Annotated in this window: 51 protein-coding genes and 3 pseudogenes (2 of these 54 cut by a window edge); 27 read left to right on the top strand and 27 right to left on the bottom strand. The window is 62.9% G+C overall.

The window, feature by feature from the left end:
* Nucleotides 1–442, top strand: partial view of a hypothetical protein gene (locus A3M3_RS0110835; RefSeq protein ID WP_028266338.1) — the 3' portion only. The gene continues 272 nt to the left of window position 1, outside the view; only the last 442 of its 714 coding nucleotides appear in the window; its start codon lies beyond the left edge, outside the window; it ends in the stop codon at nt 440–442.
* Between the two features lie 125 nt (nt 443–567).
* Nucleotides 568–1440, top strand: a complete 873-nt coding sequence (locus A3M3_RS0110830) for a hypothetical protein (RefSeq protein ID WP_155854362.1) — start codon at nt 568–570, stop codon at nt 1438–1440.
* Between the two features lie 100 nt (nt 1441–1540).
* Here A3M3_RS0110830 and A3M3_RS0110825 read toward each other — a convergent pair whose 3' ends face one another.
* Both A3M3_RS0110825 and A3M3_RS0110820 read right to left on the bottom strand, forming a co-directional pair.
* Nucleotides 1541–1999 (bottom strand): DoxX family protein, encoded by a 459-nt coding sequence (locus A3M3_RS0110825; RefSeq protein ID WP_028266336.1) that lies wholly within the window; start codon nt 1997–1999, stop codon nt 1541–1543.
* Nucleotides 2000–2153: 154 nt separating this feature from the next.
* Entirely contained in the window at nt 2154–4373 is a 2220-nt protein-coding gene (locus A3M3_RS0110820) for an NADP-dependent isocitrate dehydrogenase (RefSeq protein WP_028266335.1), read from the bottom strand.
* A 210-nt stretch (nt 4374–4583) separates the two neighbouring features.
* On the opposite strand from A3M3_RS0110820, the gene A3M3_RS0110815 reads away from it, so the two are divergent.
* Nucleotides 4584–5579, top strand: a complete 996-nt coding sequence (locus A3M3_RS0110815) for a trypsin-like serine peptidase (RefSeq protein WP_028266334.1) — start codon at nt 4584–4586, stop codon at nt 5577–5579.
* A 174-nt stretch (nt 5580–5753) separates the two neighbouring features.
* Complete coding sequence (locus A3M3_RS0110810; RefSeq protein ID WP_028266333.1) at nt 5754–6770, top strand: trypsin-like serine peptidase; 1017 nt, start codon at nt 5754–5756, stop codon at nt 6768–6770.
* A 102-nt stretch (nt 6771–6872) separates the two neighbouring features.
* Here A3M3_RS0110810 and purH read toward each other — a convergent pair whose 3' ends face one another.
* A complete protein-coding gene (gene purH / locus A3M3_RS0110805) occupies nt 6873–8555 on the bottom strand; it encodes a bifunctional phosphoribosylaminoimidazolecarboxamide formyltransferase/IMP cyclohydrolase (RefSeq protein WP_028266332.1) in 1683 nt (560 codons plus the stop codon).
* A gap of 120 nt (nt 8556–8675) precedes the next feature.
* Between purH and A3M3_RS0110800 the strand changes: the two genes are divergently transcribed.
* Nucleotides 8676–9602 carry an N-acetylglucosamine kinase gene (locus A3M3_RS0110800; RefSeq protein WP_028266331.1) on the top strand — a complete coding sequence of 309 codons (927 nt, stop codon included), beginning with the start codon at nt 8676–8678 and terminating at the stop codon, nt 9600–9602.
* On the top strand, nt 9586–10539 hold the full coding sequence (gene murQ, locus A3M3_RS0110795) for an N-acetylmuramic acid 6-phosphate etherase (RefSeq protein WP_028266330.1): 954 nt from the start codon (nt 9586–9588) through the stop codon (nt 10537–10539). Before A3M3_RS0110800 ends, murQ begins: the two co-directional genes overlap by 17 nt.
* A gap of 94 nt (nt 10540–10633) precedes the next feature.
* On the opposite strand, the gene purN is transcribed toward murQ, so the two are convergent.
* Entirely contained in the window at nt 10634–11206 is a 573-nt protein-coding gene (purN, locus tag A3M3_RS0110790; RefSeq protein WP_028266329.1) for a phosphoribosylglycinamide formyltransferase, read from the bottom strand.
* A 38-nt stretch (nt 11207–11244) separates the two neighbouring features.
* Between purN and A3M3_RS0110785 the strand changes: the two genes are divergently transcribed.
* Nucleotides 11245–11667 (top strand): hypothetical protein, encoded by a 423-nt coding sequence (locus A3M3_RS0110785; protein WP_028266328.1) that lies wholly within the window; start codon nt 11245–11247, stop codon nt 11665–11667.
* Nucleotides 11668–11698: 31 nt separating this feature from the next.
* Here the strand turns inward: A3M3_RS0110785 and A3M3_RS0110780 are convergent, their stop codons facing one another.
* Nucleotides 11699–13030, bottom strand: coding sequence for a cell division protein PerM (locus A3M3_RS0110780; RefSeq protein ID WP_028266327.1), 1332 nt, complete (start codon nt 13028–13030; stop codon nt 11699–11701).
* A 260-nt stretch (nt 13031–13290) separates the two neighbouring features.
* Nucleotides 13291–14554 (bottom strand): annotated as a pseudogene (locus tag A3M3_RS0110775) (IS110 family transposase).
* 271 nt (nt 14555–14825) lie between these two features.
* Here A3M3_RS0110775 and A3M3_RS0110770 point away from each other — a divergent pair.
* Nucleotides 14826–15290, top strand: a complete 465-nt coding sequence (locus A3M3_RS0110770) for a DUF4383 domain-containing protein (RefSeq protein WP_028266326.1) — start codon at nt 14826–14828, stop codon at nt 15288–15290.
* A gap of 156 nt (nt 15291–15446) precedes the next feature.
* On the opposite strand, the gene A3M3_RS0110765 is transcribed toward A3M3_RS0110770, so the two are convergent.
* The 4 genes from A3M3_RS0110765 to A3M3_RS0110750 all read right to left on the bottom strand — a co-directional run bounded on the left by A3M3_RS0110765 (nt 15447) and on the right by A3M3_RS0110750 (nt 19124).
* Entirely contained in the window at nt 15447–16184 is a 738-nt protein-coding gene (locus tag A3M3_RS0110765) for a maleylpyruvate isomerase family mycothiol-dependent enzyme (RefSeq protein ID WP_028266325.1), read from the bottom strand.
* Nucleotides 16184–17008 (bottom strand): fumarylacetoacetate hydrolase family protein, encoded by an 825-nt coding sequence (locus A3M3_RS0110760; protein ID WP_028266324.1) that lies wholly within the window; start codon nt 17006–17008, stop codon nt 16184–16186. The genes A3M3_RS0110765 and A3M3_RS0110760 overlap by 1 nt, the downstream gene beginning before the upstream one ends.
* Entirely contained in the window at nt 17005–18135 is a 1131-nt protein-coding gene (locus A3M3_RS0110755; RefSeq protein WP_028266323.1) for a cupin domain-containing protein, read from the bottom strand. The genes A3M3_RS0110760 and A3M3_RS0110755 overlap by 4 nt, the downstream gene beginning before the upstream one ends.
* A gap of 188 nt (nt 18136–18323) precedes the next feature.
* A complete protein-coding gene (locus A3M3_RS0110750) occupies nt 18324–19124 on the bottom strand; it encodes an IclR family transcriptional regulator (protein ID WP_028266322.1) in 801 nt (266 codons plus the stop codon).
* Nucleotides 19125–19171: 47 nt separating this feature from the next.
* Between A3M3_RS0110750 and A3M3_RS0110745 the strand changes: the two genes are divergently transcribed.
* From A3M3_RS0110745 to A3M3_RS0110730, 4 genes are all read left to right on the top strand, one after another.
* Nucleotides 19172–20479 carry an MFS transporter gene (locus A3M3_RS0110745; protein WP_028266321.1) on the top strand — a complete coding sequence of 436 codons (1308 nt, stop codon included), beginning with the start codon at nt 19172–19174 and terminating at the stop codon, nt 20477–20479.
* Complete coding sequence (locus tag A3M3_RS0110740) at nt 20472–21728, top strand: FAD-dependent oxidoreductase (protein WP_028266320.1); 1257 nt, start codon at nt 20472–20474, stop codon at nt 21726–21728. Before A3M3_RS0110745 ends, A3M3_RS0110740 begins: the two co-directional genes overlap by 8 nt.
* Nucleotides 21729–21837: 109 nt before the next feature.
* Nucleotides 21838–23274 carry a flotillin family protein gene (locus A3M3_RS0110735; protein WP_028266319.1) on the top strand — a complete coding sequence of 479 codons (1437 nt, stop codon included), beginning with the start codon at nt 21838–21840 and terminating at the stop codon, nt 23272–23274.
* An 8-nt stretch (nt 23275–23282) separates the two neighbouring features.
* Entirely contained in the window at nt 23283–23525 is a 243-nt protein-coding gene (locus A3M3_RS0110730; RefSeq protein ID WP_028266318.1) for a hypothetical protein, read from the top strand.
* A 58-nt stretch (nt 23526–23583) separates the two neighbouring features.
* On the opposite strand, the gene A3M3_RS24720 is transcribed toward A3M3_RS0110730, so the two are convergent.
* A complete protein-coding gene (locus tag A3M3_RS24720; RefSeq protein WP_081736776.1) occupies nt 23584–25476 on the bottom strand; it encodes a polysaccharide deacetylase family protein in 1893 nt (630 codons plus the stop codon).
* Nucleotides 25477–25848: 372 nt separating this feature from the next.
* Between A3M3_RS24720 and A3M3_RS24715 the strand changes: the two genes are divergently transcribed.
* Together A3M3_RS24715 and A3M3_RS24710 are read left to right on the top strand one after the other, a co-directional pair.
* Nucleotides 25849–27063 (top strand): glycosyltransferase family 4 protein, encoded by a 1215-nt coding sequence (locus A3M3_RS24715; RefSeq protein ID WP_051423118.1) that lies wholly within the window; start codon nt 25849–25851, stop codon nt 27061–27063.
* Complete coding sequence (locus tag A3M3_RS24710; protein WP_081736775.1) at nt 27060–28517, top strand: UDP-glucose dehydrogenase family protein; 1458 nt, start codon at nt 27060–27062, stop codon at nt 28515–28517. The genes A3M3_RS24715 and A3M3_RS24710 overlap by 4 nt, the downstream gene beginning before the upstream one ends.
* A 23-nt stretch (nt 28518–28540) precedes the next feature.
* Here A3M3_RS24710 and trxA read toward each other — a convergent pair whose 3' ends face one another.
* The gene (trxA, locus tag A3M3_RS0110710) at nt 28541–28975 is read right to left on the bottom strand and encodes a thioredoxin (protein WP_028266317.1); all 435 of its coding nucleotides are present in this window, start codon (nt 28973–28975) and stop codon (nt 28541–28543) included.
* A gap of 368 nt (nt 28976–29343) precedes the next feature.
* Between trxA and A3M3_RS24705 the strand changes: the two genes are divergently transcribed.
* Nucleotides 29344–29727: a hypothetical protein gene (locus tag A3M3_RS24705; RefSeq protein ID WP_155854360.1), complete on the top strand. Its 384-nt coding sequence runs from the start codon at nt 29344–29346 to the stop codon at nt 29725–29727.
* Nucleotide 29728: 1 nt separating this feature from the next.
* Here A3M3_RS24705 and A3M3_RS0110700 read toward each other — a convergent pair whose 3' ends face one another.
* Entirely contained in the window at nt 29729–32266 is a 2538-nt protein-coding gene (locus tag A3M3_RS0110700) for a LuxR C-terminal-related transcriptional regulator (RefSeq protein WP_081736774.1), read from the bottom strand.
* 935 nt (nt 32267–33201) lie between these two features.
* On the opposite strand from A3M3_RS0110700, the gene A3M3_RS29370 reads away from it, so the two are divergent.
* On the top strand, nt 33202–33567 hold the full coding sequence (locus A3M3_RS29370) for an excalibur calcium-binding domain-containing protein (protein ID WP_051423116.1): 366 nt from the start codon (nt 33202–33204) through the stop codon (nt 33565–33567).
* 1065 nt (nt 33568–34632) lie between these two features.
* Here A3M3_RS29370 and cspE read toward each other — a convergent pair.
* Entirely contained in the window at nt 34633–34836 is a 204-nt protein-coding gene (cspE, locus tag A3M3_RS0110690; RefSeq protein ID WP_028266315.1) for a transcription antiterminator/RNA stability regulator CspE, read from the bottom strand.
* Between the two features lie 354 nt (nt 34837–35190).
* Between cspE and A3M3_RS29530 the strand changes: the two are divergent.
* The 3 genes and pseudogenes from A3M3_RS29530 to A3M3_RS0110680 all read left to right on the top strand — a co-directional run.
* Nucleotides 35191–35421: pseudogene (locus A3M3_RS29530) on the top strand (DUF3375 family protein); the annotation flags it as partial.
* Nucleotides 35422–35495: 74 nt separating this feature from the next.
* Nucleotides 35496–36023, top strand: a pseudogene (locus A3M3_RS29525) (DUF3375 family protein); the annotation flags it as partial.
* A gap of 146 nt (nt 36024–36169) precedes the next feature.
* Entirely contained in the window at nt 36170–36934 is a 765-nt protein-coding gene (locus A3M3_RS0110680; RefSeq protein WP_028266314.1) for an alpha/beta fold hydrolase, read from the top strand.
* Nucleotides 36935–37034: 100 nt separating this feature from the next.
* On the opposite strand, the gene A3M3_RS0110675 is transcribed toward A3M3_RS0110680, so the two are convergent.
* Complete coding sequence (locus A3M3_RS0110675; RefSeq protein WP_028266313.1) at nt 37035–37883, bottom strand: DUF427 domain-containing protein; 849 nt, start codon at nt 37881–37883, stop codon at nt 37035–37037.
* Between the two features lie 198 nt (nt 37884–38081).
* On the opposite strand from A3M3_RS0110675, the gene A3M3_RS0110670 reads away from it, so the two are divergent.
* Nucleotides 38082–38870, top strand: a complete 789-nt coding sequence (locus A3M3_RS0110670; protein ID WP_051423115.1) for an ABC transporter ATP-binding protein — start codon at nt 38082–38084, stop codon at nt 38868–38870.
* The gene (locus tag A3M3_RS0110665) at nt 38863–39636 is read left to right on the top strand and encodes an ABC transporter permease (RefSeq protein ID WP_028266311.1); all 774 of its coding nucleotides are present in this window, start codon (nt 38863–38865) and stop codon (nt 39634–39636) included. The genes A3M3_RS0110670 and A3M3_RS0110665 overlap by 8 nt, the downstream gene beginning before the upstream one ends.
* A gap of 33 nt (nt 39637–39669) precedes the next feature.
* On the opposite strand, the gene A3M3_RS0110660 is transcribed toward A3M3_RS0110665, so the two are convergent.
* The 3 genes from A3M3_RS0110660 to A3M3_RS0110645 form a co-directional block, all read right to left on the bottom strand.
* Nucleotides 39670–40617: a 3-hydroxyacyl-CoA dehydrogenase NAD-binding domain-containing protein gene (locus tag A3M3_RS0110660; protein WP_028266310.1), complete on the bottom strand. Its 948-nt coding sequence runs from the start codon at nt 40615–40617 to the stop codon at nt 39670–39672.
* 114 nt (nt 40618–40731) lie between these two features.
* Nucleotides 40732–41115: a hypothetical protein gene (locus tag A3M3_RS0110650; RefSeq protein ID WP_028266309.1), complete on the bottom strand. Its 384-nt coding sequence runs from the start codon at nt 41113–41115 to the stop codon at nt 40732–40734.
* Nucleotides 41116–41353: 238 nt separating this feature from the next.
* Complete coding sequence (locus A3M3_RS0110645; RefSeq protein ID WP_028266308.1) at nt 41354–41860, bottom strand: MarR family winged helix-turn-helix transcriptional regulator; 507 nt, start codon at nt 41858–41860, stop codon at nt 41354–41356.
* A gap of 85 nt (nt 41861–41945) precedes the next feature.
* On the opposite strand from A3M3_RS0110645, the gene A3M3_RS0110640 reads away from it, so the two are divergent.
* The gene (locus tag A3M3_RS0110640; protein ID WP_051423114.1) at nt 41946–43196 is read left to right on the top strand and encodes an MFS transporter; all 1251 of its coding nucleotides are present in this window, start codon (nt 41946–41948) and stop codon (nt 43194–43196) included.
* Nucleotides 43197–43252: 56 nt separating this feature from the next.
* On the opposite strand, the gene A3M3_RS0110635 is transcribed toward A3M3_RS0110640, so the two are convergent.
* The 3 genes from A3M3_RS0110635 to A3M3_RS29275 form a co-directional block, all read right to left on the bottom strand.
* Complete coding sequence (locus A3M3_RS0110635) at nt 43253–43432, bottom strand: YegP family protein (protein ID WP_028266306.1); 180 nt, start codon at nt 43430–43432, stop codon at nt 43253–43255.
* Nucleotides 43432–43833, bottom strand: a complete 402-nt coding sequence (locus A3M3_RS24695; protein ID WP_035741619.1) for a hypothetical protein — start codon at nt 43831–43833, stop codon at nt 43432–43434. The genes A3M3_RS0110635 and A3M3_RS24695 overlap by 1 nt, the downstream gene beginning before the upstream one ends.
* A gap of 452 nt (nt 43834–44285) precedes the next feature.
* Entirely contained in the window at nt 44286–44408 is a 123-nt protein-coding gene (locus tag A3M3_RS29275; RefSeq protein WP_269317278.1) for a hypothetical protein, read from the bottom strand.
* On the opposite strand from A3M3_RS29275, the gene A3M3_RS0110620 reads away from it, so the two are divergent.
* From A3M3_RS0110620 to A3M3_RS0110610, 3 genes are all read left to right on the top strand, one after another.
* A complete protein-coding gene (locus tag A3M3_RS0110620; protein WP_231497237.1) occupies nt 44409–45056 on the top strand; it encodes a GAF and ANTAR domain-containing protein in 648 nt (215 codons plus the stop codon).
* Between the two features lie 89 nt (nt 45057–45145).
* Nucleotides 45146–45277 carry a hypothetical protein gene (locus A3M3_RS29270; RefSeq protein WP_269317277.1) on the top strand — a complete coding sequence of 44 codons (132 nt, stop codon included), beginning with the start codon at nt 45146–45148 and terminating at the stop codon, nt 45275–45277.
* Between the two features lie 10 nt (nt 45278–45287).
* Nucleotides 45288–45647 (top strand): hypothetical protein, encoded by a 360-nt coding sequence (locus A3M3_RS0110610; protein ID WP_028266303.1) that lies wholly within the window; start codon nt 45288–45290, stop codon nt 45645–45647.
* Here A3M3_RS0110610 and mgtA read toward each other — a convergent pair.
* On the bottom strand, nt 45644–48331 hold the full coding sequence (mgtA, locus tag A3M3_RS0110605; protein ID WP_028266302.1) for a magnesium-translocating P-type ATPase: 2688 nt from the start codon (nt 48329–48331) through the stop codon (nt 45644–45646). The two genes, A3M3_RS0110610 and mgtA, sit on opposite strands and share 4 nt — an antisense overlap.
* A gap of 270 nt (nt 48332–48601) precedes the next feature.
* Between mgtA and A3M3_RS0110600 the strand changes: the two genes are divergently transcribed.
* Nucleotides 48602–48751: a hypothetical protein gene (locus A3M3_RS0110600; protein ID WP_155854359.1), complete on the top strand. Its 150-nt coding sequence runs from the start codon at nt 48602–48604 to the stop codon at nt 48749–48751.
* A gap of 1096 nt (nt 48752–49847) precedes the next feature.
* Nucleotides 49848–50435, top strand: coding sequence for an HNH endonuclease (locus A3M3_RS0110595; protein ID WP_028266300.1), 588 nt, complete (start codon nt 49848–49850; stop codon nt 50433–50435).
* 134 nt (nt 50436–50569) lie between these two features.
* Here A3M3_RS0110595 and A3M3_RS0110590 read toward each other — a convergent pair whose 3' ends face one another.
* From A3M3_RS0110590 to A3M3_RS0110575, 5 genes are all read right to left on the bottom strand, one after another.
* Nucleotides 50570–53689 carry a DUF3427 domain-containing protein gene (locus A3M3_RS0110590; protein WP_269317320.1) on the bottom strand — a complete coding sequence of 1040 codons (3120 nt, stop codon included), beginning with the start codon at nt 53687–53689 and terminating at the stop codon, nt 50570–50572.
* A 91-nt stretch (nt 53690–53780) separates the two neighbouring features.
* Nucleotides 53781–54419: a DUF7255 family protein gene (locus A3M3_RS29520; protein WP_442853116.1), complete on the bottom strand. Its 639-nt coding sequence runs from the start codon at nt 54417–54419 to the stop codon at nt 53781–53783.
* A 197-nt stretch (nt 54420–54616) separates the two neighbouring features.
* Nucleotides 54617–55162 (bottom strand): NAD(P)H-dependent oxidoreductase, encoded by a 546-nt coding sequence (locus A3M3_RS0110585; RefSeq protein WP_028266298.1) that lies wholly within the window; start codon nt 55160–55162, stop codon nt 54617–54619.
* A 16-nt stretch (nt 55163–55178) separates the two neighbouring features.
* A complete protein-coding gene (locus A3M3_RS0110580) occupies nt 55179–56180 on the bottom strand; it encodes an alcohol dehydrogenase catalytic domain-containing protein (protein WP_028266297.1) in 1002 nt (333 codons plus the stop codon).
* Nucleotides 56181–56255: 75 nt separating this feature from the next.
* Nucleotides 56256–56583 carry the final stretch of an NADPH-dependent F420 reductase gene (locus tag A3M3_RS0110575; protein ID WP_028266296.1) on the bottom strand. Its footprint extends 356 nt past the window's final position, so only the last 328 of its 684 coding nucleotides appear in the window; its start codon lies beyond the right edge, outside the window; its stop codon occupies nt 56256–56258.

The raw sequence follows: 56583 nt of genomic DNA, 5'->3' as shown, positions 1-56583 counted from the left end.
AGTCAGCATCCCGAGCCTACCCGAGGCACTTCCCCCGGCCCAGCTCGATGCGACACTCCCCGGGGCGCCCGCCGTCCTTGCGCCCACGACCCACGCGAGCTCACCCTTGGCGGAGGATGTCGCGGCCCCCGCGGTCAGCCCCGCTGACCCCTTTGACCCGCCGGGCGTGGGCATATCTCCTCGGAACACGATGGTCTGGGCCACCGCTTCCGAGGATCCTTCGGTGCCTCCGTCCGGCGGGACGCCCCCTGCCGACGCGCCGAGCGGGGCCGTTGCCGGAGGCGCCGCAGCAGCCCTTACAGGCAATCCTTCGGGAGCGACTGCTGGGTGGCTTCAAGGCATCACCTTGCTTCCCCCTTTCGCCGGCATCCTTATCTCCGTAACTTCAGCCGGCCGAACTCCGGCTCCAGTGTCGTTCGACCCAGGTTCTTCCCCTGATTAGTTCCAAGCCCCGCCGCCTCCCCAGAAGTCGATTCTGGCCGGTGGCAGATGGCCGGTCCGGGCGCTCCCGCGGTTTCCTGCGGGCAGCCGCGCCTGGTGGAACTACTCATTCAGGAGAAAGACAACATGCACAGCATTATTCGCAAGGGGTTGCTTGGCACCCTCTTTGCCGGTGGATTGATAGCCCTCGGCGCAACGGCCGCGAATGCGGCAGACACCTCTACAAGTGCGCAAGGCACTGCCTCGGGCACTCAAGTTGTTGCACCGGTATCGGCTCCGGTCAACATCGGGCCGACGACGCTCACAGTATTGGGAACTTCGAGCGTCGCGACCAACACCCCCGCACCCGCCCCGGCTCCGGCCCCGGCGAGCAATTCCGGCGGAACAGCTGTCCCGTCCGGAACCCAGGCGGTGGCTCCGATATCGGTCCCTGTTAATGTCGGAGCCACCTCCCTGGCAGTTCTGAACAATTCGGGCCCAGGCAGAGCGTCTGGCAGCCCCGTCACTCCACCGGTCGCGACGCCGGTCACTGCACCGGTGACTGCACCGGTCACCGTTGGCGACACGACCGTCAACCTGCTCAGCACCACGCCAACAAGCGGCTCAACAGGCACCAGTCCTACGACGCCGCCAGACAGCGCCACAGGCACCGGCGTCTTGGGTACGGGACTCACTGCCCCGTTGAACCTGCCCTTGACGGTCGGCATCGCTTCGGTTGATCCGGGTCTGTCTTCCGGAGTCGTCAACACTCCCGCCGGGAGCACCCCCGCAATCAACGCAGCAGTCGCCGACCCGTCGGTTGTTGCTCCTCCAGCAGATGCTGCAGCGACAGCCGGCGCCGCCACCACCGTTACGGCGGTGGTTGCCGGCGCAGGAACAACTGCTCTGGCTAGCACTGGCTTCAATGGGCACGGGGTGCTGTTCGCAGCGTTCCTGCTACTGGGTGGATTCATCGTGATGGCGGGCGGTCGGAAGATCCGGGCAATCAAGCCCGCATAGTCACCGGCTCGGGCTGTTGTACCGTAATGGGCCGCAGCCCGGTTCTCCGGCTCCTCCGCAGGGCAAATAGCCCCGCGGAGGAGTCCGTGCGGGGGTTTGCCTAGCGGCCTGACTTCCGGGCTGGCTTCCCGGCTGGCTTCCCGGCGAACAGTTTCCGGTCCAGCGAGGCCGCTCCGGAACCGACAAAGGCAAACGCCAATGCCAACGCGATATACAGAATGAGAAGCTCGGCGTTGACTCCGGGACGATCACTCAACAATGGCTTACCCGCTTCTGTAACAAACCAGATCCCGGCATACATAAGAGCTGCCAGGAAACCGGCCACCCTGGTCAGGGCGCCGAGTACCAAGAGTGCGCCCAATCCGTTCTCACCGCAAATAACCAGCCAGGACATCAGCTCCGCTCTTTGAACCCCCATTGCGGTGATGGTGGCCTCAAACACCGGCTGTCCAGCCACGAGCTTCTGGACGCCATGTAGCAGCAAAAGCCCGCCGAACACGACCCGCAGAAACGCGATGCCGCGAGATGACGAGGTCTGAGAGGGAAAGAGGAATTTCACTCGATCCAATCTTCCATGCAGATCGCTCAGCTCAAAACGGCAATCAGACCGTGTCCGGGCGACCCGTCAGTTAAACGCAACTAGCTCGCAGTTGTTGTCGTTATGACCTCTCAAAACGACAACAACTGCGAGCTAGTTGGGCGGGGCGGGGCGCTTAGTTCAGCGTGGCCACAACTTCGTTGAGCTTTGCGGAGGGACGCATCACGGCTTCTGCCTTCGCGGCGTCGGGGCGGTAGTAGCCGCCGAGGTCGACGGGCGAGCCCTGGACACCGAGCATCTCGGCAACGATGGTTTCCTCGTTGGACGTCAGGGCCTCGGCGACGGCGGAGAAAGCCGCGGCGAGCTCGGCGTCGTCGTTCTGCTTGGCTAGTTCCTGAGCCCAGTACTTGGCGAGGTAGTAGTGGCTGCCTCGGTTATCGAGTTCACCGACCTTACGCTTCGGGGACTTGTTGTCCAGCAGGAACGTGCCTGTGGCGCGGTCAAGCGTATCGGCGAGGACCTGTGCCCGGGCGTTGCCGGTGGTGGTGGCAAGGTGCTCGAAGCTCACGGCCAAGGCAAGGAATTCGCCCAAGCTGTCCCAGCGCAAGTGGTTTTCCTGCAGGAGCTGCTGGACGTGCTTCGGGGCGGAACCGCCTGCACCGGTCTCGAACAGCCCGCCACCGTTGATCAACGGAACCACCGAAAGCATCTTGGCGCTGGTGCCGAGTTCGAGGATCGGGAACAGGTCTGTCAGGTAGTCACGCAGCACGTTGCCGGTGACTGAGATGGTGTCTTCGCCCTTGCGAATCCGCTCCAGCGTGAAGGCCGTGGCCTTCTCCGGGGACATGATTTCGATCTGCAGGCCGTCAGTGTCGTGGTCCTTCAGGTATTCCTTGACCTTAGCGATCAGCTGGGCGTCGTGGGCACGGGTCTCATCGAGCCAGAACACGGCCGGCATCTTGGAGGCGCGGGCACGTGTGACAGCAAGCTTGACCCAGTCCCGGATCGGCACGTCCTTGGTCTGGCAAGCGCGCCAGATGTCACCGGGAGCGACCTGGTGTTCGATCAGCACGGTGCCGGAGGAGTCCACCACCTGGATGGTGCCGGCGTTCTCGACCTCGAACGTCTTGTTGTGGCTGCCGTATTCCTCGGCGGCCTGGGCCATGAGGCCAACGTTGGGGACCGTACCCATGGTGGTGGGATCGAAGGCGCCGTGGGCACGGCAGTCATCGATGACCACTTGGTAGACGTCCGCATAGCAGCTGTCCGGGATGACCGCGAGAGTATCGGCTTCCTTGCCATCCGGGCCCCACATGTGGCCGGAGCTGCGGATCATTGCCGGCATCGAAGCGTCAACGATGATGTCGCTGGGAACATGCAGGTTGGTGATGCCCTTGTCGGAGTCGACCATGGCGAGCGCCGGGCCGTCTGCCAGGCCCTTCTTGATCGCCGCCCGGATGCCTTCGCGGACGTCTTCGGGGAGTTCGCCGAGGCCGTTGAGGATGGAGGCCAAGCCGTTGTTGGCGCTCAAGCCCGCGGCAGCGATCTGCTTGCCGTAGGTGTCGAAAAGCTCGGAGAAGTACGCCTTGACGACGTGGCCGAAGATGATGGGGTCCGAGACCTTCATCATGGTGGCTTTCAGGTGCGCGGAGAAGAGCACCCCTTCTTCCTTGGCACGGATTACCTGGGCAGCCAGAAACTCGTCCAGGGCCGCTGCGCGAAGCACGGTTCCGTCGACTACTTCGCCGGCGAGGACAGGGAAGGCCGGTTTGAGGACCTTGACCGTTCCGTCTTCTCGAACGATCTGGATCTTGATGGTGTCATCGGCCGGGATGACAACGGACTTCTCATTGGAGCGGAAGTCGTCCTCCGTCATGTGCGAGACGTTGGTCTTGGAATCGGCGCTCCAGGCACCCATGGAATGCGGGTTCTGCCGAGCATAGTTCTTCACCGAGAGGGGCGCACGGCGGTCCGAGTTGCCTTCGCGCAGGACCGGGTTGACGGCCGAACCCTTGATCTTGTCGTAGCGCGAGCGGATGTCCGTCTCTTCATCGGAGGAGGGGTTGTCCGGGTAGTCCGGGAGCGCATAGCCCTTGCCCTGGAGCTCCGCAATAGCGGCCTTCAGCTGTGGGACGGATGCGCTGATGTTGGGGAGCTTAATGATGTTTGCTTCGGGCTTCTTGGCCAGTTCACCAAGTTCGGCCAATGCGTCGCTGATCCGCTGCTCTTCAGTCAGGTAGTCACCGAAGACGGCGATGATTCGGCCAGCCAGCGAAATGTCGCGAGTCTCGACCTCCACGCCAGCCGTCGAGGCGAAAGCTTCCACAATCGGCAGGAACGAGTAAGTCGCCAGCATCGGCGCTTCGTCAGTGTGGGTATAGATAATCTTTGCCATTGGCGGGGCATCTCCCTGAAAGTCTGCAGATTTCAACATCTCTAACTTACCTGAGGGGGCCGCGTTGACGCCTACCGGGACGGCCATGCGCCAGGTATGCAACGTCATACCCAGACCAACCTTATGTACCAACGCGCCAAATGGGAGTAGTTTCAATGGGTCAAGCTGTGGCCGATAACACATAGCCACCCGTCGATTGGCAGGACAATCATGACAAAGAAATCACTCCCCATCACCGGTCTCCTGAGCCTCCTTACCTTCGCCTTTCTGACCCTCGGTGCCGCTGGAGGGGCGGCAGCCGCAACACCTCTTCATGCGGTTTCGAGCTTCGCGGCGCCTGGGACGTCTCAGCTCGTCAGTCTGGCAACTGCAAACACCGATCCTGCGGCCTACTGGACCCCGGAACGAATGCGAACGGCAATTCCCGGCGACGTCCTCGCCGGGAAAGCCATCGCGAGGAGTGCCGCTTCCGGCACTGCCAATGGCGCTGTCGAAGCCGGCCCGCCCGTGAAAATCGCGAGCCCCGCCAAAGGCGGCAGCTCGAGCCTGCATCAAGACGAAGACCCCATTGACCACGTCGGCAAAGTCTTCTTCACCATGGGAGCCTTCGCCTACGTCTGCTCCGGCAACGCCGTCGTGTCTGATAACGACAGTACGGTGGCCACAGCAGGACACTGCGTCAACGAAGGACCTGGGGCATTCGTCCAGAACTTCGTTTTCGTCCCCGCTTACCTCAACGGAACCGCCCCCTACGGCATCTGGCCCGCCAAAGCGCTCTACACCACTCCCCAGTGGCGCACTGCAGGCGATATCCGCTATGACACCGGATTCGCAGTCACTGCTACCGTGCACGGGCGGCACCTGGCCGACGTCGTTGGCGCCTCAGGGGTGGAGTTCAACGCAGACCGCGGACTTAGCTACCAAGCTTTCGGTTACCCTGCCGCTCCGCCTTTCGACGGTCAGTCGCTGAAGAGCTGTTCGGGCGACGCCACGAAGGATCCCATCAATCCACAGTTCAAGGCACAGGGCATTCCCTGCGACATGACCGGAGGCTCCTCGGGCGGTCCTTGGATGGTCGACTCCGAGCGGGACTCCTTCCAAAACTCCATTACGAGCTACGGCTACCCCGGCGGCCCGGCCTTGATCTACGGGCCATACTGGGGATCTGTTATCCGGGATGCCTACGAACTAGCGTCCCGATCCTAGTTCGACTGAGCATCGGGAAATCCGCAACATTCACTATTTGTCACAAGCGAAAGATCAATCTCAGAAAATTTGACTATTCTATTTACAAATTTGTCACAGGGCGCGTAGTTTCAGTTCCGTCAGTGGGTGGCCACCACAACTCGGCCGCCTTCACCCTCGATAACTAGGACAACTGTGACGAGAACCAAAACACTGGCCACAAGCCTGCTCAGTCTGACTACCGCCGGAGTGCTCGCGCTGGGATCCGGCGGCGGAGCCACCGCCGCTCCGTCCGTCGACCGCGGCACTGACGCGTCGACCGTCAGCAGCCTTTCGACGTCGGACAGTAACACCGCCGACTACTGGACTCCTGAGCGCATGAAGAACGCCGTCGCCGGCGACGTTCTCGCAGACAAAGCGCTCTCGCGCGGACAAGCCAAAGTGGACCGCGGCGCTCTCCATGTTTCATCCGGGCCGGACCGCACCCTGACAATCCAAGGCCAGAAGGCGAGCAGCGCGGCACCCCAGTCCCCCACCGTCGATCGCAAAGCCAACGCCAGCGAGTCCCCTGTTCCGCACATCGGAAAAGTGTTCTTCACCCTAGGCGGGGTGAACTATGTCTGCTCCGGCAACTCCGTCACCTCGACCAACCAAAGCACGGTGTCCACTGCGGGTCACTGCGTCAACGAGGGCCCCGGGGCGTTCTCAACCAAGTTCACGTTCGTTCCTGCGTACTCGAACGGCGCCGCCCCCTATGGCAAATGGACGGCCAAGGCGCTGTACACCACCAACCAGTGGTCCTCGAGCGGAGACATGCAGTACGACACAGGTTTTGCCGTCATGAACACCCTCAATGGCCAGAAGCTCTCAGCCGTAGTGGGCGCCTCGGGAGTCCAGTTCAATGGGGCCCGAGGGCTGGTCTACAAGTCGTTCGGCTATCCTGCAGCACCTCCCTTCGATGGCGAGTCGCTCAAGAGCTGCTCCGGCACGGCTACCGATGATCCAAAGGACCCGCAGGACAACACCCAGGGGATCCCGTGCAACATGACCGGCGGTTCTTCCGGTGGCCCGTGGTTCATCGGCACCAGCTCCGGCGGGTACCAGAACTCGGTGAGCAGCTATGGCTACGGGAGCAACTCCACCACGATGTACGGCCCGTACTGGGGCACCGTCATCCACGGCACGTACCAGGCCGCATCCACGGCACCGTAACGCGTAGCACCGCAACGAGGGACATGCCCCCCGCCCGCTCCTAGGACTGGACATATTAGCTTCATGCCCAGTCCTGACCATTTTTTGGTGGAGCGTGTGGACTTAGTGGAAGAAGTGCCGCGCACCTGTGAAGTACATCGTGATGCCTGCAGCATTGGCCGCGGCAATCACTTCCTCATCACGGACGGAGCCACCTGGCTGGACGACGGCGCGGACACCGGCATCGATCAGGATCTGCAAGCCATCGGCGAACGGGAAGAACGCATCGGAAGCAGCCACGGCACCGCGGGCGCGCTCGGGTGCGCCAGTCGCGGAGGCGTTGGAGGCACCGCCCGGGGCATCGCCGCCAGCAGCGACGTCGGACTCCATCTGAACGCCCAGGGTGTTGGCACGCTCGACAGCCAGTTTGCAGGAGTCCAGACGGTTGACCTGGCCCATGCCGATGCCCACTGCGGCGCCATTGTCGGCAAGGAGGATTGCGTTGGACTTGGCGGCGCGGCAAGCGGTCCAAGCAAACGCGAGATCGGCCAGCGTGGCGTCGTCGGCGGCTTCGCCCGCGGCGAGGGTCCAGTTGGCGGGGTTGTCGCCGTCGGCGTCCACCTTGTCGGCTTGCTGGACAAGGACGCCGCCCGAGACCTGGCGGATCTCCGTCGGGTAGCGGCCGTAGCCGTCCGGAAGGGCCAACAGGCGGATGTTCTTCTTCTTGGACAGGATGTCAACCGCTTCCGGCTCGAAGCCCGGGGCGATGACAACCTCGGTGAAGATCCCGGCCACGGTGCGTGCCATGCCCGCTGTGACAATACTGTTGGCCGCGATGACGCCGCCGAAGGCGGACACGGGATCGCAAGCGTGGGCCTTGGCGTGGGCGTCGGCAATGGGGTCCTCGGCATCCGCGGAGCCAACGGCCACGCCGCACGGATTGGCGTGCTTGATGATGGCAACGGCCGGCTCGGAGAAATCGAAGGCTGCGCGCAAGGCGGCATCGGCGTCGACGAAGTTGTTATAGCTCATGGCTTTGCCGTGCAGCTGGTCTGCTTGGGCGATACCGGCGGGCGCGGCCTTGTCCACGTAGAGGGCCGCCTGCTGGTGTGGGTTCTCGCCGTACCGCAGCACTTCGGAGCGTTCCAAGGCCAGGCCTGCATAGGCGGGCCAGTCGATGATGCCGTCGCCGTCCTCGTCGAGGAACTGGCTGGCGGTCCAGGTGGCAACGGCCGTGTCGTACGTTGCAGTGTGGGCGAAGGCCTTCGCTGCGAGGCGGCGGCGGGTCTTCAGGTCGAAGCCTCCGGCAGCGGCGGCTTCCACCACGGCACCGTAAAAGGTGGGGTCAACCACGATCGCGACGGCGGCGTGGTTCTTCGCGGCCGAACGCACCATGGCGGGACCCCCGATGTCGATCTGTTCGACGACGTCGTCCTGGGCTGCGCCGGAGCGGACAGTCTCCACGAACGGGTAAAGGTTCACCACCACCAGGTCGAACGGTTCGATGTCCATGCGGGCGAGCGTTTCCATGTGGGCGGGAACCCGACGATCGGCCAGGATGCCGCCGTGAACGCGCGGGTGCAGGGTCTTCACGCGGCCGTCGAGCATCTCCGGGGAACCGGTGACTTCTTCGACTTCCTTGACCGGAATACCGGCCGCGGCGATCCGCTTTGCGGTGGAGCCGGTGGAGACGATGGCGACTCCTGCTGCGTGCAGGCCCTTCGCGAGCTCCTCCAGCCCCGTCTTGTCGTAAACCGAGATCAGTGCACGGCGGATGGGAACACGGTCAAGCTGCGTCAAGCTCACAAAAGTCTCCGTCTTATGTCGCGGGATTCCACGGTTGCTGGGGATACGGGCAAGTTTATCGTGTTGTGGCTCCACTTCGATTTTCGAGACGCGGCACTGCCCGCAACATAAGGTGGGGCCATGGGTTCCGAGAATGTGATTTTGGTGGCCGACGTCGGCAAGAGCCGGTGCCGGGTTGAACTCAGGCAGGGCGATAAAGTGTTGGGTTCGGCGGACCAGCATGGTTTCCCCGGCTTGGGGATGGATCACGGAGCCCGGTTCGCATTCGAGCTGCTCGCGGATACCGCCGCCATGCTGCCGGCCGGGGTCCCGAGCGATTCCATGTGGCGAATCGGCGCCGCCGTAGCCGGAGTTGAGGCCTCCGCGGAGAACTCCCGTGAGCTCGCGGCCCTGCTTTCCGAACGCTTCCGGGTGCCCGCTGCTGTCCTCTCGGATGCCACGGCCGCCCACCTTGGCGCCCTCCAGGGTGCACCGGGAACCGTGCTGATTGTGGGCACCGGCGCCGTAGCCTTCCGCTTTGACGACGCCGGTAACCTTCACCGTGCCGATGGGTGGGGTCCTCTCTTGGGCGATCTGGGAAGCGGCCGCTGGATCGGCCAGCAGGGCCTTCAGGCCGCACTGCAAGCGCACGACGGCGGCCCGGCCACTTCGTTGCTCGCTGCGGCCACCGCGCTGGCCGGTTCGCCCGCGCGGCTTCCCGCGTGGCTCGCCGAGTCCGACAACCCGGCCCGGACAATGGCGGGGTTCACGCTCGAAGTGCTGCACGCGGCGGAGGCTGGAGACGCCGTCGGCCGCTCCCTCCTGCACGAAGCGTGCAGGCTTCTCGTGAACACAGTGACCCTTGCCTCAGACGATTCGAAGCGGGTGGCGCTCCTTGGCGGGGTAGTGAAATCGGAGTTCTTTGCCGGGCTCTTGCACAACGCCCTCGCTTCGGCTGGGATTGAGGTGGTTGCGCGGCTCGGCGATGGGATGGACGGTGCCGCCCTCGCAGCGAACCGCCGCGGGCTCCTTCAGGAAAGGTATATTCACCGTGACGGAACAGTCTGACGCAGCTCCCCCCGAAGACGAGCTCAAGGAACTCCGCTCCGAGCTCGCGGGCCTCCAAACCGAAGCCGCATTGCCCACGCTGGGTGAATTGGACACGATGGGAACGGCCGAGCTCGTCTCCGCCATGAACGAACAGAACCGGGGAGTCCCGGCCGCCGTCGAACGCGCCAGCGGGCAGATCGCCGCGGTGGTCGATGCCGTAGCGGAACGCCTCGCGCTCGGTGGGCGGCTGATCTATGTGGGCGCCGGAACGGCAGGGCGGCTCGGTGTCCTGGACGCGAGCGAATGCCCGCCCACCTTCGGCACTCCCCCGGGTCTCGTCGTCGGGATCATCGCCGGCGGCGTCCAGGCCATCCAGAAACCAGTGGAGTACGCCGAGGACAACGCCACGGCCGGAGCCCGGGACCTGCACGACATCAGCGTGACCGAGGAGGACGCCGTCGTCGGGATTTCGGCGTCCGGACGCACTCCCTACGTGATCGGCGCGCTCGAGGAAGCCCGCAGCCGTGGGGCATTTACGGCATCGCTTGCCTGCAACCACGACTCCCCCATCAGCAAACTGGCGGACGTGGCGATCGACGTCGTGGTCGGTCCGGAGTTCGTTGCCGGCTCCACGCGGCTCAAGGCGGGTACTGCTCAAAAGCTCGTCCTCAATATGATCAGCACGCTCGCCATGGTCAAGCTCGGCAAGACCTACGGAAACCTGATGGTGGATCTGCGCGCCACCAACAAGAAGCTCCTTGCGAGGTCCCAGCGAACCGTCCAACATGCCACGGGCGTGGATGCGGAGACAGCGATTCGCGCACTGGATTCGGTGGGTGGTTCGGTGAAGGCGGCCATCCTGGTGGTGCTGACAGGTATCGATCCCGGGCAGGCGAAGAGTGCTTTGGACGCGGCCGGAGGCTTCCTGCGGAGGGCGATCCAGGACCACGGATAGGGAGCCTTCCCCATGCCCAACTAACTCGCATTAGTTGTCGTTTTGAGCCGTCATAACGACAACTAATGCGAGTCAGTTGGGGGGTGCACGAGACTCAGGCGTGCTTTCCCGCCGCAAGCTCTGCGAGGGTCCGGACCAAGAGCCGGCGTTCGACTACCTTGATGCGTTCGTGCAGGGTGTCCTCAGTGTCGTCCGGGGCGATCGCGACAGCTTCCTGGGCGATGATAGGGCCGGTGTCCACGCCGGCGTCGGCCCAGTGGACAGTGCAGCCCGTCACCTTCACTCCATAGGCCATCGCATCGCGGACTCCGTGAGCCCCCGGGAAGGCCGGCAACAGCGCCGGGTGGGTGTTCAGGTATTTGCCGCCGAACGCATCGATAAATTCCGGGCTGACAATCCGCATGAACCCCGAGGAAACCACCACGTCCGGGTGGTACGCGGCAACGGCCGTGGTCAGCGCGGCGTTCCAATCGGCCCGGTCAGCATAGTCCTTGAAGTCCACCACGAAGGTATCCAGCCCTGCCTCGGCGGAGCGTTCCACGCCGTATGTGCCCGGCCTGTCGGCACCTACGGCTGCGATCTCAACGTCCAGCTCGCCCGCTTTCACGGCGTCGATAACTGACTGGAGGTTGGAACCGGTACCGGAGACGAGGACAACAATGCGCATTGCACTAGCTTATGGGTGGCTCGCGTAGGCTGGAAAACATGAATTCCGGCGTTGGACCCAGCCCTCAGCAGCATCCACAAAGCGAAGCTGCCAAATCAGCGCTTGCAATTACCCAAACGTTGTTCAGGTCATTCCTGCTCACTGTGCTTGGCGCCATCTTCGTCTACGTCCTGAACATCAGCTACGTCTGGCTCAGTGCCGTCCTCACCGTCATCGCGGGGGTGCTTGGCGTGGTGGTTCTCGTCCGCACCATCAGGTTCAAGCAGCCGCGCATCGTGTTACTCGGCACCATCTCCGGGCTGGTAGTCACAGCCATCATGTGCGTACTGGTGCTGACTGCAGTCGTCTTCTTCCAACAAATCCGCACCTTGCAGGACTGCGCGCGGAGCGCACTGACGCTCCAGGCCCAAAACTCCTGCCAAGTGGACTTCCAAAAGTCCGTTCCCACCGGGTTGCGCTAGCCCAGCCACACGCCAAGGCGCGGTAGACACTTTAGCCGCGGTCGCCGTCGTACGCGGGAGCGTCAAGGTCCGCTTCGCGAAGCTTCTGCCGCCGCTCGAGCCACGGCCCTACCGAGTAACCGATCACGACGCCGATCCCCACCTCCGCAGCGATCCAGCTTGCCGTCCACAGGGGGTCGGGGCCGATCGCGGTGAGGCGTCCAATTCCAGCGGAACCGCGCGCCAGCCAAGCCAGGACGCCCGCCAGGGCACCCGCAACCACGCCTATGAGCGCACCCAGGATCAGTGTGGAAACAGTAGCCGTGAACCAGCGCGCCCTGATCTTGATGGAGAGCCATTCGTCGAAATGGTTCTCGCCCGCACGCAGGAACCACCAGCCCGCCAACAGGCCGGCGATCACCGGAAGCGCGAGGGCCGCGGTACCGAAGTCGAGCTGCCCGGTGGGCAGTGCCCCGAAGATGGGAATGGCAGGAAGGGGTCCGACGGCGGTACCCAGCGGCCCGGCGTGCGAGCCTATGCCAAGATCGAACCCGGCGCCGGAGGACCAAGCCAGGGTGAAAACCGCCAGGTTGGGCAGGTAGCCGAGCTGGGCGATCGTCAGGACGCCACCGCCCAGGGCCCCGGCTTTCAGGCCTTCGTAGACGGCGACGATGTCCGTCCAATGGATGACGAGATCGACGGCAAGCAACGAGGCTGCAAGTGTCAGGGCACCCATGGTCGCAACGAACCCGGCTATGATGGCGGAGCCGAAATAAGACCCGGCCCAACGGGAATGTTGGCTGGTGCGTGCGAGCCAATCGACGGCGTCGACGCCAATGAGCCTGCTCCAGGAGCCGGACTCGCGCCGGGCACCTACCACCATGCCGAGGCCGAATGGGATGAGCGGCAGCAATGCGGCGAACCAGATGTTGACGACAACATCCCCGTTGCGGCAGATGAATCCGGTGGCCGCGCCAAATGCTCCGTAGACAAGCAACGCCCCGAAGAAGGCCTGCCAAAGCTGGTCTGTGTAGGATGCCCGGGCTAGTCGGCGGCCGGCGCGCCAAGCAAGGAGGAAGGGAACCAGGGTCAGGCCGAGGGGGATGAGCGACAACATGCCGGAGCCCGGGAGGCCCGCGGTTCCTATGTTGACCGTGGCAAGCTGAAGAGGGACACCATGGACCAGCAGCCAGGTTTGACCGGCCAAGCGTGCCAGGAAATCGATGCTGTGGTCCTGGAAGCCATCGGTGGCCCAGACACCCACCAGCGGCAGGACCACCACGAGCGCCGAGATGATGGCGGCCTGGACCGACTCAAGGGCACCCTGCAACCACAAAGGCATGGGCAGGCCACGGTTACCAGTCTGATCAGCGCGCAGTTTCATCGTGTCCTATCGTGCCACGGCGTGCCCCACTCCCCCGGCAGGCGCCCGCAGATCCCGCCAATCCCCTCAACGCTCCGTCACCTTTGACGCATCTCCGAGCGACGCTCGCTCATCTATAACCCCCGAAAGCGAAACGCTCCTGCACACCCGCCGTCGCGCCGTCGCATAAGTGAGCGTGCGTCCGGGGAAACCCGCGAACAAGTGCAGGAGGATCGCCGGCGGGAAACCAGCCAAAAGTGAGCGTGCCCCTATGTTTTTTGTCAAGCTGCTGTGGGTGTTCGTGCTTGGTAGAGGGTTCCGTCTCGGAGCATGGCGTAGAGGGTGTCGCAGCGGCGTCTGGCGAGGGCGATGAGGGCTTGGTTGTGTCGTTTTCCTTCGGCTCGTTTGCGGTCGTAGTAGGCGCGCGAGAGCGGGTCTTTCAGTGCGGCGAAGGCGGAGAGGTAGAGGGCGCGTTTGAGGACTTTGTTGCCTTTCCGGGAGGCGCGGTCGGCACGGATGGAGGTCCCGGATCGCCAGGTCACCGGTGTCAGGCCTGCGCAGGATGCCAGGTGCGCCGCTGAGGCGAAGTCTTTCCCGACGACTTCGGTGAGGATCCGTGCTGCTGTCCTGACGCCGACCGCCGGCAGTGACGTCAGGACGTGGTGAAGAGGGTGGGCCTCCACGAGGGCTTCGACCTGGGCATAAACGGTAGCGCGGGCTTCGTGGAACGCGGCGAGCATGCCCGCGAGCTGGGGCAGCACGATCGTGGCGGCGTTCGTGCCGACCACGACCACGGTTTGCTTGCCCAGGGCCTCGATGATCTCATCGGCGAGGCGTTCGCCCATCCGGGGCGCGAGCTTTCCCAGCCGGTTCCCGATCCGGCGCCGGCCGGCATGACGCAAGGCCTCCGGGGTGGGCCAGGTCCGCAGCAGGTCCAGCACGGCAGGGTGGTCCAGGCGCGGGCCAAGAACACGCTCCAGTGCCGGGTGGATCTGGGTGAGCAGACCGCGGATCCGGTTGGAAGTCGCAGTGATCTGTTTGGCCAGGTCATCGTCGAAACCGCAGAGCATGCTCAGCTCGGCGAGCTGGGTGTCGGCGAGTTGGACCGAGCGCAGGGCGTGGGGCATGGTGCGTGCGGCGTCGGCGATGATGAACGCGTCCCGGGCATCGGTCTTCGCCTCTCCCGGGTGCAGATCCGCGATCCGCCGCATCGCCAGGCCCGGCAGGTAACCGACGGGCATGCCGGCGGCCTGGGCCACGGCCACCGGGAGCGCCCCGATCGTCGCGGGCTGATCGACGACCAGCAACGCCTGTCCGTGGCCTTGAAACTCGGCCAGGATCTCACGGATCCGGGCCTCGTCATTGGGCAATGCCCGGTCCAGCAGCTTCTTCCCGGCCCGGTCCAAGGCAACGGCGTGGTGTTCGCCCTTGCCGACGTCCAAGCCAATGAAAACGTCAACGGTTTCGTGGTTTCTGATCACCTGGCACCTCCAGTCGCGGGTCATCCTCCAGTGCCGGCCCGTCAGCGGTGTCAGGGCCCGGCATCCACGTTACGCACGACGATCCCAAACTGTCCTGCCCCTATTAGCGGTCTCCCTGGCACCTGCCAAGCCCCGGTGACAACACGCTCAGGATCATGCATCGACAGAGCGTCACAATCATGCCGGGACGGCAGGCCAACACACCCATATCCTGCACCAGGAAAGGGCTACGAAAAAGGTAACGAGCGTCCGGGGATGCCAAGCCGCCCCCGGGCGCTTTTTGCATATGTCAGACGTAAAATTGGAGTGTTCGCAAGAGGTGGATGGAGGGCATAATGACTACCGCAACCCCACATGCGCACGGTATTCACTTCGGACGTACAGACGTCCAGAACATCGGCATGGGTGTGGGTATTCTGATGGCGCTGGTGGGCCTTCTCGGATTCATTCCGGGCATCACCATGCGGTACGGGGAATTGCAGTTCTTCGGACCAAATTCGCACGCAATGCTCCTGGGCGTGTTCCAGGTGTCGCTGCTGCTCAACATTGTGCAGCTAATCATTGGCGGAACCAGTTGGGCGATGTCCCGCTCGGGCGGTCTTGGCGCGCGCAATATCCTCATGAGTTTCGGCGCCTTGTACATCGTGCTCAGCGTGTACGGGTTGAGTGTCGGAGTCGATTCGGCGGCTAACTTCCTGTCACTGAACACTCTCGACAACTGGACGTTCATGGTTCTGGGCATCCTGATGATCGCCGCAGGCTGGATGTTTTCACGGCATCTGGCTGACGACGCAAAATAGATCTCTTCATAAGCCCGGATTGAGCTAGCCCGGGACTATAGGAGCCGCCAATGGGTAGGATCTACAGCCACATCTGAATAGTCAAACAAGCGGTTGGTACAGTTCCTGCGGTGAAGAAGCCGGGAGCTGTACCAACCTTCTTTGTGTCCGACGCCGTCAGATCCACTTGGGTGCGGCCGGCACCTGTCCGGCAGTCCCGTCAGCGCCCACGCCGTGGGTGCCACGCCCCGTGGCCCACTGCACGACGGCGGGGAGCGGCCCGGTGATCACGACGGCGGCGTCCGGGTCCCCGAACGTGAGGTCGCTGTCCGTCACGCGAACCTTCAGGCCTTTGTCGGTGCCTCGGGTGTGCCAGGCGCCGGTGATGTCTTTCAGGAGCCGTTCCAGTACCGGGGCGGGGATGTCGGCAAAGGTTGCCCCGTTGTCCAGGTCCACGGCGTGGACCCAGACTTCGCGTGAGCGCATCCAGACCGTCTCGGAGGCGGGGACGTCGCGGCCTTGGATGGTCCGGACGGTGTGGTGCCAGGCGTCGTCGGGCAAGTCGCGCCATTCCACGCTCAGGTGCACCGCGGAGTGGTCGAAGAGGTTCCGCAGCGCAATGGGGGAAAGGGTGGCGCCGAACTCGATCTCCTCGTCCCGCACCGCAAAGGAGGGGTACATCGGGGTCTCGATCCCGGTGGCGGCCCACTCGATCAGCCGGGCGATCGCACGGGCGTTGTAGCCGATGTGCGCGGCGATGTGGCGGCGGCTCCAGCCGGGAAGCAGGGAGTCGCCGTCGAGCTGGGCGTCGGTGAGTTCGTTGAGTTTGCGGGCGAAGAACGCGGTCCCGCGCCGGGCCTGCAGGAGTTGCGCCTGCAGGCCCGGATCGGTGGTGAGGTCGTGGCGGGCGACCATCAGGCTTCCTTGACCACACGGTTGTTCAGTTGGCCCAGGCCCTCGATGGTGGTGACCAGGAGCTGGCCTTCCTGCAAGTACCGCTTGGGATCCTGGGCGTGGCCCACCCCGCCCGGGGTGCCGGTCGCGATGACATCGCCCGGGTTCAGGGTGATGATCGTGGAGATGTAGGAGACCAGGAATTCCGGGGTGAACACGAGGTCCCCGGTGGGGGTGCTCTGCTGGACCTCACCGTCCACGGCGGAGGTCATGAGCGGCCCGGCGGTGAACTCGTCCGTGGTGACCAGGGCCGGGCCGAAGGGGGTGGACTTTTCCCAGGTCTTGCCTTGGAGCCACTGGATGGTGCGGAACTGGTAGTCGCGCATGGACACATCGTTCAGCACCGAGTACCCGGCGATGTGATCGGCCGCGTCGGCTTCGCTGATGCGCCGGCCCTTCTTGCCGATCACGACCGCGAGCTCGGCTTCCCAGTCAACCGCGTCGGACTCCTGCGGCAACGCGAGGTCGTCGTTGGGCCCGATCAGGGATTCCTGGTATTTGGCGAACAAGGTGGGGTATTCGGGGATTTCCCGGCCCATTTCCTTGATGTGGTTGCGGTAGTTGTGCCCGACGCAGATGATCTTGCCCGGTGCGGGCACGACGGCGGCGAGGTCGGCGCCGTCGTACGCGTGCGTTGCGCCGTTGGCTGCCTGCGCGATGGACGCCCAAGCGGGGTCCTGCAAGAGGGCTCCGACATCGGAGAAGCCCTCGATCTCGGTGAGGGTGTCGCCGTCCTGACGGACCGCCGTCGTGCCTTCAGTGGTACGGAGGGTGAGGAGTCTCATTTGTTGCGTCCTTCGATGTACGTGCGGTTGAAGTTCAGTCGTTCGAAAATGGGGGCGTCGCTGAAGCGGAACAAGTCAAACGAAGTTTCGGCCTGCAGCGACCATGCGGTCCAGGACGGGACCACGAACAGGTCGCCCTTCGCCAGGGTCTTGGTCTCCCCGTTCAGCACCACGGTGCCGGTGCCTTCGAAGACCTGCCAGACGCTCGAGCCGACCTCGCGCAGCGACTCGGTGGAGGCCCCGGCGCGCAAGCGGTGGAACTCGGCCCGGATGGTGGGCATGACGTCCCCGCCCGTGGTCGGGTTGGTATAGCGCACGGCGGCATGGCCCTGGGAGACGGTGGCGGGGTGGCCTTCGTCTTCAAGGAGCAATTGCTCGCGGAGGGCCGCATCGGTGTGTTCCCAGCGGTATGCCGCGATGGGTGAGTTGGTGGTGTCATCCAGCCCGGAGAGCGGGCGCAGGCCCGGGTGGGCCCAGAGCCGCTCGGAACGGGAGATGTCCGGGGTGGCCTCGTCCGTGACGCGCTCGGTGCCGAACTCGAAGAACCCGGCGTCGGCGTAATGCACGAACGGGATGTCGAGCCCGTCGATCCAGGCCATCGGCTGATCGGTGTCGTTGTGGTGGCCATGGAAGTTCCAACCCGGCGTGAGCAGGAAGTCCCCGCGGCGCATTGCTACCGGGTCCCCGTTCACCACGGTCCACACGCCTTCGCCCTCGACGACGAAGCGGAAGGCGTTTTGCGAGTGGCGGTGCTCCGGGGCTGTCTCGTGCGCACCCAGGTACTGGATCGCAGCCCACAGGGTCGGCGTGGCATACGGGGTGTTGCCCAGGCCCGGGTTCGCCAACGCGATGGCCCGGCGTTCCCCGCCGCGGCCCACGGGAACCAGGTCCCCGGCGCGGGCGGCCAAGGGGTACAGATCGTTCCAGCGCCACACGTGCGGCACGGCTTTCGGGGAAGGAACCATCGGCATCAAGTCCGCGATCTCGGTCCAGAGCGGGATCAGGTTCTCTTTGTCGAAATCCTTATACAGCTGCTTGAGCTGGGCAGCCTCTTCGGGCGTCGGCTCCGGAACCGCATGCGCGGCGGCAACCGACTCGTGTGTTGTGTTATCGGCGCTGATGGACACAGGGGCCTCCTCGGGGGTACGGAACAGTTTTGGCGTACTCCAGACCCTAGAGAGACTGGACGGTGATCTCCAACATATTCTGTACAGCAGAATCTTTGCCCCACCCAGTCCCCACCGGCCCAACTAGCTCGCAATAGATGTCGCTATGGGCCCTCAAAACGACGTCTACTGCGAGCTAGTTGGGAAGGTTAGGGCTCGGGTTCGGCCGGATTGGCAGCGATATCGATCTCCAATTGGCGCCGGGTTTCCCGCATGATGCCCACCAGTCCGCCGTCGAAGAGCCGACGGAACCTAGCCACCGGGGTCGCTACGCTCAAGGCTCCTACTGCAACCCCGTGCCTGTTGTGGAGGGCCATGCCCAAGGCGCTGATTCCTTCCTCGGTGCCTTCGAAATTCGCCGCAAATCCGTTGCTGCGGATACTCTCAAGCTCACGGAGGAAAGCAGGATACTCCGCGTCCGGAATCATGTCCCCGCCAATCTCAGCGTTCTGGCTGCGGAACAATTGCTCAATCATCGCGGGCTCCAGCTCAGCCAGGATTGCCTTGCCGCCGGATGCTTTGTTGGCTGGCAACACGGTTCCCTGCCTGTCCCCCACGCGCAAGGCATTGGTGCCTTCCACCGTGGCCAGAAACCTCACCTTGGTGCCGACCCGAACCATGAGGTTGACGGTCTCGTTGATCCTGCCGCTCAAGAGCTCCATGTGGGGTTGTGCCAGCGAGCGCAGCAGCCGGGTCCAGCTGAGTCCGGCCGGTCCAACACCCATTGCTGGCCCGGGAACGTATCGCCGGGTCTCGTCCTGGACCGCGAATCCCCGGTACACCAACATGGCCAGCAACCTGTGGGCGGTGGAGGGTGCGACCTCCAGTTCGGCGGCTGCGTCCTTGAGCCGAAGGCTGCCGCCGTCGCGCAAGAGCTGGAGGAGTTGCAGGGCGTTGTCTACAGCTTCAATGGAGTAGGCCGGCTTCTTGCGAGCTGGAAGATTCTGCACGACAGAATTGTATTGGAGTCGCGGGTCGGCGGCCACACAGTGGTGGGATGAATCACACACCTTCCGCTGCGACGCCGGAGCGGACCCAACAAGGCGTTCAACACCCCACCGAGGCGGCGGCCCGGTTCTCCAAGCGTTCCGCAGCCGCCGCGCTCGTCTGCTGGTTGCTGGTGGTTTTCGACGGCTATGACCTCATCGTCTATGGCACCGTTCAGTCGTCCCTCATTACCGACACAGGCTGGGGGCTCACCAAGGCCACCGCCGGCACTGTTGGTTCGATGGCGTTCCTCGGCATGATGATCGGAGCGATCTTCGCCGGCCGGATGTCGGACACGTGGGGGCGCCGCCGGACCATCATCGCCTGTGCTGCACTGTTTTCGATCTTCACCATCTTGTGCGCCTTCGCGCCGAACGCCTTCGTCTTCGGCGGCTTGCGCTTGCTGGCCGGCATTGGTCTCGGCGGACTGGTCCCGTCCGCGAATGCCCTGGTTGCCGAGCTGGTCCCCGCCAAATGGCGGTCAACCATTGCCACGTTGATGATGTCCGGTGTTCCGATCGGCGGCACGATTGCCGCACTGGCCGGCATCCCGCTGATTCCCGCTTTCGGTTGGCCAGTCATGTTCCTGGTCGCTGCGGTGGCACTCCTCGTGGTGGTACCGCTGGGGATGCGCTTCCTCCCGGAGACCCTGCCGGCTGCAAAGAATGCGCGGCAAACAGAGTCCGCAGGCTTCAAGTCTCTGCTCCGGGCACCTTACCTCGGTATGAGCGTCCTATTCGCGGTCTCCACCCTCGCGACCCTCTTCGCCTGGTATGGCCTGGGCACTTGGCTGCCGAACCTCATGCAACTGGCCGGATACAACCTCGGCTCCGCCCTGACGTTCGCGCTGGCACTCAACCTTGGTGCCGTCGTCGGCTCGGTGGCCACCGCCTGGGCGGGAACCCGCTTCGGTCCGGTCCCGACGGCGATTGCGGCAGCCGCCGTCGCCGCCGTCGCGCTAGCCGTCCTGGTGGCGGGGCCGCCGGTCGGGATCGTCTACGTCATGTTGGTGCTGGCCGGTATCGGCACCCACGGAACCCAGTGCCTCATCATCGCGGCAGTGGCCAGCCACTACCCTGCGCACTTGCGGGGCACCGCCTTGGGGTGGGCCCTTGGCGTCGGCCGCATTGGCGCGGTCGCCGCACCCCAGGTGGGCGGTCTGCTTCTTGCGGCCGGCCTGGGTGTCAACTCCAACTTCCTGGCATTCGCCGGAGCGGCCGCCATCGCAGCCGTCCTGATTGGAGCCATCAGCGTCAAAATCAAGTCCACCAAGAGCACTTCCCAAAACACCATCTCTGTAGGAGCTAGCAATGTCTGACCGTAAACCGTCCACTGAAGTCCTCGTCGTCGGCGGAGGAATGGCCGGATTGGCCGGTGCCCTGGCGCTCCGCGCAAACGGCGCCGACGTCACGCTGGTTGAGCGGGCACCCGAATTCGGCGAAGTGGGGGCCGGACTGCAGATGGCTCCCAACGCCTCCCGCGTGCTGAAGCGCTGGGGCCTCCTGGAGAAGGCCCTGGAAATCGGAGTCCAGCCCAAACATTTGGTATTCCGCGACGCCCTGACCGGCGAGGAACTCACCCGCCAGACCCTCGGGCAGGAATTCGAAGAGCGCTACGGCGCCCCGTACGTGGTGATCCACCGCAGCGACCTGCACCGGATCCTGCTGGAGGCCTGCCAGGAGGCAGGCGTCCGCTTGGTGAACGACGTCTTCGTAGAAACCGTGGAGACCGTGAATGGCCGCGGCGTAGCCCACACTGCGAGCGGTGAGGTGTACGAGGCCGACGTCGTGATCGGGGCGGACGGGCTCAAGTCCACCCTCCGCGAGGCTGTTGCCCAAGACGGTCCAGTGTCGTCGTCGTACGTCGCCTACCGCGGAACCGTGCCCATCACGCCCGATATCCCGGCGAACGATCTCGAAGACGTCATCGTCTACCTCGGGCCTGACTGCCACCTGGTGCAGTACCCGCTCCGCAAGGGCGAACTGCTCAACACGGTAGCTGTCTTCAAGTCGCCTTCCTTCGAGCGCGGGGAAGAGCAATACGGTGGCGTGGACGAACTCCAGGCCGCATACAAGGACTGCATTCCTGCAGTTCAGGCCGCGCTGGGGAACCTTGCCACCGGCATCCGCTGGCCCATGTACGATCGGGATCCCATCGAGAACTGGATCGATGGTCGCCTGGTCCTAATGGGCGATGCCGCCCATCCCATGCTCCAGTACTTGGCCCAAGGCGCCTGCCAGGCGCTCGAAGACGCCGCAGTGCTGCAGGACTCCACCGTTGGTTCAGTCTTCACCGACGACGGCGTGGACACGAGTGCTTGGGACCGGGCCATCGGCGATTTCAACTCAGCCCGCGCAGCGCGCACGGCCCGCGTCCAGCGCACGGCGCGCGTCTGGGGCGAGTCGTGGCATGTATCAGGCCTCGCCCGCACCTTGCGAAACCTGCTGTTCAAGAGCCGCAAGGACGGCGACTTCCAGTACAACGACTGGCTGTACGGTCAAGCCGGCGACGGCGTTCCGGCGGTAAGTGCCAAGGTGGCGGAACACTTGGCGGGAACGCGCGCATAGGAGCATACGTTGGGTCAATTGTAAGCAAACAAATTGCTGGACTCCTGAAGCAGTCGGCAGCAGACTGACTACACGAGCCGCCTGAGTGCTTGCCGTTGAAAGGACAGTCATGTTCGACCTCGTTGCTTATATCCCCCTTCTTGTCACGGTATTTGGGGTCATCGTCGCCGTTGCGGTCATCAGGCTGCTCATCAAATTGATGTGGAAGGTGGCTGAACCAAACGAGGCATTGATCATTTCCGGGCTGACCCGCGGAAGTTTGGACACCAGGGACGGAATGGATTTCAAAATCGTCACTGGAAAGGGCGCCTTGGTGGTTCCCGGTCTCCAGACGGTCAGGACGTTGTCTTTGACGCTGAATGAGACGGAACTCCAGGTATCCTGCGTGACCTCGCAAGGAATCCAAGTGATTGTGGAGGGCGTGGTTATTTACAAAATTGGAGATGCCGCGCCCTTCATTGCAAACGCCGCGAGGAGATTTCTCGGTCAGCAGCCCAAAATGGAAAGCCAGGTCTATAACGTCTTTGAAGGGCACCTTCGCTCAATCATCGGCAGCATGACCATGGAAGAGATCATTCGGGAGCGCGACAAACTCGCTTCGTTGGTCCGCAGTGCCAGCGGAATCGAAATGGAAAAGCTCGGCCTGGTGGTTGATTCCTTGCAAATCAAAGACCTCGAAGATCCAACGGGCTATATCCAGAACCTGGCGAAGCCGCATATTGCCCAGGTCAAAATGGAGGCCCGCATCGCCGAGGCCACCAGGAACCGCGAAGCCGCGGAAAAGGAAGCCGAGGCGGCGGCCCAGATTGCCGATGCCCAGAGCATCTCGGCGATCAAGCAATCAGCGGCCCAGGCCAATGCCGAAACTGCGCGGGCCAACGCCGCGCAGGCTGGTCCGTTGGCCGACGCCACGGCGCGTCAGCAAGTGGTGGTCCAGGAAACCGAAGTCGCCAAGCTGGAGGCGGACCGCGAGGAGCAAAAACTCCAGACGTCCATCCGCAAGCCAGCCGATGCCAAGGCCTACGCCCAACGCACGGAGGCGGAGGCCCAAAAGGCCGCCGACATCAGCGGGTCTGAAGCACGGGCACGGCGCACGGAACTCGAAGCCCAGGCGAACGCCCGCAAGGTGGAGGTCGAAGCGCAGGCCAATGCCACGGCTGCGGCCGCCATTGCGGGGGCGACGAGGATCACCGGTGAAGCTGAAGCTGCGGCCACCCGGGCCCGTGGTGATGCTGCGGCCTCCGCCATCAAGGCCAAGTCCTTGGCGGAAGCGGACGGCATCAAGGCCCGGGCCGAGGCGCTCGGAACCAATCAAGAGGCCGTCATCTCGCAACAACTTGCGGAGAACATGCCTGCGATTGTGGCAGCCGCGGCCGAACCATTTGCCCACGTTGGCCAGTTGACTGTCCTCAACGGCGGCGAGGGCCTCAACAACATGGTGGGCGGGATCCTGGCCCAGGTGGGCAATTTCCTGCCATCGATCACGGGTGCGCTCAAGAACGGCAAGGAACCGCCGAAGCGGCCTGCCAAAGCCCCTGACGCGTAGGGAAGCCGATGCACAGAGAGGTTGATCGGAGCCTGACCGGCAAGATCGGGAGGGTTACGGGCCGTATTGGACCGGGCACTGTGGGAGAAGTCATGCTGCCGTTCCACGGCGGCACGAACGCTTTCCACGCCCATCCTTTCGACAAGACCAGTATTTTCGACGTGGGTGATGAGGTTCTTGTCATCTACTACGAACCGCCCGGGACGGTGTTCGTCGACGTGCTGCCGGACGTGCTGAGGCCGGCCAAATAAACAATTGAGGGCGGCTGGATAGCCGCCCTCAATTGTTCGTTTCACTTGATGCAGGAACTCAGCCGAGCGGCGGAGCACCCACGGTGTCGTACATGGAGTAGTCATCCGTGGTGACTGAGCCGTTGCTGAACAGGCTCAGCCCGAAACTGATGGCAGTGGCCCCGGCAGGGAGTGCCGGCGTCGTGAAGCTTGCCTGCGTGTAGGCGCTAGCGGCAGCCAGCCACGGTCCGGAAGTCCAATACACCCAGTTGTTTGAGGCGTCACGGTAATACAAAGCGAACTGCGTGACGGCCGTGGAGGTGTACCAAACACGCACCGAGTAAGTGTGTCCTGCGACGCCCGCAGGCGGGCAGGTACTCGTGTCCATGGTGGGAAGCAGTTTCGCGTCACCGCTGGAATAACCGGTGATGGTGAGCTTCTCGGCCTTGGTGCCGGTGTGTGCGGTGGCTACCGTGCTGAAAGTTGCGGTGTTGGTGCCGTATCCACCGGCCTGCCAGCACTGTGGGAACGAGCCCGTACCGGCCGTTTCAAGGCTGGGGTTTTGTACCAGGTTGCCGCCGGCTGGTGGTGGCGGCGGAGGCGGTGGCGGCGTGCCGACGTCGAACATCTCGTAGTCATCGGTAGTGAGGGTGCCGTTGCTGAACAGGTTCAAGCCGAAGCTGATGCCGCTCGCACCGGTCGGCAGTGGAGGCGTTGTCCACGTGGCCTTTTGAAAGGTCGTGGCTGCTGAGAACCAGGGACTTGATGTCCAGTACTTCCACGTGCCGATGCCGGTCCGGTAATAGAGCTCGAACTGGGTGTTGGTGGTGGACTTGTACCAGGCACCTATGGAATAGGAGTTCCCAGCTGTGGCCGTGGGTGAGCACCCTCCCAGGTCAAGGGTGGGCAACAACTTGGCGTCGCCGTCCACGTAGTTGGTGACCACCAGCTTTTCAGCCACGTTCCCTGTGTGCCCGGGTTTGACCGTGGAGAAGGTTGCGGTGTTGGTACCGTAGCCTCCGGCTGCCCAACATTGCGGCACGCCGCTGGTGAGGGTTTCAAGGCTTGGGTTCTTGATCAGGTTGCCAGTACCCTCCGGGGGTGCCGGCGGTCCCGAGACGAGCGGCTTGACGGTTCCGCCTATGACTTGGTTCACCGTTTTGACCGTGGTGGTCGCGGGGCGGCTCTTGAGCCAGGTGGCGAACTGGTTGAACAAGGTGGGGGTGATGTTCAGCGGATCAGTACTGGTGCTCGAAATATGGTGGAAGGTGAGCTGGACCCACCCACCGACGGGCTCAGCCTGGGTGACTGATTTCTGCAGGTCGGCTAGCGTCCAGGTGTTGTCCACCTCGTCCGGAGCGGCCGTATCGTAGGCGTTTGCGGGCGGAATGGTCTCTGACACCGGGCAACCGGCGCAACTGAACCGCGTCTTGATGTCGCCGAGTCCCCTGGCGCTGTTGTAGCCACAGTTCTTGACTATGGTTTCGACGGATGCGTTCTCGGCGGCGAAGGGGTAGGCAAAGTCGGTGACGGTGAAGCCCAGGTTGCTGAGGTTCACCCTGTCGTTGCAAATCTGGCGAGTTGCCTCATCCGACGTCACGGTGGTCAGGTCCGGGTGCGTAACGGTGTGGCCGGCAATCTCATTGCCGTTTGCCACAAGGCCCTGCATGTCCGCTGTGCTCAGGTACCCGGGGTTGTTGATGAATCCGGACGGCGTGAAGAAAGTACCAGTCAGCCCCAGGGTCTGCATGGTCTGGGCGGCGGTGAGTTGATCGGCATTTGCATCGTCAAACGTCAGGGTGACCACCGTGGGGTTGGCAGCTTGGGCTGCCGGTGCGGTGATTCCGGTTGTGACACCGGCGAATGCGAGTACCACCAGAACGGTGGAGAACCAGGTGAACCATTTACCGGGGAGCGTCCTTTTGAACGTCCGGTGCTGGTCAACCTGGAGAGTACGGTTGAAGAGTTTCATAGAGTCTGGCTCGATTCTAGGCAACGGCCTGGCCGGACGTACGGGCGGCGCGGAGTGACATCACCCCGCGTTGTTCAGCATGCGGGGGCGTGCCGCCCAGTCATCGCCCTCTTGCCGAAACACCCCGGTGCCCGGGACAAGCCCCAGTCATGGCCACGAGGTTCACTATGGTGTCACCGTAAATCGAGCCGATATTGGGGAATAAGAGTAACTTCTACCCGTCTTTCAGCTCCGTAATTACCTAGATTGGCGAATTTTCCGGCGCTACGGATCCTCTACTCGGGGAATCAACATCAGTTTGTTAACCAAACCTTCCCCCTAGCGTCACGCCCATTCCCCCGCTTCGCCAACCTCCGGGCACACCGTGGAGGAGTGAGGATAGCTATCGTTGCCGAGTCATTCCTGCCGCTCATGAACGGGGTCACCCACTCCATCCTGCGGGTGCTGGAGCATCTGGAAGAGCGCGGCGACGAAGTGATGGTGATTGCGCCGTCGACGTCGGACACTGCCGTACCGGACGTCGTGAACGGCGCCTTTGTGTACCGGCTCCCCTCCGTGCCCCTGGCCGGGTACACCAATGTGCGGGTGGCGTTGGGCGGTGTGAGCCGGGTCAAGAGAATCCTTGCCGACTACGCACCGGACGTGGTCCACCTTGCATCCCCTTTCGTCCTCGGATGGCGGGCTGTGCAGGCTGCGCACCAACTCGGCATTCCCACAGTGGCCATCTATCAAACCGAGGTCCCCAGCTACGCCGCCCGGTATGGCCTTCCCATGCTGGAGAACTGGGCATGGGGACGGGTGGACAACATCCATCTTCTTGCAGACCGGACACTGGTCCCGTCCACGTTCGCGCTCAACCAGTTGCGCGGCCGCGGGATCCTGAGGGTGGGCATGTGGCGGCGCGGTGTGGATACCGCGCGGTTCTCGCCCACCAAGCGCTCGCAGGCGTGGCGCGCCTCCATAGCACCAAACGGCGAGCGCATCATCGGCTACGTCGGCAGACTCGCGATCGAGAAGCAAGTGGAAGACCTCGCCGTTCTGCGGGATCTGCCGGGAACCAGACTTGTCATTGTGGGGGACGGTCCACAACGCTCCGCCCTCGAAGCGGCCCTGCCGAACGCCGTCTTCACCGGGTTCCTGGGCGGCGACGAGTTGGCCAAGGCGGTGGCGGGCTTTGACCTTTTCGTTCATCCTGGCGAGTTTGAGACGTTCTGCCAGACCATCCAAGAGGCGATGGCTTCCGGCGTTCCCGTCGTTGCCACCGGCCGGGGCGGTCCCCTGGACCTCGTCGAAAACTCGCGCACCGGCTGGCTTTACGAACCGGGAGACCTCGCGCAGTTGCGCGGGTACGCCCAGGACCTGATGGGCGACGACGCGAAGCGCCGCGCCTTCGGAACGGCGGCGCTCGCTTCGGTCCAGGGCCGGACGTGGCCGGCGCTGAGCGCTCAACTCGTGCGGCACTACGAGGCAGTAGCGGCCGGCGAGGCGTTGCTCGAGCCATCAGCCGAACATGTCCACCTGGCACGGCTGGGCGCGGCCCAGCCCACCACAATTTCCGCGACTTCCAACAAAGGACTCCCAGCATGAAAATCTCCGTCGTAGGCTGCGGCTACCTCGGCGCGGTACACGCCGCCACGCTTGCGTCGATGGGCCACACCGTAGTGGGCATCGACGTCGACGCCCAGAAGGTCGCCCACCTGAACAAGGGCTTCGCACCCTTCCACGAACCCGGTCTCGATGAACTTCTTCGCGACGGATTCGCCACCAAGCGACTCAGCTTCTCCACGGACTTCGCCGATGCCGCCGACGCCCAAGCGCACTTCCTGTGCGTGGGCACCCCGCAGTCCAAGACGTCGGATACAGCCGACCTCTCCTACGTGATCGCAGCCACGAAGAGCCTCCTCCCCCATCTGGCGAGGGGGGCCGCCGTCGTCGGCAAGTCCACCGTTCCCGTGGGAACAGTGGACATGCTCCGCGGAATCCTTGCCCGCAGACCGGATGTCCTGCTCGGCTGGAACCCTGAGTTCTTGCGCCAGAGCACGGCAGTAAAGGACTCGTTGGTGCCGGATCGGCTGGTGTATGGAGTGCCGGGCGGCAAGGATTCTGCCGCGGGCGTCCCGGTGACAGCAGTGCTCGACGCCGTGTACGAACCGCTGGTGTCTGCCGGTATCCCCCGGCTGGTATGCAACTTTGCGACGGCCGAGCTCATCAAGTCCGCGTCGAATGCCTACCTGGCCACGAAGCTCAGCTTCATCAATGCCGTTGCCGAACTGTGCGATGCCTCGGGGGCCGACGTCACCGAGCTCAGCGAGGCGATGGGATTGGATCCTCGGATCGGCAACAGGTACCTGCACGCCGGCCTCGGCTTCGGCGGGGGCTGCTTGCCGAAGGACATCCGTTCGTTCCGCGCGCAGGCGCAGGCGCTGTCAGTACCTTCCCTTGACGAGTGGATGGGCGTCGTGGATTCCGTGAATCTGGGCCAGCGCGCCCGCGCCGTGGACGTCGCACGTGACATGTGCAAAGGCTTCCTGTCCGGCCGCACTGTCACCGTGCTGGGCGCGGCCTTCAAGCCTGACACGGATGACATCCGCGATTCCCCTGCCCTGGACGTCGCACTCCAGCTCGCCGCGGCCGGCGCCCACGTGACCGTGACCGACCCCAAGGCCATCAACAACGCCTGGATGCGCTACCCACAGCTCCGCTTCGAAGCGTCTACGACCCGCGCGTTGGAAGGCGCCGAGCTGGTGCTGCTGCTGACAGAGTGGGACGAGTACCGTGCCCTGTCACCCGCCGCTGCCGGATCCATCGTACGACGCCGGATGGTGCTGGACGCGCGGAACGTGCTGGACGCCGGGGTGTGGCAGGCGCAAGGTTGGACGGTTCGCGGGCTCGGAACGGGTTCTTGCGCCGAGCCCTTGGAGCCGATCGCTGAAGTGAAGCAGGCAGCCGCGGTGAAGCCGGCAGCCCTCCCCGTCGAACCGGTCAATACACGGCCGTTCATTGTAGGTTCGCCGGGAAAGGCGCCGTCGAGGCGGGGGTGAGCCTGGCTTGGCGGCGGCGGTTTTTAGCTCACCCGAGCAATCGCCCCGTCCAGCCACGAACGTAACGCTTGCGCCGGGGCAGCGCCGGCTTGCCGGGCCACGATCTTTCCGTCGATGAGGACCATCAAGGTGGGGATGGCTTGAATGCCGAAGCGGGAAGACAACCGGGGTGCCTGATCCACGTCAACTCGGACCAGTTTCAGATTCCCTGCACGTTCGCGCGCCAGCTGGTCCAGCACCGGGCTCACCGTGCGGCAGGGACCGCACCAAACAGCCCAGAAATCAACGAGGACCGGGACAGAAGACTCTTCGGCCACGAGTCGGAAGTCCTCGTCGCCGGCGTCGACGATCCAGGGCAACCAGTGGCGACAGTTCCCGCACCGAGGCTTGCCCGCGGAGGCCGCCGGAACCCGATTTGACGTGCCGCAATTCGGACAAACGATAATCGCCTTATTCATGGGGTTTTGGCTCCTTCCAGAGGCTCTCCAGTGCGCTCGTCCACGGATTCGTTGCCCTCCGGTGAACGGACCACTCAACAACACAGTACGGCCACGGAGCTCCGTCCGGGAGCATGGGGCACATCGTTTCGCACAGCGCTCCTCCACACGCAGACCGTCCGTTCCGACCACCTAAATCGGCCCAATCCACACGGAGAAACCGCTTAGGCACACTGATTTTGCCCATTTTTACACGTAGAAGCCCTGTTTCATGGAGAGAATCTGAACTGTGGATTGCTTCCTTTGAGGAGGGGACCACCACATTCTTCTAACACCACCCACGGCCAGAAATTCTCAATGACTACTCAGCTCTACAGCCTTCTTCACGAATGATGGGCCTCATGGTCGGTGTGCTCTCAGGCATTTCCGGCGGCCTCATTTGGACCTCTCCTTCCCCGGAAGGCCTCTCCAATATTGATCCGCTCGCCGTGAAGAACACGACGGTCGCCGTCCTCGTTATCCTCGGCATGGCCGCGCCACTGATTGCGGCCTTCAGCCCGGCCCGGAAATGGCTGCCGCTCAAAGCAGCCGTTTTCGCCGTTGCTGGTTTTGCCAACGCGGCGGCTCTCAGCCCGGAAATAGTTGTCCCGTTCCAGGGCGCGACGTCGGTCATTGCCGCCGTCTGTGCGCTCGGTCTTGCGGTTCTCACCATTGTGGCCTTCATGGACTCGGTCCAGAACAATGATCCGTCGAACAATTCCGAACGCCACTAATTCATGGATCCTGGACGCGCTTCTCACGGAACGGGGACGTCTCCCGGACAAGGTCAAAGAGTGCTGCCCGCGACGGGCTTCCCGTCTTTCGGAGCGCGTTGGAAATGTGGCTTTCCACGGTCCTGATACTGATTCCCAGGTGTTCGGCGATCTCGGGGTTGGAGCGATGGCCGGCCAGGGCGGCTATCTCAATTTCCCGCACTGTGAGAGGAGAGTAGCTTCCGGAATTGAATGCGAGGGGCTCGTCTGCGGACGGAAATCGTGTGGCAAACATGGCATAGGCTCGCTCCATCGCGGCTGCCCCTATCGTGTCGTCCACGAATGCATACCGTTTGAACGCACCCCGGAGCAGCATCCGTACCTGGTAGAAGTCTGCGTCGGGTTCATATTGTTGGAGCAGCGCCCCGAGCAATGGGTGGTCTTCCTCCACCACCGCGGCGGCAATGGCTACGAGCTGATCGTGTGAAGTTGCGGCATGCTCCTTCAAGGTCCGGCGAAGGAGCTCGAGGGTCTTACTGCCGGGAAGCAGGCAGACGAAGAGAATCGCAGAATGCACTGCCTCGAGGACGTAGCCACGTTCCAGCTGCTGTTGAATGAGGTGCGCCGCTTTTCGATCGAAAACTGCCGGGAGGAGGGGACGAGCGGCGACGAGCTGGTAAACCCCTTTTGCAGTCCCCGGGAGTGGGCCGACGTCTTCGGTTTCGCGCCGCGCCTGGGTTGCGAGGGTCGCAGCGGGCGAGATCGAAGCCGTCGCCGTCCGCAGTCCGGCGAGCCGGAGCATGGCGCCATGGAGGGAATCCGCCAGAAGCCCCGGACGCCCCATGGCGAAGACACTGCTCATCAGGTATTCCGCCTCGTCGAAATAGCCACGGTATACAAGGGCCTGGGCAGCGATATACGTGCTGGAAACCATACCGAGTTGATCCAAATTGCGGCGGGCCTCCATGCGTTGGCCAAGCGTATAGACAATTGACTCGTCAATCCGCCCCGAGCTGAACAACGCGAGTCCCCGGATGAATGGTTCGATCCGTGGAAGGCCCTTGAAACCTGCCGTCGAGTCGATGGCTTTGAGTGCTTCGGAGGGGTTCAAGCGGTAAAGCTCCAGAATGCCACGGATGCAGGCTATGACCGCGCTGTGAGGATGACCCTCCTGGAGCCGAGCGAAGATCTCGTCAAGATTCTGGGGCATTCGATCGTATGAGGCCACGAGGAAAAGTTCCGCAGCTTCAGCCTCGGCAGACCATTCGGGGTGTTCCTTCGCGAAGGTCCTGAGGGCGGCGGCGGCAAGATCCAATCCTTTGCCGGAATAGAGGGACCAAAGCGCCTTTGTCACCGCCAGGAACAGCAGTTCGGACTGGTCTCCTTCCGAGGTCCTGGTCCGGGAAAGAACACGCTCAATTCTCGATGGTTCAAGAGGTGAACCCCAATAGACACTCAGCAGTCCCACCGCGTTCGATACGGTCTTCTCGGCATCCCACGCTTCGTAGCGGTGTCGCTCCAGGGCCGAGATTTGTTCATGGAAATGGCGCGCGGCGGCTGCGTCGTCGGACCTCCGTTCAAGGCGAAGCGCAGACAGAGACCTCGTCAGCGAATCGGCCGGAGTGCCATCAACGTGGTCATCCTGTGGCGCTGCACTCAAGGTCCTTGTGATTCGATTCTTGAGGACCCGCCGGCTGGTGAGCACTCTTTGGCCGCGGAAATAGTCGGCAAGGACAGGCGGCGTCATCGCAGCGCAGACGTTGTTGTTCACATCCTCGATGACTGAAACGAATCCGCGCTGTTCAAGCCTGTCCAGGACATCGGAGTGGACTACTTGCTGCAGCACATCCAGAGGCGCAGTGCCCGCGATAGCCATGGTTTGAAGGCCGGTGAGCTCGTCAGCTTCAAGCCCTTCAAGCAGAGACTCCACCGTGCCATCGAGGTGCTCGTTCCACAAGGTGTCGCCGGTCATGTGCCATTGACCATGGTGGAAGGCAATCAGGTCGCTGAGGGAAGCAGTTTCGGCGATGCGAACCACGAGGTGGGGGTTTCCCGCGGATTTCGTGAGGATGCGGGCAGTAGTGTCCGCATCTGCAGGAGCTCCCAGTATCTCGGTGAGGAGTTCGTTCACTTGCTCGTAGCGAAGCGGATTCAGCTGAACCCTTGCTTCCGGGCCGGAGCTAAGGACCGGGGGCTTCCTCTTCGAGTAGAGGGAAGATTCACTCATGGTCACGATCATGGGCCGCTTTGTCCTGCGCCGGACTGAATCCAGTACAGCTAAGGTTTCCGGGTCAATGAACTCGGGGTCGTCGACAACAAGCACGCGCTCCCCTGGCCTGGAAAGCCGGCCCGTCAGCGTGTCCGCGACACCTAGTACGCCCAGTTGACCTATTCGAATGTCCAGGCTCAAGCTATATATTCCGCCGAACGGAATTCCGCGATGTGATCGTAGACCCGAAATGGAATAGACCGTGGCACCGGTTTTCTCCAGCTCGGCAATGACTTTCTGCACGACGCTTGTGCGGCCGGAACCAGGCGCACCCACGATCCGAACCATCATTCCGCGAGCAACATAATCCAGGGTTCGCCGAACCTCTTGTTCGAACAATCGCGATCCAACTTTCTCTGACGCGCTAATCCAGCACTCTCCTGCCCCTAGGTGGTGCTACGTCCAGACGAATCGACCCCATGAAGCTCCCCAAAGCTGTTTTGCGAACCTCTTTCCAAGGGCAACGGTAGATTCAGGAGCCGGCGTCTACGTGGTGATTTGGGGAAACTCAGTGTTGGCGGAAGGGTGCCTCCGTGCATCCACATGGGGTTTTGTTCTCCATCTCCGTGTGCGTCCGCGACGCCTACGTGTTGCCCGGAATCCGGGAAGGTGCGGTTTGGCGATGGCAGGTTCTGCATGGTTCTCCTTGCGATGGTCTCGTGATTTAGACGCTACGGGGACCTCACAGCCACCTCTAGGGAGAACCTGACACATGTGGATATTTATTCGAAGAATATTTACAAAGATCGAATATATGTTCTAAATGGAGCTTCTCACCCTTTGTTCTTGGCTCAAGTCAAGGGGCCCCTTTGCCTATGTGGACAACCCTTACTTTTCCTGCATTTCCGATGCTAGAATCTGCTGACATTCGCATCAAAAGCAAATTCACGGGGGCATAAATGAATACTCGCGCGCCTAAAAACACTGGGGCCACAAAGCACGCGTCGCACGACTTTTCTAAATTTCGGAAAGCAACCTTCCAAGTCCTTGCTGCAATCACGTCAGTAACTGCAGCACTTTCCCTCTCGGCTTGCGGTGGCGCCAGCCCGACAATCTCGCAAGCGGGCGCCACGCAATCGGCTTCAATTTCGAAATCGCCCACACCAACGCCGACTCCCACGCCCACTGCGCCGAAATCCGTTTCTTGCGCAACGGAGAACACCACAGAGAACTACCCACCCAAGGAGTTCATTTGCACCAAGTCCGATGCGGGAAGCCTGCTCTGGATGGAAAGCTCTGAGTCCAAGAAAGTAACGGACGCGCGTGCGGCAGCAGCCGCAGCAGCGAAGGCCACAGCGGACAAAGCGGCGGCACAGGCCGCAGCCGACAAAGAGGCGGCACAGGCAGCGGCTGACGCCGCAGCGGCACAGGCTGCTGCACAGGCCCAAGCGAAGGCAGCCGCCGATGCCGCCGCCATCAAGGCCCAACAGGACCAATCACAGGCCCGGCCGGCACAACCACCAGCGCCGTCGTCGGTTTACTACGCGAACTGCACCGCCGCGAGGGCTGCCGGTGCCGCACCTATCTATCGGGGCCAGCCAGGTTACCGGTCCGCCCTGGACAGGGATAACGACGGCATAGCCTGCGAGTAACCGGGGGGTAATAGGGTCACGCACGGGAGGACCGGATTCGCTGGGACTTCGGAAGGCCAATGATCCAGCAGAATCCGACGTTCCTGCTTACATGCGCGGCCCTGACCTTCTTGATTTGGGCACGCCTTCAAGTCCCGGCACGCCCCTTGCTGAGGATCGGACATCACCGGCCTGTCGCTCAAGCTGACGTCCTCGGACGGCGTCGATTCTGCTGGATCATTCCACGCGTCAACGGTGCGCGCCGCATAATTCCGGGGCGCCGGGACTTCGGAAGGCCAATGATCCAGCAGAATCCGACGTTCCTGCTTACATGCGCGGCCCTGACCTTCTTGATTTGGGCACGCCTTCAAGTCCCGGCACGCCCCTTGCTGAGGATCGGACATCACCGGCCTGTCGCTCAAGCTGACGTCCTCGGACGGCGTCGATTCTGCTGGATCATTCCGCTCGTCAACAGTGCGCGCCGCATAATTCCGGGGCGCCGGGACTTCGGAAGGCCAATGATCCAGCAGAATCCGACGTTCCTGCTTGCATGCGCGGTCCCGACCTTCTTGATTTGGGCACGCCTTCAAGACACGGCGCACCCCCTTGCCGAGGATCGGACATCACCGGCATGTCGCTCAAACTGACGTCGTCGGACGGCGTCGATTCTGCTGGATCATTCCACGCGTCAACAGTGCGCGCCGCATAATTCCGGGGCGCCGGGACTTCGGAAGGCCAATGATCCAGCAGAATCCGACGTTCCTGCTTGCATGCGCGGTCCCGACCTTCTTGATTTGGGCACGCCTTCAAGTCCCGGCACGCCCCTTGCCGAGGATCGGACATCACCGGCATGTCGCTCAAACTGACGTCGTCGGACGGCGTCGATTCTGCTGGATCATTCCGCTCCTCGAGCATCCCCGCCGCGTGATCACAGGGTTCTGGGGTCTGGGAAGGCCAATGAGCCAGCAGAATCGCACGTTGCCCGATGCATTCGCCTTCAAACAGGGTCAGGACCCCACAAACAGGCTTATGGGCACAAAAAAGCAGGACCGGTCAATGACCGGCCCTGCTTTTGAAATCCGAAGCTTAGAGAGCCTGGATGTTTACTGCCTGGGGACCCTTGGGGCCCTGCTCGACGTCGAAGGAAACCTTCTGGTTCTCTTCGAGGGAGCGGTAGCCGCCCGAGTTGATTGCAGAGTAGTGAGCGAAAACGTCCTGGCTGCCATCTTCCGGGGAGATGAAGCCGAAGCCCTTTTCGGAGTTAAACCATTTGACGATACCTGTAGCCATTTTTTCAGTTTCCTTACTGAAGGTGGAGGTTGTCCCGACTGTCGGGCCTCCGGTGTGGGGTGTTCTCCACCGTTACTTCAGAAGGTCGTAGTTGATGAACCACGGGAACTGCCTGAACTACCAAATGCCAAACACAACAACAGCTACAAGCATACAGGGCTTTGGCCGGATGACTACTATTTGCCAAAATTCGACATGCCCTGATTGCCAAGTGCGTTGTCGTCACCCGCACGATGACAACAATAATGTCCCGGATCTCCCTAGCCAAGAGACACGGAAGTAGCCGCTGGAGCGTACCCGAGTTTGAGCGCAATCGGCACGGCTGGAGCCACACGGCTGGAACCAAAGGATCAGATGGATTACTACGCACTACAGTCACTGCGTGAAAACCATGCAGGATGGGCCCTCCTTCGCGCCCAGAACGCTCCGCTGGCAGTGCACTTCTTCATGGCCGCGTTTACTGGCCCCAACCAACGAAACATCGGCCGGCACCAACTCATCGACATTCTGGAGGATGTGCTGTTCGGCGTCCGCGAATCCTTCGGTGAGGGCAAATTTCCCCGCCGAGCGTCGGAATATCTTGACGATTGGGCCGATCCGGAGCAGATCGCCACGTGGGATGGCAGCCAGGGCGAGCTCCTGGACTCCATTTTTGCCTCATGTCGCCACAACTCCGGACAGAGCTCCGGGACCTTCTGCAGCGCGCCGCGCAGATCGAAGCCCTGTCCCTCATGGACAATCTCCATGCCTTGGCGAACCTCCACCAGGACTGGCTGCCCGCCGTCGAACAAACACAGTCGACTGTCCGCCAGCTGTCCCAGCAAATGCGCAGGCTCCTCGACGACAAGGTCTTCATGGAGAACAAGCGGATCATGCAATTGATCCGAAGCATCGAGTCGACAGCCCTCACGACCCGCGCGCAACCGCCGTCGGGCATGGAGATCGACGCCCCGTCCGTGGATGTCGCGCTACCGTTCGAGCATCCCCTCTACGAGCCGGGCAGCAGCGTCCTGGTGATGGACGACGTCGTCACCGCCGACGACGCCGATGTTTCGTCGTTGACGAACGCCGAGTGGCTCCAGGACTGTGAGGTCCTGTATTGGGGTGACCTCGACACGCATGGCTTCCGGATCCTGGATCAGCTCCGCTCAGTTCACCCGTACGTATCCAGTGTCCTCATGGACGAGGCGACGCTGCTTGCCCATCGCGAGGCATGGAGTGTGGAGGCATCGCCAGCCACCGCAAGCGGACACCGCCTCGTCGCGTCGATGCTGCTGTACACCGAACTTCACTGCGCGGCGCGAAAGGCCTCCAGCGGGCGTACAGTTTTGCCATGGAGCCTATTCGGGTTGTCCTTCTTCCGGGGAGCGTTCTCCCCGCCCAGCCTGCTTTTGGGGCGTTGGTCGAAGCGCTGGGGCCGGACGTCGACGCCGTCGCGAAGGACCTGGAGCTGTACGACGGCGACGAGCCGCCGCAGGACTGGAGCCTGGACACCGAGATCGAAGGCGTCCTCCGCGAGGCTGGCGCCCGTGGCTGGGAGACGTTCCACCTGCTCGGCTATTCGGGAGGGGGCGCGGCTGCGCTTGCCTTCGCCGCCAAGCACCCCGGGCGCCTCCTCAGCCTCGCACTCCTGGAACCCGCCTGGGCTGGGAGTTGGGACTGGAGTCCGGCGCACACCCGGCTCTGGAGGGAATATGAATCGCTGGAGGCGCTGCCGCCCGAGCAGTTCATGGCCGGATTCATGAGGCTGGGAGTGAAGCCCGACGTCGTCCTTCCGCCTCCGCCTGAAGGCGGACCACCCCCGTGGATGGCCAAACGGCCTGCCGGGATCAGGGCGTTCCTTCGCGACTTCAGGACATACGATCTGGACCGGTCCCGCTTGGTTGCCTTCACGCGGCCGGTGTTCTTCGTCCTCGGTGGGCTGAGCAACCCGGACGACTACGGCGAGGTTGCAGAGCGGCTGTCCACGGTGTTTCCCGATTTCCGCCTCGCGGTCTTCCCTGAACGCCACCATTTCGATCCGCCGCATCGGATCGAGCCAGACCGCTTGGCCGCGTTGCTGCGGGAGCACTGGGAACGGGCAGGCCGGGTCGTTTGAGGGTGCTTGGGCGGCTCGGACTGTCCCACGACAATGAGATTGAGCCAACCACGACGAAGGGGCGCCCGAAGCCACGTAACCCGCGCCACCACCGCCCGCGCTACACACGGTCCTGGGGCCGCGACCAAGGCGTAACCGGCCGGGGCTGCAAGACGCCATCGACGGTCAAGTCCACCCTCTCATTGAAAAAGCTGAGCAAGCCATGGATCTGCGCGGCGTCTCGGAAACGCCTGTCATAGCTCCACGCGACGTTCGTGCCGGCCTCGCTGCCGGGGTACGTCCAGTAACTGGCTTCCCCCTTGTACGGGCACACGGTCCTCTCGGAGCTTTCCTCCATGAGGTCCAGCCGCACGTCCCCGGGCGGGATGTAGTAGCGGACGGGGAGGAAGGTCTCGTACAGGAGTTGCGCGCCGTTCGTGCTGGCGAGCGTGACCCCCTCGAGGGAGACCTCCACGTCCAGGGAGGACGCCCGGATGTCGACGCGATGGAACGGATCGCGGGGATGGCCGATAATCTCTTCGTCGTCTTCCCGCCATTGAAAAGCGGCGAAATCCAGCACGACATATCCTGCCAGGGCAGGGTCATCCAGCCGGAAGGCGGCCCCCGGAGCCGTCGTCGTGCCCGTCACAACATCGAACTGTTCGCCGGTGGTGGTGTGCCGCCCGAAACCCGTGCGCGGATCCAGCGACGGAGGTGAGTCCGCAGATAGCCTGACGGGGTGCTCCGCAACATCGCCGGTCGGGGCGCCGGACGGAACGAGCTCTGCGCGCAATTCAGCCTCGGGCACCGCAAAGATCGGCGTAATTCGCCTCGGCTCCCAGACCAGCCACGCCTGCAGAGTGTCGACGACGGTGTTCCCGCCCAGGCTCGCGCGGACCCGCTTGGCGGTGGGTTCGTAGCGCAATTGGGGGAAGGCCCCGAGGATCACTTCGGATAGTTTGATGGCCATGCTCCAAGACTGGGCGCAGGGCCGTGCCGCGTCAATGCTTTCGTCTACGACGTCCCGCAGCGTGACTGGGCGACAGCACGACGTCGGACGCCATGCTGATGACGCCGCTTCGCCGCGCGACCCGGACCGCGGGATAGACTCGGCTCCATGGTGCCCGGCAGGTGGCGGGCTCGGCCACCCTGAGGGGATTGCGACTTGATGAGTGAAGTGAATGTGCCGGCACAAGCGGCGGTTTTGGACATCAGCGACTTGCGCGTCGCGTATGGCGAGCGGACCGTCGTCGACGGGATCGGTTTCCAGATTCATCGCGGTGAGATCTTCGGCCTGCTGGGCCCGAACGGCGCCGGGAAGACCAGCACACTCAGTGCGATCGAGGGCTTGGTCAGGCCCAAATCCGGGCGGCTGCTGGTGGACGGAATCGATGTTCAACGAGCGCCGCTGGACGCGAAAGCGCGCCTCGGGGTGCAACTGCAGTCCTCCAGTTTCCAGGCCGAGCTGACCATTCAGGAGATTGCCCGACTCTACGGCGGGCTCTACGGGGTGAAGCTCTCGCGGGAGCAGATCCGTTCGAGCATGCAGGCGATCGGCCTTGAACAGGAACTCGGCAAACGGTTCAAGCAGTTGTCGGGCGGCCAACAGCAACGGCTCGCCCTGTTCATTGCCACTGTCCACAAACCCCTTCTTTTGCTGCTGGACGAGCCGACGGCCGGGCTGGACCCGCAATCGCGGCGCGGACTGTGGCGCCGCATCGAGGACCTCCGGGGTGAAGGTAGCAGCATTCTTCTCACTACCCACTCGATGGAGGAGGCGCAAGCCGTGTGTGACCGGGTGGCGATCATCGACCACGGGGTGCTGCTCACGATCGGAAAACCATCGGAGCTGATCGACAAACACCGGGAAGACCCGCGGGTGCTTTCGGTAGCCCACGGCGCACCCACTTTGGAAGACGTCTTCATCGGACTGACAGGAAGTGAGATCCGTGACTAATACCGGCGTCGCCACCACCCGCCCACCGCTCGGACTGGCCATCGGCTCGCTGCTTCGCGCCGATTCCATTGTGATGCTCAACAGCAGAACGTCGCTATTCTTGAGCACCCTGCTGCCGGTCGCGGTACTGGTGGTCACCACCTTTGGCAAAGCGCAATCACGGCTCGGAGGATCCACGCTCCTCATTGGCTTGGCCTTGACCCTGGGCCTGCTCACTTCGTGCTTGCTCGGTTACACCCTGGCCCTGGCCCACGACCGGGACGTCGGAGTGCTGCAAAGGCTCCAGGTCACACCGGCGCCGAACTGGATGATCATCACCAGCCGCCTCATTGTGCAGGTGGCCACCAATCTGATCGCTTCCGTCATCGTGGTGGTGGTCGGTGCGATCGCGCACGGCCTGACCCTGGATGTTAGCCAGTACGTCCTGGTCCTCGCCGTCGCGGTTCTTGGCGCGGCGGTGTTCCTGTCGATCGGGCAGGCCTTGGTCGGTCTGGTCCAGTCGACCAGCGCCATCAGTGCGATCGGCCGGCTGCTGATGATTCTCCTGATACTTCTCGGCACCCTAGGCGGAAGCGGCATTCTCGGCGACACGATCAAGACGATCGCGGACTGGTCTCCCGTAGGAGCCCTCATGACGCTCTTCTCGGATGTGCTGAACCAATCCGCATGGAGCGGTCAGGACGCCAGCTCGCTGCTGGCGTCCTTCGCATACATCATCGTGTTCGCCTTCATCGGAATCCGTTGGTTTCGATGGAACGCCCGGTAGCCCGGATAAAGCTGGCCACCCCCGGCTTGGTTGTTATGGCAGCTGCGGCGCCTGCTTCTTGGCCCCGATCAATTCGATCAGGAGCCGGTCACGGGTGCGGAGGGTCTCGGCGAAGTCGTACCCTTCCAATTCCTCGTCCACACCGGCGGCCATGAGCCCGATGTAGTCGTCGGTTTCCGGGTACTCCCCCAGGTCGCGGGCCCATTCGCGCTGGGCGGGCCCGATGTGTTCAAGAACGTGGGTGATGCCACCCTCGCCGCCGGAAGCATGCAGGTTCAGGAACGGCCCCAGCAAGGCCCACCGAAGTCCCGGTCCCTGCGAGATCGCGGTGTCGATGTCGGCGACCGATACGACGCCGTTTTCGACGAGTGAGAAGGCCTCGCGCCAGAGGGCCACCTGCAGGCGGTTGGCCACGTGGCCCTTGACTTCCTTGTTGATCCGGATGGGGCGCTTGCCGACGCTTGTGTAGAAGTCGAGCGCCTTCTGCACGTTCTCTTCGCTCGTCTGCGTGCCGCCCAGGACCTCGACCAGCGGGATCAGGTGCGGCGGGTTGAACGGGTGGCCGAGCACGATCCGCTCGGGGTGCTTGGCGCCGGCCTGCGCTTCGCTGATGAGCAGCCCTGACGACGACGTTGCAATGATGGCATCGGCCGGGGCCGCAGCCTCGATTCCGGCGAGGATGGCCCGCTTGATCTCCAGCCGCTCGGGACCGTTTTCCTGGATGAACACAGCGCCTGTTACGGCGTCGGCCACGTCGCTGCTGAAGCTCAAGTTGTCGCGGGATGCGCCATCGGCGAGCCCGAGCGTCTCCAGGGCGGGCCAGAACCCGTCAATCCATTCGCGCAGCCGGCCTTCGGCGCCCTCAGCGGGATCGGATGCCATAACCGTGAAACCCTGGGCCAGGTAGTAGGCCGCCCAGCTGGCACCAATGACACCGGTGCCGACAACGGCGATCTTTTGCTTTGATCGGAGCTCAGTCATTTTAGTTTTCTTCCTTTGCATCGTTAGGGGTGAACTTGTCTTCCAGGGATTTGGTGCCCCTGGTCATCAACGCGCCGCCGATCACGGCCAGAATGCTCGTCAAGGCGAAGACAATCAGCGCCGCAGTCCAGCTGCCCGTCGCCGAGAAGAGTGCACCGCCCAGCAGGGGGCCGAGGGTGCCGAACAGGTAGCCGATGCCAGCGCGGCGGTCAGCTCCGGGCTCCAGCGGCGGATCAGCACCGGCGCCAGGAAGCCGGCGATTCCGAAGCTGAGGGTGGGCAGCATTCCAAGGAAGCTTGCACCGGCAACGCCAATGCCCATTTCGGTCCGGAGAGTGGTCAGCAATGGTGACATGCCGGTAATCGCGTAACGCAGGGTGATGCCCAGCAGCACGATGCCGACGATCAACCCGACGCGCCCGCGCCACAGGCTGACGGGAGGGCGGTCGGCCCCGTCGTCTTGGGACGGGGTAGCCGGAGAGGTAGTTGTTGCAGTCATTTCACAGACGCCTTCGATTCTTGAAAGTGGCCTGGGAGGGTTGCCTGCGAAGGCCAAACTTATTTACCAGTAAAATATATCAGCTACTTCACCGGTAAATTACATTGCATCTACATTAAGAAGGTGAGGTCCGTCTCGTTGCCAGCGGATGGGGCGCCGGATAGCAACACTCCCCACGCCCGACGGCGGTGCTGCCGCCCAAGGCAATCCCCGCCGCGAACCTCCCGCCCCCAGTCGGTTAGGCCCGCTCTGCGTTTTCGGAGACCCTGCGCAGGAGTGTGGCCAACGTAGCCTGCTCGTCGCCACTCAGGCCTTGCAGCAGTTGTTGATCAGCCTCCAGGCAGCGGGGGAACTGCGTCTCAACGAGGCTTCTACCGGCGGGGGTCAGTTCCAGCAGGACGCCCCGCCCGTCGCGTTCAAGACGTTCCCGGCTGATCAGACCGACCGCCTGCAGACGCGCCGTCAGCTTGGTTGTTGCCGCGCCGCTAAGCATGGTCTGCGCGGTGACCTCATTGGCGCGCAAGGGCCGCTCACTACGGGCCAAGGCGCAGAGCACATCGAACTCCGAGCGCGACACTCCACTTGGGGCAAGCACGCGGTCAAGCTGCTGGATCGACTGGGAAGCAATGCGGTTGATGCGTCCCACCAGTTCAATGGAGGTCGTATCGAGTCGCGGCATCGCCCGCTTCCAGCTGGCCCTGAGCCGGGTAATGAAGTCGCTGTCGCGGTGTTCGGAAGTAGTCACTCACCTATTATAGGACATGTGTAATTTACTAGTAGTTTACAGGTGTACTATTGAAGCAACCCATCCTTTTGATTGGAGATCTCCCATGGCCCTACCCACGAATGGCAAGGTATTGACGGAAGCCGGGGCGGTGAAATCCTCACTGTTCCGGCAAGCGGCCGTGTGGGCGGTGGCCTTCGCGTCGATGGTGACCTTCATGGGCATCGGGCTCGTGGGGCCGATCCTGCCCACCATCTCCAAAGCGATGAACGCAACACCGACGCAGACCTCATTTCTCTTCACCAGCTATCTCGTGGTCACGGCCATGGTCATGTTCTTCACAAGCTGGCTCTCCTCACGCATCGGAACGCGCAGCACCATGTTGATCGGCCTCGCGGTCATCGCCGCCGCGGCCGTCGGCTGCGCCATGTCGTCGGACATCGGTGGCATCATCGCTTTCCGAGCGCTCTGGGGACTGGGCAACGCGCTGTTCCTGTCCACTGCCCTTGCCTCCATCATTTCGGCCAGCGGGGGAACCGCAGGACAGGCCGTCATTCTCTACGAGGCCGCCCTCGGCCTTGGCCTGGCCGTCGGTCCGCTCGTTGGCGGTCTGCTCGGCGATATTTCATGGATTGTGCCGTTCTGGGGCACGGCCACGCTGCTGGCGATCGGGTTTGTCGCACTCCTGGTCTTCGTCCGTGGTTCGGGCAAGCCAGCGGAGAAAAGCCATGTCGCAGCGCCGTTCAGGGCCCTCGCAACCCCGTCCATCCTGGTGCTGAGCATCGTGGCGTTCTTCTACAACTCCTCCTTTTTCGTCACCCTGGCCTACGTCCCGTATCCACTGGGAATGTCAGCGGTCGGCATCGGCCTGGTCATGACCGGTTTCGGCATCGGTCTGGCGTTGACCAGCGTTGTCATCGCGCCGCGCCTGACCCATAGGTTCTCCCCGACCCGCGTGCTCGCCGCCACTCTCGTCGTCTTTGCCGCCACCCACGTCGCGGCCTCCCAATTAACCGGGAGTACGCCTTGGCTGATCGTGTGCGTCGTCTTGCTCGGCTTTGAGATCGGCGCCGCGAACACCGTGCTGACCGAAGCAGTCATGGAGGCCAGCAAGCTACCCCGAGCGGTCGCCTCCTCGGCATACTCCGGCATCCGCTTCTTCGGCGGCGCCATCGGCGCCCCCGTGGGCACCGGGCTCGCCGTCATGGGTACGGGAGTGCCGTTCCTCTTCGCCGCCGCAACCGCCGTCGTCGGTGCCCTCCTGTTGGCCATCTTCCGCCGCATCCTCACCCCAGCCGATCATCCCGTCCACGAGACGGGCGAATTCGAAGCCGCAGCCATCACCGCTGGCGAATAAGGACCCGCAACGCATCACAAGGTGACCGTGCTGATGCAGGTGGAGCGGCTCAGAACCTAAGTGTGGTCTTCAATCAGTCCGCTCGCCGCGATTTCACGGAAGGTGTAGATCGCACGGGCTGCAGCGTCGGTGTCTCGGAAGGGGGCCGAGAAGGCAATCACTTTTCCGAAGTTGTCAACAAGCCTTACCCTGCAGCTGCCGCCGTTGTCAGTGAACACTTCAAAATGTCCCGCCATCAGAGAAGTTCTCCGTGACGGCGTGCGGGGGAAGGCTTGGACAGTCCGCCCACCGGAGTATTGCTGGACGGTTGATGATTTCCTTCGCGCCGCCGCTCCAGCTCGCCCGTCACGAGGTCAAGCAACGCCCGGGCCGGTTCGGAGAGTCGGTGGGTTGCGGCCGGGTGGGCTAGTTCGTCACAGTGAAGCAGCACGCGACGGATGCGTTCCAGTTCGCGCGAAGGCACGGATGGCCACCGCCGAAATAGTTCTTGAATCGCGCTTTGCCGGGGTAGGTATCCCCGCCACGGTTCGCTGGTGGGATCCTGTGCCCACTTCGCGCCGCGCTGTGCAACGCGAACATCGATGTGGCCAGCCTTCTGACCATGAAAGCGGGGGTGGCTGCGTTGAATCGGTGCCATAACGAACTTCCTCATTCGAAATCGAGAAAGCCAGCTGCTTGACTGATACCAGCATATAGAATGTGACTTACGTCATGTCAATCCTTGGGTCTTTGTTTCGACCAGTAAGCGGACCGGTGGACGCCCTGCGTGCAAAGTTCCCGCGAGGGCGTAGTGTCGAAATTAGGAGATTTCGGGATGTTCGTTCGGATCCGGAGATCGAATATCAGGGCCGTGGAGCGTGCGAACAAGCATGGCCAGAGGCTCAGGGCGGGAATCCTGCGCCCTTCAACGGTGGCCAGCAGTACCGTTGCGGCGCAGCGGTTGGACGAAAAGCGATACGCGCTGGCAGTACCCATCCAAACAGACTCATCGTCGCGTGCGGCCTTGAATTGCCCGCCGTCCCAAATGGACCCCCTGGCGTTGGCGATGCAGGAATTGGATACCGAGAGGATGGCAGACTCATGACCACTTTAGAGCCATGGCAAGCCCACAACGCGTTGACTGGAAGGGTCGCTCACCCGGAGCAGGACCTTGGCACCGCTCTCCAGGATCTTGTCTTGGAGAGCGTCGGCGTTGAGGACTTCCTCGCTCACTTGGTCACCTTGGCTGCGGCCACTCTTTCAACTGCATCCAACGATGTCTCCTGCGGGGTCACCCTCAAGACGAGGAAGAATGGGGTTGCCACTGCCAGCAGCGATGAAAGAGTGCATGCGCTCGATGAATTGCAGATTGACTTCGGCGATGGTCCTTGCCTCACGGCCTTGCAGAGCCATTCGGTGATTCTTGTAGCCGAGACCCGCAATGAAAGACGGTGGCGTGACTATGTGGAGGTTGTTCGGCAGAACGGCATTGGATCGATCCTGGCTGTGCCGCTTGACGTGGCTGGTGAAGCCGAAGCCGTCATGAACCTCTACTCGGCTGTCCGGCGCGGGTTTTCGGCTCCGGATATTACTGCCGCGGAAGAATTTGCCCATAGTGCGTCCAAGTCGCTGCGCCTGGCATTGACGATCTCCCAGCTGCGTCACGCCCGGGACGATCTCACGGCGGCCATGCAGTCCCGTTCGACGATCGATACGGCTGTGGGCATTGTCATGGCGCAAAATCGATGCGGACGCGATACTGCTATCAAGGTGTTGACCCGGGCGTCGAACAGTCGAAACGTCAAACTCAGGGATATAGCCGCAAACGTCATCGCCTCGGTTTCGGGCGAGACAGACTCAGCAGCATACTTCGACGAATAGTGCCCATCAATATGACCTGGCCAAGGACCGTGACTGACCGCTTGGGCAATGGAGGAGACGGTGATCGTCCAGGACGTAGCAACAGATCCGTGATGCAGCGCCACTCACTGACCATTGACATGGCCTTTGCTGAACTGATGCGCCAGAGCCGGCGGCAGAACAGCACATTGGGCCAGATCGGTGCCGATCTCGTCGCCGGGATTCCGGCGGCTCTGGACTAAGGCCAGCCCCATGGGCTTCGATCCGCAGGAACTACAACAACAGCGCATGCTGGCCGCTGCCATGAAGTCAGCACACATCACCGTCGGCGAACTCTGGCTCAAGTACTTCAGCCTGGGCGGCGAAGTTGGCGAGTACGAGGTGGAAGGGTATCTCCAAGGACTCCTCTCCCTCCCCGTCTTGCAACGTGACCTGCTGGCGATGGCCGTCAACGAACTCATAGACAATTTCCCGCAGGGTCATGTCCCCTACTCCGATGAGCTCGGCGTGGATGGCGGCTCCCCCAAGCAAGAATCCATCCAAGATCCAAGCCAAGACCCCGGGCCCGGGCCCGGACCACAGCAGCCACCGGAGCAGACGCCGGAATCCTAGGCCGCTGCCTTCCGTCGCCTGCGAACCGGACGCCCCGGGACAACCGCGACGACCGGCACGCTGAAGCGGGAGGCGCGGCGGGAGATGTGGTGGGTATCCGGACGACGGCGGACGGGCGCCGTGAGGGGTGGCGCTTGCTGCGCCGTCCGGGAGAAGAACCAGCTCTTGGCGAGCTCCACGAGGACCATATACAAGACCACCATTCCCAGCAGCGCCAGGAAGAATGGCACAGGCAAGGGATCGAAGCCCAGCAGCCCGGCCAGCGGTGACAACGGCAAGAAGATACCGGCGGCTACCACTCCCAAGGATGCACTCAGCAGGCCAAGCGATGGCCGGCTGCGCAAGAATGGAACCCGCCGGGTCCTGATGGCGAAAATGATGAGGGTCTGCGTCGCAATGGATTCGATGAACCAACCCGCCCGGAACTCCCCCGGGACGGCGTTGAAGACGAACAACATGAGCCCGAAGGTCGCAAAATCGAAGACTGAGCTGATCGGCCCGAAGAGGAACATGAAGCGTCGGATGAAGGCGATGTTCCAATGCGATGGGGCCAGCAGTTGTTCCTTGTCCACGCGGTCGCCCGGGATGGCCAACTGGCCGCTGTCGTACAGCAGGTTGTTGAGCAGGATCTGTCCCGGCAGCATGGGCAGGAAGCTCAGCACCACGGATGCGGTGGCCGCGCTAAACATGTTGCCGAAGTTGCTCGACGTTCCCATGAGCACGTATTTGATGGTGTTCGCGAAGATCCTCCGGCCCTCCATCACGCCTTCGGCCAGCACGCCAAGGTCCTTTTCCAAAAGCACAATGTCGGCCGCGTCCTTGGCGACGTCGGTAGCGCTGTCCACGGAGATCCCGATGTCCGCTTTGTGAAGGGCCAGTGCGTCGTTGACGCCGTCACCCATGAAGCCTACTGCCCCGCCGCTTTGGCGCAGCAAGCTGATGATGCGGGCCTTTTGCTCTGGCGAGACGCGGGCGAAGATGGTGGCTTTCCGGGCGGTGGCGGCGAGCTCGGCATCGGACAGTGCGTCCACGTCCGCGCCGGTGAGGGTTCCGCCCGAAATCACGCCGAGTTCGGAACACACTTTTTCGGCGACTTTGGCGTTGTCCCCGGTGGCGATTTTCACGGCGATACCCAGCGCGGCGAGCTGGTCCAGGGACGCTTTCGCGTTTGCCTTGGGCCGGTCGAGGAACACGAGGAAGCCGGCCAGCACCAGGTCCTTTTCGTCGTCGGGCGTGATGCTGCTGAGCCCGGTGGCTGGGCGGGTGGCTACCGCCACCACCCGCGATCCGGCGTCGAACTGTTCATCCAGCAAGGCCTGCACGCTAGGCGACGTTGGCCCGCAGAGGGCGAGGATGTTTTCCGGGGCGCCTTTGGTGACCAGCCGTGCCGGGCCGCCGGCTTCGCGCACAAGTACGCTGGTGCGCCGGCGCTGGTGGTCAAAGTCGATCAGGTCGAGGCGCTCAAAACGCGCGGGATCGAAGGCGGCCCCGCCGCTTTCCCACAGTGCGGCGTCCAGCGGGTTCTGCCCGGCCGTGGATTGTTTGGCTTCGGCGTAATCGGTTTCGGTGGCCAGCAGGCCCAAGGTGAGGAGTTCGACGTCGGACAGGTCCGGTGAGGCGGGCAGCGCGCCGGTGAAGCTGATGCGCCCCTCGGTGAGGGTGCCGGTCTTGTCGGTGACCAGGATGTCCATGTCGCCGAGGTCCTCGATGCAGACGAGTCGTTTGACGAGGACTTTGCGGCGAGCCAGTTGGCGGGTGCCGGTGGCGAGGCTGGTGCTCACGACGGCGGGCAGCAGCTGCGGCGTAATGCCGACGGCGATTGCCAGGGAGAACAGCAGCGACTCGATCAGCGGGCGGTGCAGCAGGAGGTTCGCAATGAAGATCAGCGTAGTAAGCGCGATGGCCACCTGTAGAAGAAGGAAGGAGAACCGTTTCAGCCCGAGCTGGAATTCGGTTTGGGGCTGCCGCTCCCCCAGGCCCAGCGCAATCCGGCCGAATTCGGCGCGGCCGCCGGTGGCCACCACCACACCGGTGCAGCCGCCGGATTGGATGACGGTTCCCATGAAGACGCAGGATGCGAGGTCGCCCAGCGCCGCTCCGTGTGCCACGGGGGCCGGATCCTTGCCGGCGGGGAGGGACTCCCCCGTCAGGATGCTTTCGTCGCAGAGGAGGTTCTTGGTGCTCAGGAGGCGGATGTCGGCGGGGACGATCGCGCCCAGACTCAGGTGTACGACGTCGCCGGGCACCAGGTCTGTGACGTTCACGTCCTGTGTGGTCCCCTCGCGGAGCACCACGGCGCGGTGTGTCACCCGGGAGTGCAAGGCTTCGGAGGCGCGTTCGGCGCGGAATTCGTTAGTGAAGCCCAAACCGACGCTGACCAGGAGGATCACGCCGATCACGATCGAATTGGTGGCATCGCCCAAGAAGAGGGACAGCCCGGCTGTGATGATCAGCAGGATCAGGATGGGGCTCGCGAACTGCCGGCCCAACACCGCCCAGCCGTTGGCCCGGTGCGTCCGCACGGCGTTCGGACCGATTTCCGCCAGGCGTTCCGAGGCTTCTTGGTTTGTCAGGCCGGCTGGGCTGGAGCCCAGGTGATCCAGTACTTGGTCCGGCTGAAGGCACGCGGCCTCGGTGATTGGCAGCTGTGTGGAGTGCCGCTCCTGGAGTTTGAGATCTGACATGCCGTATCCGTTCGAATGCGTCGCCTGAGGGAGTCTGCTCCCCTGGATAAGAGTACGGCTTGGGGGTGGGTGCTTGGGGCGCGCGAGAGGGTGTCGTGGCTTGGGTTACGGGGGTGGCTGGGAGCGGGCGATTGGTGGACTCGGCTTCACGGAGGAGCTCGCCTGCGAGCACTGAGTTTGCTTCTTTTCGCACGGAGTTTCGATCGAATGCCACTGAGATCGGACCTACCGCACACGTATACGGGATGGGTCGGTCTTATTTTGCTGTTGATGAAATTTCTGACTCTCTCCGCGGTCGTCATTTCTTCGGCTGCCGCCATCATTGGGTTCTTCAACAACCTGGTTATGGGCGTGCTGTCCCTTGCCGCGGCTGGAGCGAGCCTTGCGACGTGGTTCGTCTACAGGAAGCAGGCGAAGTGAAGGTAGGGCATTGGGGGAAGACGTGCTGATATCGCGGGCGCGACTGGCGGGTAGTTCCCAACGCTTGATCTGGGAATTGTGGGCGCTTCAGTCATAGTTCTGGTCGTGTCTGCCTTGGCCGCGGGCATCTTCTTGACCGGGCTCCTCGTGGCCGCCGGGATCGCGGTGCTGACCTGGACGATTGTTCGGATGACCGTCTCCATCGCGACAGCTGAAGAGAGAATCGTCGTACGCTGCGCGCCGTTCTATTCAACAGCGATTCCGATCTCAGAAGTCTTGGCTGTAACTACGGCCCGGGATACATCCGTTTCAGAGGGATACGGCATTCGCTTTCTCGGAAAGAACACTCGAGGGGTACTAGTGGGAGGGCCTGCGATCGCCTTGGAAACGGTCGGTCGGCGATGGATCATCTCAACTGCACATCCGGAGGAGGTTGCGTCAACAATTCGAGATTTAATGCCAGCAAGGTCAACAACTGGCTGACACTCGCATTAGTGCTGCTGGGCCAGGTCATGATTTTTATCAGCCCCGTTCGCGATGTGCTTGGACCGCTGTGGACTGGATACCCGGTTATAGCGTTCGCGTAAATCTTTTGGGGCGTTCCGGCAATTCACCGTCATCGGCAGGAAAAGCCGGTCAAAGCAGTTCTTTTTAGAGGCGAACACCTCGGCTGAGGGCTCTCCTTAGGGATAAGAGTAAAAGATCGGAGCCGGGCCGTTGTCGGTTAAACATAAATTGCTAGCGCCTAGGACATTACGGGGGCAGCTGTACCTTGTTGTGGCCTCGGCGGGAGGCCTGTGGGCCGCGCAGTGGGTCGCCTTCTGGGTGACGTCAGGAGGGACACCCAGCCCGACAATCGCCAGCCTACTGATGTTCAGCATCATCTTTCTTTTCTTCGTCCTTGGCATCAAGCCTGGGGTTCCTTGGTTTCCGCCAAACAAAGACTAGGCAGTTCCGGCCGTGCCCTACTTACGGGCCGCGCTGATTGCGAAAGATACTCACCCCAGATCTGCCGTAAGGCTGAGTTCTTAGCTAGGATCTGGCTGGACCGGGCGCGTCGCATGCGGCCCGGAATTGAGAGACTCTTGGGGGCACGATGTTGGAATTGAAGCGCATCTACTGGACTCGGCAAACGCTCCGACTCGTCATGTTCGGCTCAGTTATCTGGCTCTTTGCCGCATGCATCCTCGCTGTCGCGCACCCTGGGAGTAACCAGCGACCCACTTCGGCTATCGACGTCATGCGTCCGATGTTCAATGCCGTCCTTGCCGCGGCTTCGACGCCGGGCTTGCTCATCATCGCCGTCGTTGTCGTTGCCATCATCATTCGCGGTAGGGACCTGCGACGGCGCGACCCTCTGCGTCGCTTCACGCGCCAACAACGCCAAGAGGGGATGGCGCGGGCCAACGGACAGTGCGAAATGGAGACTGGCTTTCGCCGGCGCTGCTCCCGTCCGGCGGAACACGGCGATCATTTCTACCCGTGGTCGAAGGGCGGTGCGACGTCGCTGCAGAACTTCGTTGCGGCCTGCAGCAGGTGCAACCGTGCGAAGGGTGCCCAGATACCGTCACCGAGCCAGCAGAAGAGATTGGAACGGCGGCGGCTCGGGTACGTCAATGCGAGAGAACTCGTGAGGGTGGGCGAACGGAGGGGGCTGGCTGGCGTGTTCAAGAATCTCTCCTAAAACGTCGGAGCCCGGCCATAACGTGTACAAATCAGATTACCGAAACTAAGAGCAAAGGTCCTTTCAACGTTCGCACTCGCGGCCCTGCCTGCAAGCACGACCGAAGGAGCCAACTAATTGCACGACTGCGGGTGTCACTGTGCCACCGCTGCCGCGGTCGCAAACACATCCGCCGGCATCGGCCGGTGGAGCTTCCACGTAATCGCAATCGGCTTCTCGCCGGAGTGCTGCACATAGTCCACTTGCCCTAGGGATGTGTAGGGGACAGTCAGCCCGGTTTCGTCGTCGGCCGTATCCCGTGTGAAAATCAAGACCTTCGAGCCATGCGAATCCCGGTCCAGATACCGCCTTCCCGTCGGGCTTCCGGGCGAAGTCGCGTTCTGCGACTCCCAATGGAACAGCTCGGGGCTGATGGCGTAGTCCTTGTACATCGTCGTTGCAGAGTGCTTCTTGTCGTCCTTGTTGAGGGTGACAAAGAAGGCATCGGTGGACGTCGCCGGGCACCAGGCCACTCCCTCCCGGTGCTGAACGTTCTTGCCAAGCTCCAGCGAACCGTACTGCAGGGCCGCCAGAATTTCCTCCCGCCGGTAGCTCGCATGCGACAACAGAGGAATGTGCTGCAACCCCGCTCCCAGCCCCTTAGCTGCATGTTTGGAAGCCGCAACCCCGAGCTTCACGATCTGACGAATCTCGTTGCACACAAACTGGTAGCCGCGCAGATAGTCCAGGCCAGCGTCGTACGACTGGAAACCGCCGCCGTCGTCCCAAAGCGTGTAGAACAGCATTCTCGCGAAAGTCTGCTCCCGCATGCCGAGCGCGGCATAGCGGGGCGCGTCGGGGCTTACCAGCATCGAGTACGCCTCGGCACGTTCCGGATCGTCCACGTGGATGAGCGCTGCCATACGGCCGAGGAGCCTTCTCTCGTCGGCATTGGAGAGTTCATCGATTCTCCCGCTGAGGACCGTCTCCAGCGGCGAGAACCCCTCGATCAGCCCCGCCTGGCGAAGATAGCCAGTCCAGGAATCCCTTGTGGATCGGTAGATCGACTTCACGTCGTTCCCGGACTGCTTCAGGTACGTCTCCAGCTCGGTCTCCGCATACGAGGCGATGTCCCGGACCAGCTGTGCCCGGCTGAACCGCAGCTGCGCTTTGATGTTGTCCAGCACCACCTTCTGCGCCACCCGGTCCAGCACGATCTGCGAGCCCGAAGGAAGATATGGGAACTCATCCTCGACGGCCTCCTCCAGCTCCTTGCGTCCATAGCCAGTCAGCGCCCGGTAACGCAGATCGAAGCGGAACTCACGGCGTTGCTGGCCGATGAAATCCATAACCGTCAGCACTGCCTTGCCCTGGGCACGGCGCAGCCCACGTCCCAATTGCTGGAGGAAGATTGTGGCGCTCTGCGTTGGCCGAAGCAGCAGGATGGTGTCCACCTGCGGCAGATCAAGACCCTCATTGAAGAGGTCGACGGCGAAGATACAGTTGATCTCCTGCCGGCGGAGCCGTTCCAGCGCCGCGGCCCGGTCGGCGTCGAGGGTGCTCCCGTCGACCGCAACGGAGGCAATCCCGGCGCGGTTGAAGACCTCCGCCATGTAGTGGGCGTGCTGGACCGACACGCAGAAGCCGATGGCCCGCATCTGGTCGGTGCTGGTGACTTTGTCTCGAAGTTCACGGATCACCTTCGCTGCGCGAGCGTCGTTGCCGGTGTAGAGGTTGTTCAGCTGGGCGGCGTCGTAATTGCCGCGCTTCCATTCCAGTTGGCTCAGGTCGACGTCGTCGGAGACGCCGAAATAGTGGAACGGCACCAGCAGATCGGCGTCGAGAGCGTCCCAGAGTCGGAGCTCCGAAGCGGTTCGGCCGTCGAAGAACTGTTTGGCGACGTCGACTCCGTCGCCGCGTTCCGGCGTCGCGGTCAGTCCGAGGAGCTGCTGCGGTTGGAGGTGGTCCAGTAACCGGCGGTAGGTGGGCGCCATGGCGTGGTGGAATTCGTCGATGACCACTACGTCGAAGAAGTCCGCTTCCAGCTGTTCAATGCCGAGGGACGAAAGAGACTGTACCGACGCGAAGATGTGCTTCCACTCCTCCGGTTTATGTGCCCCGACATAGAGTTCACCGAAAGTGCCGTCCTGCATAACGTCACGGTAGGTGCGCATCGCCTGTTTGAGGATTTCTTGGCGATGCGCAACGAAGAGCAGCTTCAGATCACCGCCGGCGGCCTCGCACAGTCTTTTGTAGTCGAGTGCGGCGATCACCGTCTTTCCGGTGCCGGTTGCCGCAACGACGAGGTTGTGGTTGAAGCCCTTGATCCGCTCGGCTTCGATGTCTTCAAGCATCTCCTCCTGGTGAAGGAAGGGCTGCACTTCCAGGCCCGTGACTGCGTCCGGGGCTGCCGTGCGTCGTCCGCCGTTGCGCTCCAGTGCGGCGTCGAGCTTTTCTCCGTCACGCTCCGGGTCGTAGCTTTGGAAAGCCCGCTGTGCCCAGTAGCTGTCGAAGGTGACTTGGAACTTATTCAGGAGTGCCGGCGTTCCGATGGAACTAAGCCTGACATTCCATTCGAGGCCATCGAGGAGGGCCGCTTGGCTGAGATTGGAGCTGCCGACATAGGCGGTATCGAATCCTGAGTTCCTGCGGAATAGCCAGGCCTTCGCATGGAGGCGCGTGGCCTGGGTTTCGTAGCTGATCTTCACCTCGGCCCCGTACCGGGTCACCAGCTCGTCGATCGCGCGGCGCTCGGTTGCGCCCATGTACGTGGTGGTGATGACTCTCAGGCGAGCACCGCGTTCCTTCAGTTGCTCGAGTGCGGGCTGGAGCAATCGGAGGCCGGTCCAGCGCACAAACGCGCAGAGAAGATCAACGGTATCGGCCGATTCAATCTCAGTTCGAAGCTCGGCTGCGAGATTCGGATCGTCTTTGCTGTTTGTGAGGAGGGCCGAGTCTGATAGCGGCGTGGTGGGGCGGCGCAGATTCCGGCGCTTTAGAGTGTCTGGGCGGTGGAGCGACTGGAGCTGAGTGGGACCCGGTGCAATGCGGTCTGAATCCCATAGTCCCTGAAGGAATTTGTTCGCGAGAGCGACGCGTTCCGTGGGTTCGGCCTCAACAAGGGCTTGGCGGACGACTGCTGCCACGTGCCGGGAGAGGACATCCGCGCTTGCTTCATTGTCTACATCCGCGAAGATCGGCTGCACTTCCGGTATCTGAGCTAGCCGCTCTCCGAGGAGGTCGGTATTCAGCAGTTCGTACAAACCCTCGGGCAACTTCCTCGTTGCCTCTCCCCCAATGAAATTAGTCACTGCGCCAGGGTACGCCACGGCCGCGGCCTTCTACTTCGCAGCGGGTTGCGTGGCGCTACCGCACGGGCCGAAATATTGTTGTGCGGGCGGCAAGAAATTCATGAACCGCGGATTCCGACACTTTCCTCTTACCGTGCAACAAATCGTTGACACTAACGCCCGAGATGACGTCGTGGATGGATATCCGTGCCAAGCGATGCTGACCGCTATGCACAGAGACAGCGTCCTTGATCGCATCGTAAAGGGCTCGCTGTTTCCAGCGCGGAGACCCCCTGGACGTGAGTACACCCGGAGGGTCCCCGGCTCCAAACATTCTTGAAGTGGCTGCAGATGTCCATCTGGCACCAAATCGGCCGGACTTCATGCACATTTCCTCCCCGACTAAACAGTGTCGTCGGTAATCACTTGACCACGGTAGCGCCTCGGACCAGGGCAAGTTAAACGTCGAGGCTCGGTAGCGGTTGAAGTGGAGGTCTTCATCCAGTTCAAAGAGGAGCCCACCCGCAAAGGCGAAATCCCAATTCCCCGGAGCCAGGACGGGAATGTCGAGGACACCCCCAAGGCTTCGGTATGCCCGTAGAATTTCACGCTGCGCTGAAGGGGGAAGATCCGCCAGTCTCGCCCGTGGAACCTTGGTCGGCGCTCCATAAAGTCGTTGGAGAATTGCGGAAAAAGCCACTTCTCTCGCGCCCATCAGACCACCGATCTTCGAAAGTTCCGTCAGCCCACTCCCTGCAAGTGCACGAGTCAGCCGGGCACCGATCATACTCCTCGGCCGGCACTTACCAGCGCGACAGCCTCCCTCGCGCGCCGTATCCCAGCCACGACAGGAGGCTCGCTGCCAAGGAAGCCAGCCTCCCGCCGTCGGACGCTAACGCTCCCACTCGCCGCTCAGCGCACCCCCACGGGCACAGCCAAAAGAAGCTCTCGGTAGTGACCCGCGTGCGCCGCCAGTTCCTCGTCCGTCACACGGGGCGCTGAATGCAGGACCCTGGGTTCTTCCATCTCCAGGCCGCAGAGGTGCGCCGTTGCTTCCAGGGGGCGCAAGAGTTCGGCCATGGTGAAGCGGTTGTAGCCTTCAGGTGCGTAGGACGATTCCGGGCCGCCGGTGGAGATGACCAGACGCAGCCGCTTTCCGTGCAGCGCGTCTCCGCCGGGACCATAGGCGAAACCATAACTGAGCACCTGGTCCATCCATTCCTTCAGCACCCCGGGGACGGAGTACCAGTGCCAGGGGAACTGCAGGACGATGGTCTCGTGCTCTCGCAAGAGCTGCTGCTCCCGCGCGGCGTCGATTCGCCGGTCCGGGTAGCTGGCAGAGAGGTCATGGACGGTGACGTGTTCCACGTCCTTGATGGCTGCGGTGAGCTGAGCCGTGATCCGCGAGTTCTCCAGATCAGGGTGAGCGACCACGATGAGGGTGCGAGGTGGAGTCATGGAAAGTTTATCTGTCTCAGTCGTTAGTCAGGACCACGCGGAAACGTGCACGCCCTGACATCATGCGATCGAAGCCTTCTGCCGCCTTCTCCAGCGGGTAAGTCTCGATCATCGGGCGCACGCCGGTCAGGGCCGCGAAGCGGAGGGTGTCCTCGGAGTCTTTCGCTGTGCCCGAGGCATGCCCGGCGACGGAACTGCTGCCCATGACGAGGGCCGCCGCGCTGACAGAGAGGGGCTCGTGAGGAACACCGACGACCACGAGCCGCCCGCGGGCTGCGAGCCCCGAAATGGTCACCGACATGGCCTGCGCGTCGGTGACGGTGGCCAGGACCACGCTGGCTCCGCCTAGCCGCTTCAGCGCTGCGGCGACATCGGTGGTGGTGCTGTCGATGTAGTGATGCGCGCCGAGCTCGCGGGCGAAAGATTCCTTTTCGGCGCCGCGTGCGATCGCAACGGTTTCGAAGCCCATCTTGGCGGCGAATTGAACTCCGAGGTGGCCCAGACCTCCCAGTCCGACGACGGCGACAAGGTCACCGGGGCGCGCGCCGCTGTGCCGGAGTCCGTTGAACGTCGTGACGCCCGCGCACATCAACGGAGCGGCCTCCGCGAAGCTGAGCGCATCGGGGATCGCGGCAAGGGCATCGGCCGGCGCCAGGAGGTACTCGGCGTAGCCACCGTCGGCGGTCAGCCCGGTGACCTTCCCCACCTGGCATGAGACGAAGTCCCCGCGCCTGCATGATTCGCATTCAAAGCATGCTCCGCCGAACCATCCGACGCCCACGCGCTGGCCCTGAGTCCATTGCGTCACCCCTTCGCCACGGGTCTCGATGGTTCCGGCGATCTCGTGACCGGGCGTGCGTGGGTAAGAGGATGCCATGCCCGCGGCGGGCATCGAGTCGCTGTGGCAGATGCCGTTGGCGGCGACCTTTACAAGGACATGCCCGCGGGGCACTGCGGGAATATCGCGTTCAACGATCTGAAGGGATGCGCCGGGGGCGGCGAATTGGACAGCTTTCATGGCAGGGTGCCTTTCGAGAGAAGTGGTGTGCGGTCGGCCGCACGGGTCTGATGTTGGAGCCGGACGGCCCGTACCTCAGGGGCAGCGGACAATCTTGAAGTTGAAGTCCGGAGTGCCGAGTGCGCCCCAGAGGCGGAGCCAAACCGGCAGGAGCATTTCGGTGCCGCGAGCGGTAGTGATGTCGCCGAGGTCGATCACGTCTTGGTGGCCGAATTCTTTCAGGAGCCCGGTAACGGTGTCCTTGGCGTCGGAGTCGTTCCCGGAAACGAACACGCTGCCCGCCTCGGTCAGCCGGTCCGGATGAGCCATGAGGCCCGCGTTGAGAGTGTTGAGCGACTTGACCACCCGGGCCGCGGGAAAGGTACGCTGAATCTGTTCGCCGAGGGAGTCGGTGTCCTTGACG

It is taken from the genome of Arthrobacter sp. MA-N2 (assembly GCF_000517125.1).
Taxonomy (GTDB): domain Bacteria; phylum Actinomycetota; class Actinomycetes; order Actinomycetales; family Micrococcaceae; genus Arthrobacter; species Arthrobacter methylotrophus.
The sequence above is the reverse complement of the archived record's forward strand: the minus strand, read 5'-3'. Positions and strand labels throughout refer to the sequence as shown.

Bases quoted from the DNA above. Each gene is read 5' to 3' on its own strand.
- A3M3_RS24710 (WP_081736775.1), top strand. From the start codon at position 27,060: ATGAAAATCTCCGTCGTAGGCTGCGGCTACCTCGGCGCGGTACACGCC.
- A3M3_RS0110675 (WP_028266313.1), bottom strand. From the start codon at position 37,883: ATGGCCATCAAACTATCCGAAGTGATCCTCGGGGCCTTCCCCCAATTG.
- A3M3_RS0110820 (WP_028266335.1), bottom strand. From the start codon at position 4,373: ATGGCAAAGATTATCTATACCCACACTGACGAAGCGCCGATGCTGGCG.
- A3M3_RS24720 (WP_081736776.1), bottom strand. From the start codon at position 25,476: ATGAAACTCTTCAACCGTACTCTCCAGGTTGACCAGCACCGGACGTTC.
- A3M3_RS0110585 (WP_028266298.1), bottom strand. From the start codon at position 55,162: ATGACTCCACCTCGCACCCTCATCGTGGTCGCTCACCCTGATCTGGAG.
- A3M3_RS0110770 (WP_028266326.1), top strand. From the start codon at position 14,826: ATGACTACCGCAACCCCACATGCGCACGGTATTCACTTCGGACGTACA.
- A3M3_RS0110580 (WP_028266297.1), bottom strand. From the start codon at position 56,180: ATGAAAGCTGTCCAATTCGCCGCCCCCGGCGCATCCCTTCAGATCGTT.
- A3M3_RS24705 (WP_155854360.1), top strand. From the start codon at position 29,344: ATGATGGGCCTCATGGTCGGTGTGCTCTCAGGCATTTCCGGCGGCCTC.
- A3M3_RS0110780 (WP_028266327.1), bottom strand. From the start codon at position 13,030: ATGAAACTGCGCGCTGATCAGACTGGTAACCGTGGCCTGCCCATGCCT.
- A3M3_RS0110785 (WP_028266328.1), top strand. From the start codon at position 11,245: ATGAATTCCGGCGTTGGACCCAGCCCTCAGCAGCATCCACAAAGCGAA.
- A3M3_RS0110745 (WP_028266321.1), top strand. From the start codon at position 19,172: ATGAATCACACACCTTCCGCTGCGACGCCGGAGCGGACCCAACAAGGC.
- A3M3_RS0110595 (WP_028266300.1), top strand. From the start codon at position 49,848: ATGTTGGAATTGAAGCGCATCTACTGGACTCGGCAAACGCTCCGACTC.
- A3M3_RS0110765 (WP_028266325.1), bottom strand. From the start codon at position 16,184: ATGGTCGCCCGCCACGACCTCACCACCGATCCGGGCCTGCAGGCGCAA.
- A3M3_RS0110735 (WP_028266319.1), top strand. From the start codon at position 21,838: ATGTTCGACCTCGTTGCTTATATCCCCCTTCTTGTCACGGTATTTGGG.
- cspE (WP_028266315.1), bottom strand. From the start codon at position 34,836: ATGGCTACAGGTATCGTCAAATGGTTTAACTCCGAAAAGGGCTTCGGC.
- A3M3_RS29370 (WP_051423116.1), top strand. From the start codon at position 33,202: ATGGAAAGCTCTGAGTCCAAGAAAGTAACGGACGCGCGTGCGGCAGCA.
- A3M3_RS0110760 (WP_028266324.1), bottom strand. From the start codon at position 17,008: ATGAGACTCCTCACCCTCCGTACCACTGAAGGCACGACGGCGGTCCGT.
- A3M3_RS0110640 (WP_051423114.1), top strand. From the start codon at position 41,946: ATGGCCCTACCCACGAATGGCAAGGTATTGACGGAAGCCGGGGCGGTG.
- trxA (WP_028266317.1), bottom strand. From the start codon at position 28,975: ATGAATAAGGCGATTATCGTTTGTCCGAATTGCGGCACGTCAAATCGG.
- A3M3_RS0110815 (WP_028266334.1), top strand. From the start codon at position 4,584: ATGACAAAGAAATCACTCCCCATCACCGGTCTCCTGAGCCTCCTTACC.
- A3M3_RS0110730 (WP_028266318.1), top strand. From the start codon at position 23,283: ATGCACAGAGAGGTTGATCGGAGCCTGACCGGCAAGATCGGGAGGGTT.
- A3M3_RS0110600 (WP_155854359.1), top strand. From the start codon at position 48,602: ATGAAATTTCTGACTCTCTCCGCGGTCGTCATTTCTTCGGCTGCCGCC.
- A3M3_RS0110635 (WP_028266306.1), bottom strand. From the start codon at position 43,432: ATGGCGGGACATTTTGAAGTGTTCACTGACAACGGCGGCAGCTGCAGG.
- A3M3_RS0110680 (WP_028266314.1), top strand. From the start codon at position 36,170: ATGGAGCCTATTCGGGTTGTCCTTCTTCCGGGGAGCGTTCTCCCCGCC.
- A3M3_RS0110610 (WP_028266303.1), top strand. From the start codon at position 45,288: ATGGGCTTCGATCCGCAGGAACTACAACAACAGCGCATGCTGGCCGCT.
- A3M3_RS0110700 (WP_081736774.1), bottom strand. From the start codon at position 32,266: ATGATGGTTCGGATCGTGGGTGCGCCTGGTTCCGGCCGCACAAGCGTC.
- A3M3_RS0110670 (WP_051423115.1), top strand. From the start codon at position 38,082: ATGAGTGAAGTGAATGTGCCGGCACAAGCGGCGGTTTTGGACATCAGC.
- mgtA (WP_028266302.1), bottom strand. From the start codon at position 48,331: ATGTCAGATCTCAAACTCCAGGAGCGGCACTCCACACAGCTGCCAATC.
- A3M3_RS0110650 (WP_028266309.1), bottom strand. From the start codon at position 41,115: ATGACTGCAACAACTACCTCTCCGGCTACCCCGTCCCAAGACGACGGG.
- A3M3_RS0110740 (WP_028266320.1), top strand. From the start codon at position 20,472: ATGTCTGACCGTAAACCGTCCACTGAAGTCCTCGTCGTCGGCGGAGGA.
- purN (WP_028266329.1), bottom strand. From the start codon at position 11,206: ATGCGCATTGTTGTCCTCGTCTCCGGTACCGGTTCCAACCTCCAGTCA.
- A3M3_RS0110660 (WP_028266310.1), bottom strand. From the start codon at position 40,617: ATGACTGAGCTCCGATCAAAGCAAAAGATCGCCGTTGTCGGCACCGGT.
- A3M3_RS29520 (WP_442853116.1), bottom strand. From the start codon at position 54,419: ATGGGCGCGAGAGAAGTGGCTTTTTCCGCAATTCTCCAACGACTTTAT.
- A3M3_RS0110800 (WP_028266331.1), top strand. From the start codon at position 8,676: ATGGGTTCCGAGAATGTGATTTTGGTGGCCGACGTCGGCAAGAGCCGG.
- A3M3_RS0110830 (WP_155854362.1), top strand. From the start codon at position 568: ATGCACAGCATTATTCGCAAGGGGTTGCTTGGCACCCTCTTTGCCGGT.
- A3M3_RS24695 (WP_035741619.1), bottom strand. From the start codon at position 43,833: ATGGCACCGATTCAACGCAGCCACCCCCGCTTTCATGGTCAGAAGGCT.